General features: G+C 60.7%; 53 protein-coding genes (2 of these 53 cut by a window edge). 21 read left to right on the forward strand and 32 right to left on the reverse strand.

All coding sequences use genetic code 11. The features are described 5' to 3' along the window. The 3 genes from LA321_RS11145 to LA321_RS11155 all read left to right on the forward strand — a co-directional run. Window positions 1-898, forward strand: the 3' portion of a protein-coding gene (locus LA321_RS11145; RefSeq protein ID WP_042072364.1) for a S8 family peptidase. It extends 284 nt beyond the left edge of the window; 898 of the gene's 1,182 nt are visible here — the last part of the coding sequence; the start codon falls outside the window, past its left edge; the stop codon is at window positions 896-898. Between the two features lie 100 nt (window positions 899-998). Beyond that, window positions 999-1,208, forward strand: coding sequence for a YgdI/YgdR family lipoprotein (locus LA321_RS11150; RefSeq protein ID WP_026456840.1), 210 nt, complete (start codon window positions 999-1,001; stop codon window positions 1,206-1,208). Between the two features lie 186 nt (window positions 1,209-1,394). After that, the gene (locus LA321_RS11155) at window positions 1,395-1,796 is read left to right on the forward strand and encodes a DUF2541 family protein (protein ID WP_042072362.1); all 402 of its coding nucleotides are present in this window, start codon (window positions 1,395-1,397) and stop codon (window positions 1,794-1,796) included. A 71-nt stretch (window positions 1,797-1,867) separates the two neighbouring features. Here the strand turns inward: LA321_RS11155 and mog are convergent, their stop codons facing one another. Then, a complete protein-coding gene (mog, locus tag LA321_RS11160) occupies window positions 1,868-2,398 on the reverse strand; it encodes a molybdopterin adenylyltransferase (protein ID WP_042025758.1) in 531 nt (176 codons plus the stop codon). Window positions 2,399-2,794: 396 nt separating this feature from the next. Here mog and LA321_RS11165 point away from each other — a divergent pair, with 396 nt between their 5' ends. From LA321_RS11165 to proX, 7 genes are all read left to right on the forward strand, one after another. Then, window positions 2,795-3,127 carry a DUF3135 domain-containing protein gene (locus LA321_RS11165; protein WP_042025790.1) on the forward strand — a complete coding sequence of 111 codons (333 nt, stop codon included), beginning with the start codon at window positions 2,795-2,797 and terminating at the stop codon, window positions 3,125-3,127. A gap of 224 nt (window positions 3,128-3,351) precedes the next feature. Beyond that, the gene (locus tag LA321_RS11170; RefSeq protein ID WP_042025757.1) at window positions 3,352-4,149 is read left to right on the forward strand and encodes a threonine/serine exporter family protein; all 798 of its coding nucleotides are present in this window, start codon (window positions 3,352-3,354) and stop codon (window positions 4,147-4,149) included. 106 nt (window positions 4,150-4,255) lie between these two features. Further along, window positions 4,256-4,723, forward strand: coding sequence for a threonine/serine exporter family protein (locus LA321_RS11175; protein WP_026456638.1), 468 nt, complete (start codon window positions 4,256-4,258; stop codon window positions 4,721-4,723). A 24-nt stretch (window positions 4,724-4,747) separates the two neighbouring features. Then, window positions 4,748-5,248 carry a type 3 dihydrofolate reductase gene (folA, locus tag LA321_RS11180; RefSeq protein WP_042072360.1) on the forward strand — a complete coding sequence of 167 codons (501 nt, stop codon included), beginning with the start codon at window positions 4,748-4,750 and terminating at the stop codon, window positions 5,246-5,248. Between the two features lie 681 nt (window positions 5,249-5,929). Then, a complete protein-coding gene (gene proV, locus LA321_RS11185; protein WP_042072359.1) occupies window positions 5,930-7,126 on the forward strand; it encodes a glycine betaine/L-proline ABC transporter ATP-binding protein ProV in 1,197 nt (398 codons plus the stop codon). Beyond that, window positions 7,123-8,277: a glycine betaine/L-proline ABC transporter permease ProW gene (gene proW / locus LA321_RS11190; RefSeq protein WP_042072358.1), complete on the forward strand. Its 1,155-nt coding sequence runs from the start codon at window positions 7,123-7,125 to the stop codon at window positions 8,275-8,277. The genes proV and proW overlap by 4 nt, the downstream gene beginning before the upstream one ends. Beyond that, window positions 8,274-9,245, forward strand: a complete 972-nt coding sequence (gene proX / locus LA321_RS11195) for a glycine betaine/L-proline ABC transporter substrate-binding protein ProX (RefSeq protein ID WP_042072356.1) — start codon at window positions 8,274-8,276, stop codon at window positions 9,243-9,245. Before proW ends, proX begins: the two co-directional genes overlap by 4 nt. 129 nt (window positions 9,246-9,374) lie before the next feature. Here proX and LA321_RS11200 read toward each other — a convergent pair whose 3' ends face one another. Genes LA321_RS11200 through LA321_RS11210 form a run of 3 tightly spaced genes read right to left on the reverse strand, consistent with a single transcriptional unit; the run spans window position 9,375 to window position 13,685 of the window. Continuing rightward, window positions 9,375-10,181 carry a phosphoadenylyl-sulfate reductase gene (locus tag LA321_RS11200; protein WP_042072355.1) on the reverse strand — a complete coding sequence of 269 codons (807 nt, stop codon included), beginning with the start codon at window positions 10,179-10,181 and terminating at the stop codon, window positions 9,375-9,377. After that, window positions 10,171-11,895: an assimilatory sulfite reductase (NADPH) hemoprotein subunit gene (gene cysI / locus LA321_RS11205; RefSeq protein WP_042072354.1), complete on the reverse strand. Its 1,725-nt coding sequence runs from the start codon at window positions 11,893-11,895 to the stop codon at window positions 10,171-10,173. Before cysI ends, LA321_RS11200 begins: the two co-directional genes overlap by 11 nt. Further along, window positions 11,895-13,685: an assimilatory sulfite reductase (NADPH) flavoprotein subunit gene (locus LA321_RS11210; protein WP_042072353.1), complete on the reverse strand. Its 1,791-nt coding sequence runs from the start codon at window positions 13,683-13,685 to the stop codon at window positions 11,895-11,897. The genes cysI and LA321_RS11210 overlap by 1 nt, the downstream gene beginning before the upstream one ends. A 196-nt stretch (window positions 13,686-13,881) precedes the next feature. Between LA321_RS11210 and LA321_RS11215 the strand changes: the two genes are divergently transcribed. Then, entirely contained in the window at window positions 13,882-14,688 is an 807-nt protein-coding gene (locus tag LA321_RS11215; protein WP_042072351.1) for a PhzF family phenazine biosynthesis protein, read from the forward strand. Between the two features lie 130 nt (window positions 14,689-14,818). Here the strand turns inward: LA321_RS11215 and lysS are convergent, their stop codons facing one another. Next, window positions 14,819-16,354, reverse strand: coding sequence for a lysine--tRNA ligase (gene lysS, locus LA321_RS11220; RefSeq protein WP_042072349.1), 1,536 nt, complete (start codon window positions 16,352-16,354; stop codon window positions 14,819-14,821). A 16-nt stretch (window positions 16,355-16,370) separates the two neighbouring features. Further along, window positions 16,371-17,469, reverse strand: a protein-coding gene (prfB, locus tag LA321_RS11225) for a peptide chain release factor 2 (RefSeq protein ID WP_156141121.1) whose coding sequence is annotated in 2 segments (ribosomal slippage) — window positions 16,371-17,393 and window positions 17,395-17,469 — 1,098 coding nt in all. Because the reading frame shifts where the segments join, the coding sequence is not laid out codon by codon here. Window positions 17,470-17,720: 251 nt separating this feature from the next. Here prfB and LA321_RS11230 point away from each other — a divergent pair. Beyond that, window positions 17,721-19,592, forward strand: a complete 1,872-nt coding sequence (locus LA321_RS11230; RefSeq protein ID WP_042072348.1) for a methyl-accepting chemotaxis protein — start codon at window positions 17,721-17,723, stop codon at window positions 19,590-19,592. Between the two features lie 249 nt (window positions 19,593-19,841). On the opposite strand, the gene gltS is transcribed toward LA321_RS11230, so the two are convergent. Then, window positions 19,842-21,041, reverse strand: coding sequence for a sodium/glutamate symporter (gene gltS / locus LA321_RS11235; RefSeq protein WP_026457592.1), 1,200 nt, complete (start codon window positions 21,039-21,041; stop codon window positions 19,842-19,844). A 508-nt stretch (window positions 21,042-21,549) separates the two neighbouring features. On the opposite strand from gltS, the gene ansA reads away from it, so the two are divergent. After that, on the forward strand, window positions 21,550-22,557 hold the full coding sequence (gene ansA / locus LA321_RS11240; RefSeq protein WP_042025741.1) for an asparaginase: 1,008 nt from the start codon (window positions 21,550-21,552) through the stop codon (window positions 22,555-22,557). A gap of 91 nt (window positions 22,558-22,648) precedes the next feature. Here the strand turns inward: ansA and LA321_RS11245 are convergent, their stop codons facing one another. After that, complete coding sequence (locus LA321_RS11245) at window positions 22,649-22,942, reverse strand: YeaC family protein (RefSeq protein WP_026457591.1); 294 nt, start codon at window positions 22,940-22,942, stop codon at window positions 22,649-22,651. 59 nt (window positions 22,943-23,001) lie between these two features. Further along, window positions 23,002-24,435, reverse strand: coding sequence for a glyceraldehyde-3-phosphate dehydrogenase (locus LA321_RS11250; RefSeq protein WP_042072347.1), 1,434 nt, complete (start codon window positions 24,433-24,435; stop codon window positions 23,002-23,004). A gap of 197 nt (window positions 24,436-24,632) precedes the next feature. Here LA321_RS11250 and LA321_RS11255 point away from each other — a divergent pair, with 197 nt between their 5' ends. Together LA321_RS11255 and LA321_RS11260 are read left to right on the forward strand one after the other, a co-directional pair. Next, entirely contained in the window at window positions 24,633-25,433 is an 801-nt protein-coding gene (locus LA321_RS11255; protein ID WP_042072345.1) for a DUF2989 domain-containing protein, read from the forward strand. A gap of 7 nt (window positions 25,434-25,440) precedes the next feature. Then, complete coding sequence (locus LA321_RS11260; RefSeq protein ID WP_407929425.1) at window positions 25,441-26,001, forward strand: NUDIX domain-containing protein; 561 nt, start codon at window positions 25,441-25,443, stop codon at window positions 25,999-26,001. 62 nt (window positions 26,002-26,063) lie between these two features. Here LA321_RS11260 and lipA read toward each other — a convergent pair whose 3' ends face one another. From lipA to leuS, 14 genes are all read right to left on the reverse strand, one after another. After that, the gene (gene lipA / locus LA321_RS11265) at window positions 26,064-27,029 is read right to left on the reverse strand and encodes a lipoyl synthase (RefSeq protein ID WP_042025734.1); all 966 of its coding nucleotides are present in this window, start codon (window positions 27,027-27,029) and stop codon (window positions 26,064-26,066) included. After that, on the reverse strand, window positions 27,026-27,703 hold the full coding sequence (gene lipB, locus LA321_RS11270; protein WP_026457355.1) for a lipoyl(octanoyl) transferase LipB: 678 nt from the start codon (window positions 27,701-27,703) through the stop codon (window positions 27,026-27,028). Before lipB ends, lipA begins: the two co-directional genes overlap by 4 nt. Before the next feature lie 62 nt (window positions 27,704-27,765). Continuing rightward, window positions 27,766-28,029 carry a DUF493 family protein YbeD gene (gene ybeD / locus LA321_RS11275; RefSeq protein ID WP_026457356.1) on the reverse strand — a complete coding sequence of 88 codons (264 nt, stop codon included), beginning with the start codon at window positions 28,027-28,029 and terminating at the stop codon, window positions 27,766-27,768. A gap of 270 nt (window positions 28,030-28,299) precedes the next feature. Next, on the reverse strand, window positions 28,300-29,490 hold the full coding sequence (locus LA321_RS11280) for a D-alanyl-D-alanine carboxypeptidase family protein (RefSeq protein ID WP_042072343.1): 1,191 nt from the start codon (window positions 29,488-29,490) through the stop codon (window positions 28,300-28,302). A gap of 182 nt (window positions 29,491-29,672) precedes the next feature. After that, window positions 29,673-30,590 (reverse strand): septal ring lytic transglycosylase RlpA family protein, encoded by a 918-nt coding sequence (locus LA321_RS11285; RefSeq protein ID WP_042072342.1) that lies wholly within the window; start codon window positions 30,588-30,590, stop codon window positions 29,673-29,675. Further along, on the reverse strand, window positions 30,532-31,530 hold the full coding sequence (gene mltB / locus LA321_RS11290; protein WP_042072341.1) for a lytic murein transglycosylase B: 999 nt from the start codon (window positions 31,528-31,530) through the stop codon (window positions 30,532-30,534). The genes LA321_RS11285 and mltB overlap by 59 nt, the downstream gene beginning before the upstream one ends. Beyond that, window positions 31,530-32,633 carry a rod shape-determining protein RodA gene (gene rodA, locus LA321_RS11295; protein WP_042025730.1) on the reverse strand — a complete coding sequence of 368 codons (1,104 nt, stop codon included), beginning with the start codon at window positions 32,631-32,633 and terminating at the stop codon, window positions 31,530-31,532. Before rodA ends, mltB begins: the two co-directional genes overlap by 1 nt. Beyond that, a complete protein-coding gene (gene mrdA / locus LA321_RS11300) occupies window positions 32,626-34,548 on the reverse strand; it encodes a penicillin-binding protein 2 (protein WP_042072339.1) in 1,923 nt (640 codons plus the stop codon). The genes rodA and mrdA overlap by 8 nt, the downstream gene beginning before the upstream one ends. Window positions 34,549-34,651: 103 nt before the next feature. Continuing rightward, window positions 34,652-35,119 carry a 23S rRNA (pseudouridine(1915)-N(3))-methyltransferase RlmH gene (rlmH, locus tag LA321_RS11305; protein WP_042025728.1) on the reverse strand — a complete coding sequence of 156 codons (468 nt, stop codon included), beginning with the start codon at window positions 35,117-35,119 and terminating at the stop codon, window positions 34,652-34,654. Between the two features lie 5 nt (window positions 35,120-35,124). Next, complete coding sequence (rsfS, locus tag LA321_RS11310; protein WP_026456714.1) at window positions 35,125-35,460, reverse strand: ribosome silencing factor; 336 nt, start codon at window positions 35,458-35,460, stop codon at window positions 35,125-35,127. A gap of 106 nt (window positions 35,461-35,566) precedes the next feature. Continuing rightward, window positions 35,567-36,235 carry a nicotinate-nucleotide adenylyltransferase gene (gene nadD / locus LA321_RS11315; protein ID WP_224212270.1) on the reverse strand — a complete coding sequence of 223 codons (669 nt, stop codon included), beginning with the start codon at window positions 36,233-36,235 and terminating at the stop codon, window positions 35,567-35,569. Beyond that, on the reverse strand, window positions 36,232-37,269 hold the full coding sequence (holA, locus tag LA321_RS11320) for a DNA polymerase III subunit delta (protein ID WP_042072338.1): 1,038 nt from the start codon (window positions 37,267-37,269) through the stop codon (window positions 36,232-36,234). Before holA ends, nadD begins: the two co-directional genes overlap by 4 nt. After that, on the reverse strand, window positions 37,269-37,751 hold the full coding sequence (locus tag LA321_RS11325) for an LPS-assembly lipoprotein LptE (protein ID WP_042025723.1): 483 nt from the start codon (window positions 37,749-37,751) through the stop codon (window positions 37,269-37,271). Before LA321_RS11325 ends, holA begins: the two co-directional genes overlap by 1 nt. A 100-nt stretch (window positions 37,752-37,851) precedes the next feature. Continuing rightward, window positions 37,852-40,428 (reverse strand): leucine--tRNA ligase, encoded by a 2,577-nt coding sequence (gene leuS / locus LA321_RS11330; protein ID WP_042072336.1) that lies wholly within the window; start codon window positions 40,426-40,428, stop codon window positions 37,852-37,854. Window positions 40,429-40,573: 145 nt separating this feature from the next. On the opposite strand from leuS, the gene LA321_RS11335 reads away from it, so the two are divergent. Continuing rightward, window positions 40,574-41,062 carry a zinc ribbon-containing protein gene (locus LA321_RS11335; protein ID WP_026458125.1) on the forward strand — a complete coding sequence of 163 codons (489 nt, stop codon included), beginning with the start codon at window positions 40,574-40,576 and terminating at the stop codon, window positions 41,060-41,062. A gap of 69 nt (window positions 41,063-41,131) precedes the next feature. Here the strand turns inward: LA321_RS11335 and LA321_RS11340 are convergent, their stop codons facing one another. From LA321_RS11340 to fldB, 3 genes are all read right to left on the reverse strand, one after another. Then, complete coding sequence (locus LA321_RS11340; protein WP_042072335.1) at window positions 41,132-42,472, reverse strand: TldD/PmbA family protein; 1,341 nt, start codon at window positions 42,470-42,472, stop codon at window positions 41,132-41,134. A 177-nt stretch (window positions 42,473-42,649) separates the two neighbouring features. After that, window positions 42,650-44,050 (reverse strand): TldD/PmbA family protein, encoded by a 1,401-nt coding sequence (locus tag LA321_RS11345; RefSeq protein ID WP_042072333.1) that lies wholly within the window; start codon window positions 44,048-44,050, stop codon window positions 42,650-42,652. Between the two features lie 188 nt (window positions 44,051-44,238). After that, window positions 44,239-44,757, reverse strand: coding sequence for a flavodoxin FldB (gene fldB, locus LA321_RS11350; RefSeq protein WP_042025718.1), 519 nt, complete (start codon window positions 44,755-44,757; stop codon window positions 44,239-44,241). Between the two features lie 211 nt (window positions 44,758-44,968). Between fldB and xerD the strand changes: the two genes are divergently transcribed. Then, complete coding sequence (gene xerD, locus LA321_RS11355) at window positions 44,969-45,868, forward strand: site-specific tyrosine recombinase XerD (protein WP_042072332.1); 900 nt, start codon at window positions 44,969-44,971, stop codon at window positions 45,866-45,868. Here the strand turns inward: xerD and LA321_RS11360 are convergent. Both LA321_RS11360 and mscL read right to left on the reverse strand, forming a co-directional pair. Further along, window positions 45,865-47,403, reverse strand: a complete 1,539-nt coding sequence (locus LA321_RS11360; RefSeq protein WP_042072331.1) for a sensor domain-containing diguanylate cyclase — start codon at window positions 47,401-47,403, stop codon at window positions 45,865-45,867. The genes xerD and LA321_RS11360 overlap by 4 nt on opposite strands. Before the next feature lie 167 nt (window positions 47,404-47,570). Beyond that, on the reverse strand, window positions 47,571-47,984 hold the full coding sequence (gene mscL / locus LA321_RS11365; RefSeq protein ID WP_042072329.1) for a large-conductance mechanosensitive channel protein MscL: 414 nt from the start codon (window positions 47,982-47,984) through the stop codon (window positions 47,571-47,573). A gap of 275 nt (window positions 47,985-48,259) precedes the next feature. On the opposite strand from mscL, the gene LA321_RS11370 reads away from it, so the two are divergent. From LA321_RS11370 to LA321_RS11385, 4 genes are all read left to right on the forward strand, one after another. Further along, window positions 48,260-48,952, forward strand: coding sequence for a disulfide isomerase DsbC N-terminal domain-containing protein (locus LA321_RS11370; RefSeq protein WP_224212209.1), 693 nt, complete (start codon window positions 48,260-48,262; stop codon window positions 48,950-48,952). Then, complete coding sequence (gene recJ / locus LA321_RS11375) at window positions 48,918-50,648, forward strand: single-stranded-DNA-specific exonuclease RecJ (RefSeq protein ID WP_042072328.1); 1,731 nt, start codon at window positions 48,918-48,920, stop codon at window positions 50,646-50,648. The genes LA321_RS11370 and recJ overlap by 35 nt, the downstream gene beginning before the upstream one ends. A 157-nt stretch (window positions 50,649-50,805) precedes the next feature. Beyond that, window positions 50,806-51,987: a MerR family transcriptional regulator gene (locus LA321_RS11380; RefSeq protein ID WP_042072327.1), complete on the forward strand. Its 1,182-nt coding sequence runs from the start codon at window positions 50,806-50,808 to the stop codon at window positions 51,985-51,987. 31 nt (window positions 51,988-52,018) lie between these two features. Beyond that, on the forward strand, window positions 52,019-52,522 hold the full coding sequence (locus LA321_RS11385) for a GNAT family N-acetyltransferase (RefSeq protein ID WP_042072326.1): 504 nt from the start codon (window positions 52,019-52,021) through the stop codon (window positions 52,520-52,522). Between the two features lie 93 nt (window positions 52,523-52,615). On the opposite strand, the gene lnt is transcribed toward LA321_RS11385, so the two are convergent. The 4 genes from lnt to LA321_RS11405 all read right to left on the reverse strand — a co-directional run. Next, entirely contained in the window at window positions 52,616-54,160 is a 1,545-nt protein-coding gene (lnt, locus tag LA321_RS11390; RefSeq protein WP_042072325.1) for an apolipoprotein N-acyltransferase, read from the reverse strand. Window positions 54,161-54,292: 132 nt separating this feature from the next. Then, window positions 54,293-55,177: a CNNM family magnesium/cobalt transport protein CorC gene (gene corC, locus LA321_RS11395; protein ID WP_026455931.1), complete on the reverse strand. Its 885-nt coding sequence runs from the start codon at window positions 55,175-55,177 to the stop codon at window positions 54,293-54,295. Window positions 55,178-55,276: 99 nt separating this feature from the next. Further along, entirely contained in the window at window positions 55,277-55,741 is a 465-nt protein-coding gene (gene ybeY, locus LA321_RS11400) for an rRNA maturation RNase YbeY (RefSeq protein WP_042072324.1), read from the reverse strand. Then, window positions 55,738-56,192 carry the end of a PhoH family protein gene (locus tag LA321_RS11405; RefSeq protein WP_042072323.1) on the reverse strand. Its footprint extends 589 nt past the window's final position, so 455 of the gene's 1,044 nt are visible here — the last part of the coding sequence; its start codon lies beyond the right edge, outside the window; its stop codon occupies window positions 55,738-55,740. The genes ybeY and LA321_RS11405 overlap by 4 nt, the downstream gene beginning before the upstream one ends.

A 56,192-nucleotide genomic window follows, 5' to 3' on the forward strand; every position in this document is an offset into this window, starting at 1 on the left:
CGGCATTCCCATGGTCCAGGCGCCGGAGCTGAGTGATGCGGCGGCCGGGGAGGTGCTGGTATGCATCATCGACTCGGGTTACAGCGGCAATCATCCCGACTTGCCGCATGGGGCTCAGGTACAGGGCAGTAACAATGCCGGTACCGGCAGCTGGAGCAGCGACGAAAATGGCCACGGTACCCATGTGGCGGGCACCATAGCCGCAGTGAGTGGCAACGACATGGGCGTGGTCGGGGTGCTGCCAAACCAGAGCGTGCCGCTGCACATCATCAAGGTGTTTGGCGCCAATGGCTGGGCCTATACCTCCAACCTGGTGGGGGCGCTTAACGCTTGCCAGCAGGCAATGTCCAGCCGTGGTTTTACCCGCATGGTCATCAATATGAGTCTGGGGGGGAGTGTACCCAGCAAGACCGAAGAGCGAGCCTTCAACCAGGCCTACAGCCAGAATGTGCTGAGCGTGGCGGCGGCAGGCAATGCCGGCAATACCAGCAAGTCCTATCCTGCCTCCTACAGCAGTGTGGTGAGCGTGGCAGCCATCGATGCCAACAAGCAGCTTGCCTATTTCTCCCAACGCAACGATCAGGTGGAGCTGGCGGCACCCGGCGTCTCGGTGATGTCGACCGTGCCGGGCGGTTACGCCTACTACAGTGGCACTTCGATGGCGACCCCCCACGTGGTCGGGGTAGCCGCTCTGGTTTGGTCGCAGCGGCTGGAGTGCAGCAACGATCAATTGCGCCAGACCTTGCGCCTCAGCTCTCAGGATCTGGGCGCGGCCGGACGGGACAACAGCTATGGCTACGGCCTGGTGCAGGCCAAGGCGGCGGCGGATCGGCTGGCGCTTGGGTGTGACGGCAGCACTAGCAGCACGGGCGGCGGCAAGCAAGGTGGACGCAAGTAGCTGATAGTTGGCGAAAATCCCTTCAGGCTTGGCGATTCTGGACTAGGCTTCAAACACCGCCCTCGGTGTTGAGGGAGAACACAGGGAGATGAGACTGGTGATGAAGCAACTGATGATTATCCTGGTATGTGCATTCGGGTTGGTGGCGTGCAGTTCCCAATACATCATGAGTACCAAAGACGGGAAAATGATCACCACCGACAGTAAGCCCAGGCTGGACGAGAGCACCGGCATGTATCGTTATTACGATGAAGAAGGGCGTGAGGTGATGATCAAGAAGGATGACGTCACCCAGATCATGGAGCGCTGATTGCCATCAGTGGTCACAGGGGCTGCCCATGGGCAGCCCCTGTCATTTTCGGGCCTCTCTCCCGAAATGATTAATTCGCTCACACTTTGTTATTAGTGGATGATTTTTCAGCAAGATTTATTAATCGGGTACAGCTGCCGTTATGGTTTCGCCGCTATCATGACGCTCCGTTTTATTGGAGGTGTTATGTCCCTGATGTCTGTCCTTAAATCACGTCTTTCCGTCCGAGCCCTGCTGGGGGGCGCCTTGCTGGCCGTTGCATCGAGCAGCTACGCAGGCGATGACCAATTTACCCTGGGACGGACCATACTGCTGGGGGCCGGGGAGCATGGCGCAACCATCCCTTTGGTGATCTGCCGTCAGACCAAATATATCAAGGTGAAGGCCGAGCGGGATTTGACCCTGGAGCGTGTGGTGGTGACCTATGGTGGTGATCGCACCAAAACCATCTATTTTGATCGGGAAATGCGTGGCGAGAAAGAAACGGAGTGGCGCTCGCTGGGTTCACGTCGCTGCGTGAAGAAAATTGAAGTCTATGGTAATTCAGAGCGTAGCAAGGCTGGCGTTAAAGTATTTGGTCGCAAGTAAACGAATACTGCCTGGATATTAATTTTCTTGTTCCGTGAATATGGCGAGCCGGGTGGCTCGCCATTTTTTTATTATTTTTTCGGACGGAAGGGTTTGATGACGGTTTCATCGCATTCGAGATAAGGTCCTTCCATCAGATCGATACAGTAGGGGATGGCGGGGAAGACGGCGTCCAGGCACTCACGGATGGACTTTGGCTTGCCCGGCAAGTTGACGATCAGGGTGTCATCCCGCAAGCCGGCGGTCTGGCGGGAGAGAATGGCGGTTGGCACAAACTTGAGAGATTCGGCCCGCATCAGCTCGCCAAAGCCGGGCATCATGCGATCGCATACCGCTTCGGTGGCTTCCGGGGTGACATCTCGCTTGGCCGGGCCGGTACCGCCGGTGGTGACCACAAGGCAGCACTCCTCTTCATCCGCCAGGCGGATCAGGGTTGCCTCGATCTGATCCTGCTCATCCGGGATCACCTGGTAAACAGGCTCCCACTCCGAAGTCAGGTAGGCGTTTAGGGTGTCGATGATGGCCTTGCCGGAGAGGTCTTCATAGATGCCGGCACTGGCACGATCGCTGACAGTAACGATACCGATTTTTGCCTTGCTCATGGTCTGCTCTTGGTTGCGCTGAATAAGTGGAAAATAAAATAGCATAATCAGCAAGATAAGTTAAACGATGGTAGCTTGGGCAGCGATGCTTGATTGAAATATAAGTGTCGAATGAAGCAAAAATAATGAGTCTGGTTCGTTTGGTCGCAATAAAAGAGGAGCGGGATAATACAAAATTGTATAAGTGGAACCGAGTTCAGGATTGAATTAATAATTTATTGAAATGTATCGATAATTACAGGCTTTGCTGTCAGTTTGAGTCTTATTGTTTCTGGCAAGGCGCACTTTTGGGAGTGAACCCGGGATTGTTCAGGCGTATATAAAAACGAGAGAGGCCGATGATGAGCCGTCGTCTTTTCTCAGTCCATATTGCGGTGCATGATGGAGGGCATCTTTATGGAATTGCCTGATTTCGATACCCTGAAAGAGCTTGCCGCCACTGAGCCGGCCCAACTCGAGACGATACTGCAGCAACAGATAGATGAGTTGATGGCCCGGGCGGGGCCTGAGCAGCAGCGTCGTCTGTTGGGCCTGCAGTTCCAGATTGATGGCCAGCGCCGTCTGGCAAAAAACAATCTCGACAGTTGCATCCGGATTGCCAATATGATGAAAGACTCCTTTTATTTGATGCAAACCGAAATGATGCAATTCAAGGAGGAGGAGCTGCCAGATGAAAACGATAGCAGCAGCAAAATAGTCCGGCTGGCAGATTATCAACATCTTAAATAATCTTCTGTAGTTTATTTTTACCTGATTAAATCCAGCAAGCCTGACAGGAATATAGTCGGAGAGGGGATTCTGTTGTTATTTATAAGATGACTTGTAATGAAGTTGTGATTGCCTTGGCGTTATTTAATAAATAATGACGATATGTCACTGATAGCAGTAGATGAATAGCGGCAAGAAGTAAGCTAGTATGACCAAAGTTTTAATTGCTACGACTCGAAGGGATTATGAGAAGTATCACGCCAAGGCGGGTGTTGTCGCGGGAGCAGCAGACCGAGATCACCCGCATTATCGTCAAGGTGGGGCAAATGCTGGCCCAGTTTGGCGCAGAAAGCCGCATCATAGAGCAGACCACGGTTCGGTTGGGGTTGGCGCTGGGGCTGGAGAGCGTCGAGATGGCCATCTCCTCCAGCGCTATCGTGCTTACCAGCCTCTATCAGGGAGGATGCGTCACCACCACCCGCAGAGTACGGGAGCATGGCATCAATATGCAGGTGGTGTGCGAAATCCAGCGTATCTGCATCATGGCGGAAAAAGAATTGATTGGTGCCCGAGAAGTGCGCCAACGGCTCGAGGCCATAGTGCCGTTTCACTACCATCCCTGGTTGGTGGTGCCCATGGTCGGGCTATCCTGCGGCGCGTTCAGCCTGCTGTTTGGCGGTGACTGGCCCATCTTCCTGGTCACCTGTTTCTCCTCCGCCGTGGCGATGCGGGTGCGCCAGCTGATGGCTCGCCATCACCACAGCCCCTTGATCAACTTTGCTGTGACCGGCTTTATCGCGACCCTGCTCTCCTCCAGCGCCACCTTCTTCCATTGGGGTGAGCAACCCTATCTGGCCATGGCGGCCAGCGTGTTGCTGCTGGTGCCGGGCTTCCCGCTCATCAATGCGGTCTCCGATATGGTGAAGGGCTACTTCAATATGGGGCTGGCCCGCTGGGGCACAGCGACCCTGCTGACCATCAGCGCAGCCATCGGTATTATCCTGGCGATGACGGTGACGGGCATCTGGGGGTGGAAGGTATGATGGTTGTTGACTCTGAGTTGGCACATGAGGATCTGGCCATCAGCGCAGGAAGCCATATCGGCATCATTCTGACCATCTCGGTGACCGGAATCAGGGGGGGGAAAGTATGATGGATCTGCTCTGGCTGCTGGCCAAGGATGCCTTCTGGTCGGCCATACCGGCGGTGGGTTTTGCCATGATCTTCAACGTGCCGCCGCGCATGCTCAAATATTGCGCCATGGGCGGGGCGCTGGCCCACAGCCTGCGTACCCTGCTCATCCATTACGGCATGACCATCGAATGGGCTACCCTGGCGGCGGCGACCACGGTCGGGTTTGTCTGCGTCTACTGGTCACGCCGCCTGCTGGCGCCCCGCCCCGTATTCAGCGTCGCTTCCATCATTCCAATGATCCCGGGCAGCTATGCGTTCAAGACCATGATTGCGGTGGTTGAGCTCAATATCTCGGGGGTGAGCATGGAGCTTATCCAGAGCGCGGTGGAGAACGGGTTAAAGTCTATCTTTATCGTAGGGGCCCTAAGTTTTGGGTTGGCGATCCCCTCTCTGGTCGTATATCGTAACCGGCCCATAATTTAGATGGTTTTGTGAGAGGCTGACACCATGAAGATTTCCATGATCGCCGCCATGGCCCAGGATCGGGTGATCGGCAAGGACAACCAGATGCCCTGGCATCTGCCGGCCGATCTGGCCCACTTCAAGCGGGTCACGCTCGGCAAGCCGGTACTGATGGGGCGCAAGACCTTCGAGTCCATTGGTCGCCCCTTGCCCGGGCGTCGCAATTTGATTATTAGCCGCAACGCCGCCTATGCAGCCCCTGAAGGAACCGAGGTGTTTCCATCCATCGAGGCCGTGTTGGCAACGCTGGCAGAGGTGGGGGAAGTGGACGAGTTGATGGTGATCGGCGGTGGTCACCTCTATGGCCAGCTGCTGGCCAAGGCCGATTGCCTCTATCTGACCCGCATCGAGCTGGCGGTGGAGGGGAACACCCGCTTTCCTGCGTTTGATGACGGCCAGTGGCAGCTTGTTGAAAGCGAAGCCCATCCCGCCGACGAGAAAAACCCGCATCCCTATCGTTTCGAGACCTGGCAGCGCTGCTGCTGAACCTCATTGCATCATCGTTGAAGCCAAAAAGCCCCTGGTGCCGCACAAGGGGCTTTTTCTTGCAATGAAGCTTCTGCCTGGCAGACAAGATCTCTGCCATGGCTGCACCAAAGCGCGCTACTTCATTCGCTCCTTTTTTGGCTTTATATCGTTAGGGTTGTAATAATTTTTACAGCTTTGATGACTGTTCGGGAGCATGTCCCGGCGCCACCCCCGAAAAGCCTGATCTTTCTCCCGCTCTTCCTGACTGGTCAAAACGCAACAATGATGAGTTACCTGACCACATAATTCATGCTGGCATGGTCCATGCTTTTTTGACGCTCAAGCTTTCCTGTTTTTCATCCCGGCGATGGCGTCGCCAACCTTGTTAATACGGGTGATTCTGAACCTGCTGACGACTCCCATTTTCTTGCCAGCGTTCCCTCTGTCACTGACTGTTCAATAAAAATATCAATTATTTAAATGGCGAAGCATTTTTCATCCTGTCATCTGAATAATGTTCAACTTAATGTATTTTTGTTGTTCAAATAAACCCTTTTTAATCAATAAATTGGCTGATTCCGTTCTTTTCTAGTGGCATGTAAACCTTTTTTTCTAGATGCAGATTGCTTAGTGTTAAAAGTAATTGGCTCACGTTCGGCAGGCAAATTGTCAAGATGTCGACCATGAAAAAAGGACAGTATGACAGTCAAAATCGAAGTCAAATCACTCTATAAAATCTTCGGAGAACAGCCGGAAAAGGCGTTCAAATTGCTGGCGAAAGGGCACGATCGCGCCAGCATTCTAAAAAAGACCGGACAGACCCTGGGTGTGCAGGGGGTCGATCTGGCCATCCACGAGGGGGAGATCTTCGTCGTGATGGGCTTGTCCGGCTCGGGTAAATCTACTCTGGTGCGGCTCTTCAACCGGCTGATCGAGCCGACCCGTGGTCAGGTACTGATCGATGGTGAGGACATTGCCGCCATCTCGGACAGAGAACTGCGTCAAGTGCGGCGCAAGAAGATCAGCATGGTGTTTCAGTCTTTTGCTCTTATGCCTCATCTGACCGTGCTGGAAAATACCGCCTTTGGCCTGGAGCTGGCTGGCGTGCCGCTTCTCGAGCGCCAGCAAAGTGCCCGTCAAGCTCTCGATCAGGTGGGGCTGGGGCCCTGGATGAATGCCTTCCCCGACGCCCTCTCCGGTGGCATGAAGCAGCGGGTTGGCCTGGCCCGAGCGCTGGCCAATGACCCCGACATTCTGTTGATGGATGAGGCCTTCTCCGCGCTGGATCCGCTGATCCGCACCGAGATGCAGGATGAGTTGCTCAAGCTGCAGGCCAGCCATCAACGCACCATCGTCTTCATCTCTCACGATCTGGACGAGGCGATGCGCATCGGTGATCGCATCGCCATCATGCAGGATGGGCAGGTGATCCAGGTCGGGACGCCCGACGAGATCCTGAGTCAGCCTGCCAACGACTATGTGCGTGCCTTCTTTCGCGGTGTGGATCTGGCCAACGTGTTCAGTGCTCGCGATATCGTCAGCCGCAAGCAGATGCCGCTTATCAAGAAGCACACCACGGACGGGCCGGCCAACGCCCTGCGCCAACTCAAGCAGCAGGATCGTGAGTTTGGTTATGTGGTTGATCGTGCTCGTCGTTTCGTGGGCGTTGTCTCTCTCGCATCGCTGGCGCGCACTGTGGATAGCAAGGGCAGTCTGGAACAGGCCTTGCTGGATGAGGTGACACCGCTATTGGCCGATACCCCGCTGCATGAGCTGATCAGCCAGGTAGCGGCGGCTCCCTGCCAGGTGCCGGTTATTGAGGAGGATGGTACTTACCTGGGCCTCATTTCGAAGGCGAATCTACTCAACACCCTGGACAGGAGTACCCCGGCATGAAGCAGTTACTCTCCCTCTGCCTGGCACTCCTGTTGCTGGCAAGCTACCCCGCATGGGCTGAAGAGGCGACGGCCAATCATCAAGATGATGCGGTCAGCAGTGAGACTACGGACGCGGCCGAGGATCCCTGGGGCAGTTCAACCGAGACGGCGGTGGCCAGCAATGACTGGCAGGCCGAGCTTGCTGCGAAAGCGGAAGAGCCGGCTTTCGACCCCCTGGATCCTTTCCAGCATGCCTGGGTGCCACTCGATAGCTGGGTCGAACAGGGTATTGACGTGCTGGTGAGCAACTTCAGACCCCTGTTCCAGATCATACGTGCACCCGTCGAAGTGACACTCAATGCGCTGACCAGTGCGCTGCAGAGCATTCCTTCTTCCATCATGGTGGTGCTATTGACCCTGGTTGCCTGGCAACTGGTCAGTGGGCGGATGGCGTTGGGGACGTTGGTCTCGCTGATCGGCATAGGTCTTATCGGTGCCTGGGCTGATGCCATGGTGACCTTGTCGCTGGTGCTGACTTCACTCTTCTTCTGCATCCTGATTGGCTTGCCGGCCGGTATTCTGCTGGCCCGTAGCGAGAAAGCGACCACCTGGACCCGGCCGTTGCTGGATGCCATGCAGACGACCCCGGCCTTTGTCTATCTCATCCCCATCGTCATGTTGTTTGGTATAGGGAATGTGCCCGGGGTGGTGGTGACCATCATCTTTGCATTGCCGCCCATGATCAGACTGACCATCCTCGGCATTCGTCAGGTACCGGAGGATCTCATCGAGGCCGGGAATTCATTTGGTGCCAGCCCCTCCCAGCTGCTGTTCAAGGTGCAGCTGCCGCTCGCCATGCCCACCATCATGGCCGGGGTCAATCAGTCGCTGATGCTTTCCCTCTCCATGGTGGTGATCGCCTCCATGATAGCCGTGGGTGGGCTTGGCCAGATGGTATTGCGCGGTATCGGACGTCTCGACATGGGGATGGCCTCGGTAGGGGGGCTTGGCATTGTGTTGCTGGCCATAGTGCTGGATCGCATGACCCAGGCGATGGGCCACTCCAAATCAGGGCATGTCGGCCGCTGGTATCGGCGTGGTCCCATTGCCCTGTTGCTCGCCCCGTTCGAACATCGCCACAAGACTCACACCAAAGGAGGACAAGTATGAAAGCCATTACCCAAGGAATGACGCTGGGTTGCCTGCTGCTGAGCACGGCCGCCATGGCCGGTGTAACGGTTCAACCCATCCAGAGTACGTTGCCGGAGGAAGCCTTTCAGACTCTGCTGGTGAGCAAGCTGCTGGGTGAGCTGGGTTATGATGTCAAACCAGCCAAAGAGGCGGACTACAACGTAGGATATGCCTCGGTCGCCAGTGGCGATGCCACTTTTCTCGCTTTCAACTGGGATCCGCTCCATAAGGACAAGTATGAAAAGGCCGGGGGCGATACCAGGTTCTACCGCAAGGGTATCTATGTGACCGGGGCGGCCCAGGGTTATCTCATCGACAAGGCCACTGCCGACAAATACGGCATCACCAACATAGCCCAGTTGAAGGATCCCAAGCTGGCTGCCCTGTTTGACAGCGATGGCGATGGCAAGGCTGATCTGGCCGGCTGCAATCCGGGTTGGGGCTGCGAGATGGTGATCAATCATCAGCTCAAGACATACGGTCTGGCGCAGACAGTGACGCATCAACAGGGCAATTATGCGGCCATCATTGCCGACACCATTACCCGCTTCAAGGAACAAAAACCCGTGCTCTACTACACCTGGACCCCGTACTGGGTGAGTGGTGAGCTGGTGCCCGGCAAGGATGTGGTATGGCTGGAAGTGCCTTATACCGCCTTGCCAGAGGGACGTGAGGGGGATACCCAATTGGCGAATGGCAAAAACTATGGCTTTGAAATGAATACCATGCACATAGTGGCCAACAAGGGGTTTGCCGAGGCCAACCCCTCTGCCGCCAAGCTGTTTGCCGAGATGAAGCTGCCCATCAATGACATCAACGTACAAAATGGGCTGATGAAGCAGGGTCAGAACAAGCCGGCGGATATCGAGCGTCACGCAGATGCCTGGCTCAAGGGGCACAAGGATTTGGTCAACGACTGGCTGACTCGGGCTCGCGCCGCGAAGTAAGCGGGGGCTGGGAACAAGAAAATGCAGCCATACCGCTCAGGTATCCAAGTTCTTTGAGTGTCACTTATAAAAGCGCCCGGCAGTTGCCGGGCGCTTTTTGTGGTCGGAATGGTGCGTTGCCGGACGGGATCAGATGCCTGAACCGTCGCTCTCGCCGCTCTCCTCGTGCAGGCCGCATTCACGCTTGAGGCCGAAGAAGCGGGTCTGCTCCTCGCTCATGCCAGGCTCCCACTTGGTGGTGGTGTGCACGTCGCCGACCGAGAGGTAACCTTGCTCCCACAGGGGGTGGTAGGGGAGGTCAAACTCCTTGAAGTAGTAGAAGACGTCCTTGTTGCTCCAGTCGATCACCGGCAGGAACTTGAAGCGGCCGCGTTGGATGGCCAGCACCGGCAGCTTGCCCCGGCTGCCGGACTGCTCACGGCGCAAACCCGAAAACCAGGTGCGGGCACCCAGCTCGTTCAGGGCGCGGTCCATGGGCTCCACCTTGTTGAGCTGGTTGTAGCGGGTGATCCCCTCCACCCCCTGCTCCCACAGGAGGCCGAAGCGGGCCTCCTGCCAGGCCGGACTGAGCGCGGCCCGGTAGATCTTGAGGTTGAGGGCGAGACGCTCGGTCAGCTCGTCGATGAAACGGTAGGTCTCGGGGAAGAGATAACCGGTATCGGTCAGCACCACCGGCACGTCGGCCCGCTCGCGGCTCACCAGGTGCAGCATGAGCGCCGCCTGGATGCCGAAGCTCGACGACAGCACGTGCTCCCCCGGCAGGTTGGTCAGGGCCCAGCGTACCCGCTCGGGGGCGCTCATGGTATCCAGCTCCCGGTTGAGGGGAGCCAGCACCTCGACCTGCTCCTCCCGGCTCAAGGCCAGCAGGGCGTCGAGGTCGAGCCGGCCGTCGGCGGTGCGCGCCAGCCGGGCTGTATCAGTCTGTTCAGGCTGCATAGAAGTCCCTCGCGGAGTCGATGACCGGGGCTATGATCCCGGCGCGAATGACGAAATCACCGAAGCACTCGCCTGGGTTGCGATCCTTGGCCCAGCGGCCGATCAGGGCGTCCAGCTCGGCCAGGATCTGCGGCTCCGTGATGTTCTCCAGGTGCAGGCGCGGGATGCGGGTCCCCTCCAGGTTGCCACCCAGGTGCAGGTTGTAGCGACCCGGCGCCTTGCCCACCAGACCCACCTCCGCCAGCATGGCGCGGCCGCAGCCGTTGGGGCAGCCGGTGACCCGGAAGATGATGGCGTCATCGGCGAGATCGTGTTTGGCCAGCAGCCCCTCGATGTCGGTGACAAACTCCGGCAGCATACGCTCGGCCTCGGCCATCGCCAGCGGGCAGGTGGGCAGGGCCACGCAGGCCATGGACTGTTTTCGCTGCTCGCTCACGCCATCATCCAGCAGACCGTACTGGCGCGCCAGCGCCTCAATGCGGGCCTTATCGCCGGCCGGGACGCCCGCGATGATGAGGTTCTGGTTGGCGGTGAGGCGAAAATCCCCCTGATGCACCTTGGCGATCTCCAGCATGCCGGTTTTGAGGGGCTTGCCCGGGAAGTCCAGCAGGCGGCCGTTCTCGATAAACAGGGTCAGGTGGTGCTTGCCGTCGATCCCCTCTACCCAGCCGAAGCGATCGCCACGGCTGGTAAATTCGTAGGGGCGAACCGGCCCGAACTGGATGCCGGCACGGCTCTCCACCTCGGCCTTGAAGGCCTCGACCCCCACCCGTTCAAGGGTGTACTTGGTCTTGGCGTTCTTGCGGTTGACCCGGTTGCCCCAGTCGCGCTGGGTGCTGACCACGGCGGCCGCCACCTCCAGCACGTGGGAGAGCGGGATGAAGCCGAAATCGCTCGCCTTGCGCGGGTAGGTACTGGTGTCGCCGTGGGTCATGGCCAGACCGCCACCGACCAGCACGTTGAAGCCCACCAGCTTGCCGTGATCACTAATGGCCACGAAGTTCAGATCGTTGGCGTGGATGTCCACGTCGTTGTGGGGTGGGATCACCACGGTCGTCTTGAATTTGCGCGGCAGGTAGTTGGAGCCCAGGATCGGCTCCTCGTCACCCCCCAGCTTCTCGCCATCCAGCCAGATCTCCACGTAGGCGCGGGTCTTGGGCAGCAGGTGCTCGGAGATCTTCTTGGCCCACTCGTAGGCCTCCTGGTGCAACTCGGACTCCACCGGGTTGCTGGTGCAGAGCACGTTGCGGTTCACGTCACCGGCAGTGGCGATGGAGTCGATGCCGGTGCTGTTCAGTGTCTGGTGCATCAGCTTGATGTCGCGCTTGAGCACCCCGTGGAACTGGAAGGTCTGGCGGGTGGTCAGGCGGATGCTGCCATACAGGCTGTGCTCTTCGGCGAACTTGTCGATCACCTGCCACTGGGCCGGTGTGATGATGCCGCCGGGCAGGCGGGCGCGCAGCATAACGTTGTGCAGGGGCTCCAGCTTCTGGGCGGCACGCTCCGGGCGGATGTCGCGGTCATCCTGCTGATACATGCCGTGGAAGCGGATCAGCTGGAAGTTGTCGCCGTTGAAGCCGCCGGTGAGGGGATCCTGCAGATCCTGCGCTATGGTGCCGCGCAGGAAGTTGCTCTCGCGCTTGAGGCGCTCGTTGTCGGCCAGCGGTCCTTCCACCGGTCCTGCTTTTTGGTGAGAGAGAGGTTGTTTGCTCATCAATAGACATCCCTTTGATAACGTTTGGCACGACGCAATTCGCTCAGATACTCTTCTGCTTCCTCACGGCTCTTGTGGCCGTGTTCGGCAATCACTTCCAGCAGGGCTTCCTGCACATCTTTCGCCATGTGGTTGGCGTCGCCGCACACATAGAAGTGAGCGCCGGCTTCCAGCCACTGGTAGAGCTCGAGCCCTGCCTCTCGCAGGCGGTCCTGCACATAAATCTTGTTGGCCTGATCCCGGCTGAAGGCCAGGGAGATCTTCGACAGCAGGCCCGACTTCACATAACGCTGCCACTCCACCTGATAGAGGAAGTCCTGGGTAAAGTGCGGATTGCCGAAGAAGAGCCAGTTCTTGCCCTCCGCCCCTTGCGCTTCCCGCTCCTGCAAGAAGGCCCGGAAGGGGGCGATGCCGGTGCCCGGGCCCACCATGATGACGGGAGTGTCGGGGTTTTGCGGCAGGCGGAAGTTGTCGTTGTGCTCCACGAATACCCGCACCTCGGCATCCTCAGGCAGACGGTCCGCCAGATAGGAGGAGGCGGCGCCACTGCGCACTGTGCCATCTTCCTGCGGGTAGCGCACCACGCCGACGGTCAGGTGCACCTCCTCTTCCACCTCGCTCTGGCTGGAGGCGATGGAGTAGAGGCGTGGAGTGAGCGGGCGCAGCAGGCTGATCAGCTGTTCGGCTGTGAGCGCGGTCGGGAAGCGTTTGAGCACATCCACCACCTGGGCGCTGGCCACCAGCGCGTTGACCTGGGCCTTGTCGCCGGCCAGATCCTTGAGCGCCGCGTTGTCCGAGATCTCTGCCAAGCCGGTGATAAAGCCGCCGTGCAAGCGGGTCAGCTCAAGCTCGCGGCTGAGCACCTCGCGCAGGCTGCCGCGGGCGGTGGCCTCGTCGCCGGAAAGATGAGCCAGCGCCAAGACCTCACCGACCAGGTCGGCATCGTTGTCAAACCAGATGCCCAGCGCATCCCCCGGCTGGTAGCGGATGTCTGACTCTTCCAGGCTGATCTCGATGTGGCGGATATCCTTGGTCGAGTCGCGACCGGTGATCTTCTGGTTGACCGAGAGCCTGGCCGGGAAGGGGTTCTCCTTGCTGTACTGGCTGTGGCCGACAGCCTGCTGTACCGCGCTGGCTACGCTGCTGCCGGCAGGGCCGGCAGAGAGGGGGGCGGCGATGGCGTTGAGCGCCTGTTCGCCCCATGCCTTGGCGGCATCCTGATAATCCACGTCCAGGCTGGCGAGTTCATGCACCCGGTCGGCGCCGGCCTTGGTCAGCAGGCTGTCAAAGTCCTTGCCGGTCTGGCAGAAGAACTCATAGGAGCTGTCACCCAGCCCCAGCACGGCGAACTTGAGTCCTTCCAGCTTGCCGACCTTGCCCTTCTTGAGCTGCTCGTACAGATCGACCGCGCTCTCCGGCGGTTCCCCCTCCCCGTAAGTGCTCACTACCACCAGCAGGTGGGTCTCTTTCTTGAGCTGCTTGGGTTTGTAGTCCGCCATGGAGGTGAGAGTCACCGGTAGGCCACGGGCCTCTGCCTGCGCCTTGATGGCACTGGCCACGCCCTTGGCATTGCCGGTCTGGGAGCCGTAGAGAATGGTCAGGTTGCCGCCGGGGGCAACGGCTGCAGTGCTTGTAGCGACAGGCTGTTGACCGGACTGGGAGAGACCGTAGAGATAACCGCTGACCCAGGCGAGTTGCTGGGTATTGAGGGTTGAAAGTGCCTGGCTCAGCTGACGTTGCTGCTCATCAGAGAGGGGGGCGAGGTGGGTCAAGGGATCCTTCAATTGCATCACACACATCTTCCATGGGCTGATTTTTGGTCAGAGTAAGGGGTGTGATGGATAACAACAAAGAATAAAAATATCTTCTTTATTCCATTGTTGCATTAAAAGGAGAGAGCAGAGGTGTTAGCCATTCGGGGCGTAACGATTGTCATGGTATAAACAGCCATGAATGAGCCCCGAATTGATCACACAGGAAGCGTGAATGTCGACCATCAGATTGTTCCATGTCAATGCCTTCAGCAGGCAGCCCTTTGGCGGCAACCCGGCGGTGGTAGTGCTGGGACCGGCCTTGCCGGATGCCGGATTGCAGGCCATGGCGGCCGAGTTCAACTTGTCAGAGACCGCCTTTCTGGTGCCCCAGGGCCGGGTCCGCTACCAGCTGCGCTGGTTCACCCCCGAGCTGGAAGTGGACCTCTGTGGCCACGGCACTCTGGCAGCGGCCCACGTGTTGTGGCAGACGGGGGTGGTGGCAGAGGATGAGGTCATTCGCTTCGAGACCCGCAGCGGCGAGCTGCTGGCTCGGCGCGAAGGGGAGTGGATCTGGCTCGATTTTCCGTGCATCCCACTCACTCCTCTGGCGCTGGACCCTGCCTATGCTGTCGCCCTTGGTTGCAAGCCATTGCAGGCGCTGGCGGCGGGGGCCAAGTTCTTGTTTGAGCTAGCCAGTGAAGAGGAGGTGCGAGCGATTTCGCCCGATTTCCACGCCCTGCGAGCGCTGCCCGGTCGTGGCCTGATGGTGGCGGCGCCCTCGAGCGATCCGGATCATGACTTCGTCTCCCGCTATTTTGCCCCCTGGGTCGGGGTAGACGAGGATCCGGTGACCGGCTCCAACCACTGCGCCCTGGTGCCCTTCTGGGCCGAACGGCTCGGCAAACAGCAGCTGCGGGCCCGCCAGATCTCGGCCAGGGGCGGGGAGCTGCGGCTTGAATTGCAGGGAGATCGGGTGCTGATGGCGGGTCAGGCCGTCACCTTGTGGCAGGGGGAGTGGCTGTTGCCACCCGCCTCATAGAGGGCAGACTGGCGGCGGATTGAGTGTTCGCCACCGATTTGTGTCCGCCATAAAAAACGCCCCGCAGTTGCGGGGCGTTTTGATTGCCATTGACGGCAGCAGTGCTGCTGCGGCCCTGTTTCTGCGGTTCTTACTTTTGTGGACGCAAGGCCGGGAACAGGATGACGTCGCGGATGGTGTGGCTGTTGGTGAACAGCATCACCAGACGGTCGATACCGATACCCTGACCGGCAGTCGGCGGCAGACCGTGTTCCAGCGCGGTGACGAAGTCGGCGTCGTAGAACATGGCTTCGTCATCGCCTGCGGCTTTCTGGTCAACCTGGGCCTGGAAGCGCTCGGCCTGATCTTCTGCATCGTTCAGCTCGGAGAAGCCGTTGGCCAGCTCGCGGCCGCCGATGAAGAATTCGAAACGGTCGGTCACGTCCGGGTTCTGGTCGTTGCGACGGGCCAGCGGGGAGACGGCAGCCGGATACTCGGTGATGAAGGTCGGTTGCAGCAGCATGTGCTCCACGGTCTCTTCGAAGATCGCGGTGATTACATGACCCAGCTCCCAGCTCTTCATCAGCTCAATGTTCAGACGTTTGGCGACGGCGGTGGCGCTCTCCAGGGTGGCCAGATCGTCACGGGTCACATCCGGGTTGTACTTCAGGATGGAGTCAACCATGGAGAGGCGCTGGAACGGCTGACCGAAATCGATGGTCAGGCCCTCTTCGCCCTCTTTGGCGTAACGGATCTTGGTATCGCCCAGGATGTCCTGCGCCAGGGTGCGCAGCATCTCTTCGGTGAGATCCATCAGATCGATGTAGTCGGCGTAGGCCATATAGAACTCGAGCATGGTGAACTCGGGGTTATGGCGAACGGAGATACCTTCGTTACGGAAGTTGCGGTTGATCTCGTAGACACGCTCGAAACCACCGACCACCAGACGCTTCAGATAGAGTTCCGGTGCGATACGCAGGTACATGTCGATGTCCAGCGCATTGTGGTGGGTGATGAAGGGACGGGCGGAGGCGCCACCCGGGATGACCTGCATCATGGGGGTTTCCACTTCCATGAAGCGCTTGTCGTTCAGGAACTTGCGGATACCGGCCACGACCTTGGTACGGGTCACGAAGGTCTTGCGGGACTCTTCGTTGGCGATCAGATCCAGGTAACGTTGACGGCAGCGGGCTTCCTGGTCGGTCAGACCCTTGTGCTTCTCGGGCAGCGGGCGCAGTGCCTTGGTCAGCAGGCGGATGTCGGAGACGTGAACGGACAGCTCGCCGGTCTGGGTCTTGAACAGGGTGCCTTCGACACCGACGATGTCACCCAGATCCCACTTCTTGAACTGCTCGTTGTAGAAGCCTTCCGGCAGGTCGTCACGAGTCACATAGACCTGGATCTTGCCAGCCATGTCCTGCAGGGTCGCGAAGGATGCCTTGCCCATGATCCGGCGGGTCATGATACGACCGGCAATCTTCACCCGTTTACCCAAGGCTGTCAGCTCCTCGGCGCTTTTGTCGCCAAACTCTGCCTGCAGATCGCCGGAGAGGCTGTCACGACGAAAGTCGTTGGGGAAGGGATTGCCCTGGGCGCGCAGGGCGGCCAGCTTGGAACGACGCTCTGTCATCTCATTGTTGAGTTCGAGAGTTTGGTCGACTTCCGGAGTAGTGGTTTGTTCAGACATGGTGATTCCTGCTTGTTTACAGACCTGATTTCAGGCTGGCTTCGATAAACTTGTCCAAGTCACCGTCGAGCACCGATTGGGTATTACGGGTTTCGACGCCGGTGCGCAGATCCTTGATACGGGAGTCATCCAGCACGTAAGAGCGGATCTGGCTGCCCCAACCGATATCGGACTTGGTCTCTTCCAGGGCTTGTTTCTCAGCGTTTTGCTTCTGAATTTCCAGCTCGTAGAGCTTGGCTTTCAGCTGCTTCATACACTGATCTTTGTTTTTGTGCTGGGAACGGTCGTTCTGGCACTGTACCACGACACCGGTCGGGACGTGGGTGATACGCACCGCGGATTCGGTCCGGTTAACGTGCTGACCGCCGGCACCGGAGGCGCGGTAGACGTCGATACGCAGATCGGCCGGGTTGATATCGATTTCGATATCGTCGTCGATCTCGGGATAGACGAACACGGAGCAGAACGAGGTGTGGCGACGGCCACCGGAATCGAACGGGGATTTGCGAACCAGACGGTGCACGCCGGTTTCGGTGCGCAGCCAGCCGAAGGCGTATTCGCCGGTGAACTTGATGGTGGCGGACTTGATGCCGGCCACGTCACCCTCGGAGCATTCGATGAGCTCCGGCTTGTAGCCGTGGGCATCGCCCCAGCGCAGGTACATGCGCAGCACCATGTTGGCCCAATCCTGTGCTTCGGTACCACCGGAGCCGGATTGAATGTCGATATAGCAGTCGGAACCGTCGTGCTGGCCGGAGAACATGCGGCGGAACTCCAGCTCCACCAGCTTGGCTTCCAGTTGCTCGGCTTCGACGATGGCTTCGTTGAAGGTCTCTTCGTCTTCCCCTTCCACGGCCAGGCTTACCAGCATCTCGACATCTTCCACGCCCTGAGTCAGGGTATCGATGGTGCCAACCACGTTTTCCAGCGCGACGCGCTCCTTGCCGAGCGCCTGTGCGCGCTCCGGCTCATTCCAGACGTCGGGCTGTTCCAGCTCGGCGTTTACCTCTTCCAGACGCTCTTTCTTGGCGTCATAGTCAAAGGTACCCCCTAAGAAGCTCGGTCCGCTCAGACAGCTCCTTAAGTTTGTTCAATACAGGATTAACTTCGAACATCGTGAAAACTCTCAGGATCGATGTGATTTGAAAACGGGTCATTCTAGCCAATTGTGGAAGGAATAAACAGGGCCGCCTGTCCTTGTGCGTGCCCTGTAGGCAATTTCTGGTGCAGTTTTCCCCACTCCAGTAGAAAATACCGCCCGCAACCCTGAATAAGGGTTCAGTTCTGGCTAATAACGTCGCTATAACATACGGGTGCCATGCACTTTTTGGGAAATCCTGTTCCTGATCTCATAAGAAGAACCATGATGAAAAATCTATCACTCAAGCAAAAGATACTGTTATCGGTGGTGATCGCCCTCTCGCTGGTGATCACCTTGCTCTCCTGGCAAGGCTACAGCAGCCAGAAGTCGCTGCTGTTGCAAGGTAGTCAGGAGCAGGTACAGCGTCTGGGCAACCAGCAGGCTGAACGGATCAGCGACTGGCTGGCTGCCCGTCGCGATGTAGTGCAGGCCCTTGGCAACAAGGCTGGCGCCGAGCCCCTTAATGCCCTGCAGCAGGCACAGGTATCCGGCCGCTTCCAGCTCACCTATTTTGGCGAGAGCAGTGGCAAGATGAATGACTCTGACCCATCCATCAACCGTGACGGTTATGATCCCCGCTCCCGTGGCTGGTATCAGGAGGCCATGGCCAAGGGGGGCATGATCGTCACCAAACCCTATCTGGACGTGGCCTACAACATCCTGGTGGTGACCCTGGCCCAACCTGCCCAGGGCGGTGTGGTTGGCGGCGATCTCTCCATCGCCTCCCTGGTGGAAGACGTCACCAAGATGACCCTGCCGGCGGACGGTTTCGCCGTCATGATGCACAAGGATGGCACCGTCATCGCCTACAAGGATGCCGCCAAGGCGATGAAGCCGGCCACCGAGATCGACAACGATCTGACCAACGCCCTGATTGAACAGAGCAAGGCCAGCCACGAGCTGGTGCCGGCCTACTTCGATGGCGAAGGGCGCGACAAGCTGCTGTGGGCGGTGGACATTCCGGATACCGACTGGGAGCTGGTACTGGTACTGGACAAGGCGACCCTGGAGGCGCCGCTCTCCTCCCTGTTGATGACCCAGCTCGGCCTGGCTCTGCTGGTGCTGGTGGGCAGCATCCTTGCCATCTCCTGGCTGGTCAGCCTGCTGCTCGGCCCGCTCACCAAGGTTTCCCAGGCACTGGCCCGCATTGCTGACGGCAACGGCGATCTGACCCAGCGCATCAAGATCGACACCAATGACGAGGTCGGTCAGCTGGCCAACAGCTTCAACCGTTTCGTCGGCAGCCAGCACCAGCTGATCGGCAATATCCGCAAGCTGGCCAGCGAGCTGGACGCCGATGCCGAGCGCAGTCTGGTGACCAACCAGGCGGCGGTCGAAGAGCTGCAGCGCCAGCAGCAGGAGGTGACCATGGTCGCCACCGCGGTGACCGAGATGGCGAGCGCCACCCAGGAGATCGCCAACAACGCCGAAAGCACAGCTGCCGCGGCCCAGCAGTCGGCCCAGAGCAGCGAGCAGGGCAAGATGCTGGTCAACAAGACCCGTCAATCCATCAACGGTCTGGCCGATGAAGTGGGTCAGGCGACCGAGGTGATCGGCGAGCTGAGCCGTCACGCACAGGCCATCTCCGGCATCCTCTCCACCATCCAGGGCATCGCCGAGCAGACCAACCTGCTGGCCCTGAACGCGGCCATCGAGGCGGCCCGTGCCGGTGAGCAGGGCCGTGGTTTCGCCGTGGTGGCGGACGAGGTGCGGGTGCTGTCGCGCCGTACCCAGGACTCCACCCAGGAGATCCAGTCCACCATCGAGACGCTGCAGCAGACCACCTCCCGTGCCGTGAGCCTGATGCAGACCAGTCAGGGGCTGGCCGACAACAGCGTGCAGGATGCCGATGCCGCCGCCGCCGCGCTCGAAGAGATCACCCAGGCCGTCTCCCTCATCTCCGACATGGCGGGCCAGATTGCCACTGCTGCCGAGGAGCAGACCCAGGTGACCGGCGAGATCACCCAGAACACCACCGCCATCAAGGATGTGAGCGACGAGATCACCGCCGCCGCCATGCGGGATCTGGATCAGGCCGCCGGACTCAAGGGACGGGCAACCGACCTGAACCAGCAGGTCGCGACCTTTATCCTGTAATCAGGCAGACCCGTTGCAACCGGGCCCCGCGATCGATGATCGCGGGGCTTTTTATTGGCCGTTATCGTGGTAGCCGCGGTTGGTAAAGGGGAGGTAGAGGGAAGAAACTTGCGTTTAACTCCCATGTGCCATGTGCCATGTGCCAGCATATCTGGCCCCTGGCCAGCACTCCGCCAAGCAGATTGTTGCCCAAAACAGAGAGCCCACCTTGCGGTGGGCTCTCGTCATCATGGTTCTGTCTGGTCGGGCTTACAGGAAGGGCAGGGCCATAAACAGCTTGATCACCATGGCGTTGATGATGTCGATGAAGAAGGCCCCCACCATGGGCACCACCAGAAACGCCAGGTGAGAGGGGCCGAAGCGCAGGGTGATGGCCTGCATGTTGGCAATGGCCGTCGGGGTCGCCCCCAGGCCAAAGCCGCAGTGACCCGCCGCCAGCACGGCCGCATCGTAGTTTTTGCCCATGACCCGGAAGGTGACGAAGACGGCGTAGAGCGCCATCGCCACTGTCTGGGCGGCCAGCAGGATGAAGATGGGCAGCGCCAGGCTGGCCAGATCCCACAGCTTCAGGCTCATCAGCGCCATCGCCAGGAACAGCGACAGGCTGATGTTGCCGAGCAGGGAGACTTCGCGGTCACTCACCTCATGCCAGTTGAGCAGGGTCAGGGCGTTGCGCAGCAGCACGCCGACGAACAGCACGCAGACGAAGATCGGCAGCTCGAGGACACTGCCCTTGAGGTAGAGGGAGAGCAGCTCGCCCCCTTTGAGGCTGATGGCGATGAGCGCCAGGGTCTCAATCACGCTGAACGGGGTGAGCGGGCGCTCCATGTCGGGCATCTCGAAGCCCTGGGGCGCGTCATCCTGGTTGTGCTCTTCGCCCGGCACCTGCACCTTCTTCACCAGATAGCGGGCCACCGGTCCGCCGATCAGGCCACCCAGCACCAGACCGAAGGTGGCGCAGGCGATGGCGAGTTCGGCGGCAGATTGCACGCCGTACTTGTCGGAGAAGGTGGCGCTCCAGGCCGCTCCGGTGCCGTGGCCGCCGGAGAGGGTGATGGAGCCGGCCAGCAGCCCCATGTGGGGATCCAGACCGAGCAGAGTGGCCAGGCCCACCCCCAGGCTGTTTTGTACCAGCAGCAGGCCGGTGACCACCATCAGGAAGGTGACCACCGCCTTGCCGCCGCGTTTGAGGCTGCCCAGATCGGCGGAGAGGCCGATGGAGGCGAAGAAGGCCAGCATCAGCGGGGTTTGCAGGCTGGTGTCGAATTGCAACTCCATCTGCAGGGTGGAGCGCAGCAACAGCAGTACCAGCGCGACCACCAGGCCGCCGGCAACCGGTTTGGGGATGTTGAAGGTGCGCAGCAGCCCGACGCGGGTAACCAGCAGACGACCAAGCAGCAACACCAGGGTGGCGGCGACAAGAGTGGCGTAGGAATCAAGTTGTAGCATTCAGTACTCCCATGTTGATTGGCTGTGTCTTTCGGTGGTGAAGACTCACAGATTCAGCCGGGATAAAAACAGTGCGGCGAACGTGCCAGCAAAGAAGGGGAAAGGTTCCCCGCTCCATGAAGATGGAGCCAGTGCGGGCCTGACATGCTCAGGCATCCAGATGAAATTTTGGTAAAATCCGACGGACTGTAGCAAAAAACACCTATTAATTCCATATTTCATGTCTTATTGACCATTATTTGTTCTTTTTTCGAGATTTAATACCTATGGGGTAGGGCGTGTTGAGGTTCGAAATGGTTGGCTCCTGCTGCCTGTCAAACCCCGCTCGGGCGTGGGAAAAACAGTGTGTTTGACTGAGGGATAACAATGGATATGGCACACCTTGCCGCCCCATCGTGCTCGGGCAGGCATCACAAGATGCGACGGATGGGGTGTGAAGAAGAGGGGCTATCCCTATATAATCCGCCGGTTTCCGGCCCACTGATCCGGCCAACCAAGAGGAGAGGGTGTGAAGAAGTCCATCTACATCGCCTACACAGGCGGCACCATTGGGATGCAGCGTTCCGACCACGGCTATGTGCCGATGGCGGGCTTTATGGAAGATTGTCTGGCGCGGATGCCCGAGTTTCATCGGCCCGAGATGCCCGATTACCATATTCATGAATATGATCCCCTCATCGACTCCTCCGACATGACCCCGGCGGACTGGCAGCGCATCGCCGAGGACATTCGCGACAACTACGAGAAATACGACGGTTTCGTCATCCTGCACGGCACCGACACCATGTCGTTCACCGCCTCGGCGCTCTCCTTTATGCTCGAAGATCTGCACAAGCCGGTCATCATCACCGGCTCCCAGATCCCGCTCGCCGAGTTGCGCTCCGACGGCCAGCAGAATCTGCTCAACGCCCTCTATATCGCGGCCAACTACCCGATCCACGAAGTGACGCTCTTTTTCAACAACCAGCTCTATCGCGGCAATCGCAGCAAGAAGGTGCATGCGGACGGCTTCCACGCCTTCGACTCGCCGAACTATCCGCCGCTGCTCAACGCCGGCATCGCCATCTCCCTGGAGGCAGGCGAGCTGGGGGTACCGTCCGATCAGCCCCTGGTGCTGCACGACATCACCCCCCAGCCCATCGGCGTGGTGACCCTCTATCCCGGGATCTCCAGCGAGGTGATCGCCAATATCCTGCAGCAGCCGGTGAAGGCGTTGATCCTGCTCTCCTTCGGGGTCGGCAATGCACCGCAAAATCCGACCATGCTGGCACTGCTCTCCGAGGCCTCGGCCCGCGGCGTCATCATCGTCAACCTGAGCCAGTGTCTGCACGGCAAGGTCAACATGGGCGGCTATGCCACCGGCAACGCCCTGTCGCGCGCCGGGGTCATCTCGGGCTTCGACATGACCGCCGAGGCGGCGCTGACCAAGCTGCACTTCCTGCTGAGCCAGGGCTTGCCCTCCCACCGCATTCGCGAGCTGATGCAGCAATCCCTGCGTGGCGAACTGACCCCCTGATGAGCGGGTAAGGTGCGGATAAAACAAGAGGGGAGCCATAATGGCTCCCCTCTTTGTTGTGCGCTGCCAGCAGCGACTTGTCGGGTCAGTCTCAGTGGCTGAGGTCGACCCGCACTATCTCTTCTTCGTCGCGGTACTGGCGCTTGAGCTCGCTCTTGCTCTTCATCACGATCTCGCCGTCACGGCCAATATTCATATGCTCGGGATTTTCAAGGTGCATCGCCTGCCAGGCCATCACGGCCTGCAGGGAGGTGGCCTTCTGCTCGTCGGTGAGGGGCTTGCCATCTGGCCACTTGCCAAGCTCGACCGCGGTCTTGAGCCGCTCGTACACCTCTTTGGGCATCTGCCTGATTGCTTGTTGAAACTCACCTTGTTGATACGACATCCGGCCTCTCCTTGAAATTGAGCCATGAACCCGGGCTTGGGCGAGCAGATCCTGGCGGGTTATGCAGGTAGATCCTGACGGACTACGCCAGCCATCTGCTCCATCACCCGCACTACCTGACAACTGTATCCGAACTCGTTGTCATACCACACGTAGAGCACGCAGTGATCCCCTTCGGCGATGGTGGCCTGGGAGTCCACGATGCCGGCGAAGCGGGAACCCACCATGTCGGAGGAGACCAGCTCGGTGCTGGCACTGAAGTCAATCTGGCGATGCAGGGCCGAGCTCAGCGACATCTGTTGCAGATAGGCGTTGAGGCTCTCCCGATCGGTGGCCTGCTCCAGGGACAGGTTGATGATGGCGAGCGACACGTTGGGAGTCGGCACCCGGATGGCGTTGCCGGTGAGCTTGCCCTTGAGTTCGGGCAGCGCCTTGGCCACCGCCTTGGCGGCACCCGTGCTGGTCATCACCATGTTGAGGGCTGCACTGCGACCGCGGCGCTCGCCCTTGTGATAGTTGTCGATCAGGTTCTGATCGTTGGTGTAGGAGTGCACCGTCTCGACGTGGCCGTGACGGATGCCGTATTTCTCCTGCATCACCTTGAGCACAGGGGTGATGGCGTTGGTGGTGCAGGAAGCGGCGGAGATGATGCGATCTTCCGGGGTAATCACCTCGTGGTTGACCCCGAATACCACATTCTTCATCTCGCCCTTGCCGGGAGCGGTCAGCAGCACCTTGCCGGCGCCGCGCGCCTTGAGATGTTCACTAAGGCCTGCCTCGTCGCGCCAGACACCTGTGTTGTCGATGATCAGGGCGTTCTGGATGCCGTAGGCGGTGTAATCGATATCGGCCGGGCTGTTGGCGTAGATCACCTGGATGTAGGTGCCGTTGGCGATGATGGCGCTGCGCTCCACGTCCACTTCGATGGAACCGTTGAAGGGGCCGTGGACGGAGTCGCGGCGCAGCAGGCTGGCGCGTTTTTCCAGATCTCCGTCACGACCGCCACGTACCACGATGGCGCGCAGGCGCAGGGAGTTGGCAGCGCCGGTGCGCTCGATCAGCAGGCGGGCCAGCAGGCGGCCGATGCGACCAAAACCGTAGAGCACTACATCCGTCGGCTGGGGAACCTCACCACGGCCCAGGGCCGGTGCCAGTTTGGCTTTCAGATAATCCTCGATGCCCGCCTCATCCTGATGCTCCTGCCAGTAACCGACGGCCAGTTTACCCAGATCTATCTCGGCAACGGTCGGTTTCAGGGCCACGATGGCCTGCAGCAGGGGGAAGCTTTGTTGGATGGGGAGAGGGGCGCCCTGGTGGCGGCGTACGACCCTGTGGGCCTTGAGGATATCGATGGTGGAGGCATTTTGCAGCGGACGTCCGTAGACGGTGATCTCGACCCCTTGCTGGCGATAGAGACGACCAATCAGGGGTTGCATGGCTTCGGCGAGCTCCTGGCTCTCCTGCCACGCTTGCAAGTAGTGCTCGTGGGTCATTAACCAGATCCTTTATTTCACGTTGTTGGTGCAAATAGAAAATCGTCGAATGCAGATCACTGTAGGGGTGTATATTTCGTTATATTATTCTGCAGTCGCGGCCTTGAGTGGCGCGCGCATTGTAATGGATATGTAACCGGTTTGCTAGCCGGAGGTGGCCGCATCAGGCTCCTATTGCAATTAACCAGATGTGAGTCATGACAGAACTGCCTATGCGCCCAACACTCATCCTGCTCCCGATCATGTTTGCCGCCGCCGGCTGCAATGACGATCGGCTGCACAACATTTGCAACAACCATCCCGAGTTGTGTCAGGACTTGGTGGACGATGGCTGGTGCCGCTACGAGCGCACCGACATCATCCGCAGCCGTTTCTACCTCAAGGAGGAGGAGACGGATCGCCGCAAATACGAGCTGATTCGCAACCTTGAGCGCTACCTCAAGTGCGCGGAGCGCTCCACCAACATCGAATACAAGAATGCCAAGGAGCTCAAGAGCCCGCGGGTGGAAGGCATGCTGGCCGCCGGCGAACAGCTGGCCCAGCTGGATGTGGCGACCCGCAACTCCCAGGATCCCTACCTGCTGCTCTGGCACTGGACCAACAACACCAACGAGCTGGCTCGCCAGCAGTTCATGGCGCTCGAGGGCAAGCCGGTGCTCGAGGAGCCCGAATTGCAGCTGGCGCTGGGGGGCATCTATGCCAAGAGCGATCCGGCCAAGGCGATCGACACCCTGCAGCACGGTCTCTCCCTCTACCGGCAGGGGGACACGGTCAACAGCCGCCTGCTGACCTCCCTCAGCACCCTCTACATGGGTCAGAAGCAGTATGGGCAGGCCTACCTGTGGGGCAAGGTGAGCGAATCGTTCAAAGGCTCTCCCGAGGTCTCCACCGCGCGTTTTGGCATCTATCACACCCTGAGCAAGACCGATCTCGAGGCTTACGACAAGCGGGCCGCCGAGCTGGTCGAGCAGATCCGGCAAGGCAACTACCGGCCTTGAGACAATGATGACGTTACAGACACAGACTTCCTGTTGGCCCGACCCCTTTGCCATCGACTTTGTCCACGGCCAGGTGCCGACCGATGGCAGCACCCTGGAGCGCCTGACGGTGCGCGCCGTGGTGGCGCGAGATGACGAACTGCTGCTGGTGCACTCCCGGGTCAATGGCGACTTCATGTTTCCGGGCGGTGGCGTCGAGGCAGGTGAGAGCCATGCCGCGGCGCTGGCCCGCGAACTGCGAGAGGAGTGTGGCGCCGAGCTGCTGGAGGTGGGTGCCCTGCTCGGCGAGACCCGCGAGTACCGGCCGGCCCGGGAGCAGGGGGTCGATGCCTATTGCATACGCTCCCTCTATTACCTCTGCCGGATCGGGGAGACGCTGGTGGCCCCGCAGCCCCAGCCCTACGAGATACGGCTCGGTTTCGTACCCGGCTGGATCGCCATCGAAGAGGCGCTGCAGACCAACAAGACCCAGCTGGCGGGCCCCTGTCCGCAGTGGACTGTGCGCGAGACCCGGGTGCTGGCCCAGCTGCAGCGCTGGTGGCAGCGCGGCGTGTTCGATGAGTGGTAATGTCGAGAAGCGGATATAAAAAGAGCGCCTTGTGGCGCTCTTTTTGATGGCAGGGGATGAGGTTACTTGACCTCTTCGCCCTTGGCCTGCAGATCGGCGTGATAGGAGGAACGCACGAAGGGACCGCAGGCGGCGTGGCTGAAGCCGAGCTCCATCGCCACGTCTTTCAGCTCGTCGAACTCTGCGGGCGGCACGTAGCGCTTCACCGGCAGGTGGTGGCGGCTCGGCTGCAGATACTGGCCCAGAGTCAGCATGTTGACGCCGTGCTCGCGCAGATCCTTGAGCACCTCGACTATCTCTTCGTTGGTTTCGCCAAGACCCATCATCAGACCGGACTTGGTCGGTACGTGCGGGTGCATCTCCTTGATGCGGCGCAGCAGCTCCAGCGACCACTTGTAGTCGGCGCCCGGACGGGCCACCCGGTACATGCGCGGGGCGGTTTCCAGGTTGTGGTTGAAGACGTCCGGCGGGGTCTCGCGGAACACCTCGAGGGCCTGCTCCATGCGACCGCGGAAATCCGGGGTCAGGATCTCGATGCGGGTCTGCGGGCTGTGCTCGCGGATCTGCTTGATGCAGTCGGCAAAGTGCTGGGCACCGCCGTCGCGCAGATCGTCGCGGTCCACCGAGGTGATCACCACGTACTTGAGGTTCATCTCCTTGATGGTGAGCGCCAGCTTCTTCGGCTCTTCCGGATCCAGCGGGAGCGGACGGCCGTGGGCCACGTCGCAGAAGGGGCAGCGGCGGGTGCATATGGCGCCCATGATCATGAAGGTCGCCGTGCCGTGGTTGAAGCACTCCGCCAGGTTGGGGCAGGAGGCCTCTTCACAGACCGAGTGCAGCTTGTTCTTGCGCAGGGTGCTCTTGATGTGCTCGATCTTCTGGCTGGAGGGGGGCAGTTTGATCCGCATCCAATCCGGCTTGCGAAGGAGTTCTTCGTTGGGATCCGGCATGAATTTCACCGGGATCAGGGCCATCTTGTCGCCATCGCGCAGCTTGACGCCCGGCTCCATACGAACGGGTTTGCTCATGATTCACTCTCGGTGTTTGTTATTGTCTGATAGCCAATCAGGCTGGCCAGTTCGGCCACCAGAATGGATTGCGCCTCGGCCACGCTTTGCGGGCCGCCCAGGGCGCTGGTCTGGGTCATGGCCATGCCCGCGTAGCCGCACGGATTGATGTGCAGGAAGGGGGTCATGTCCATGTTGATGTTGAGGGCCAGCCCGTGAAACGAGCACCCCTTGCGAATGCGCAGGCCGAGGGAGGCCAGCTTGGCCTCCATGCCCAGTTCGTTTTTCACATAGACACCGGGGGCGTCCGCCTTGGCATAGGCCGTGATGTCGCTTTTCGCGAGGGTATTGATGATGGCGGTCTCCAGCGCGGTGACCAGTTCGCGCACCGTCAGCTTGCAGCGGCGCACATCCACCAGCACATAGAGCACCAGCTGGCCGGGACCATGATAGGTGATCTGGCCGCCGCGATCGCTCTGTACCACCGGGATATTGCCCGGGTTCAGCAGATGTTCGGCCTTGCCGGCTTGCCCCTGGGTGTAGACGGGATCGTGCTCCACCACCCAGAACTCGTCCGGGGTCTCGCCGGTGCGGCTGTCGGTGAAGGCTTTCATGGCGTCCCATACCGGCTGGTAGGGGCGACGGCCCAGATGTCTGACGATAAGCGTGGGCTGGGCGGGGATCCGGGATGACATGGCTTCCTCACGGCTGGCTGCTGCCAAAAACAGTCGCCCCGCAGAACGGGGCGAGAGAGACGTTACAGTACGTATTTCACCAGCTCGATCTTGCCGAGGGCGGTATACATCGCCTCGATGTGCTCCTTGCTCTGGGCGGTGACAGTCACTCGAACCGAGTGATAGTTACCCTTGGAGCTGGGCTGGACGGTCGGGCTGTAGGTGCCGGGGGCGTGCTGCTGCAGCACTTCCACCACCATGTCCGGCAGCGCCGGATCGGCGACGCCGAGCACCTTGAACGGGAATTTGCAGGGAAACTCCAGCAGTTCATCAAACTTGGTATTCATTTACTCACCTTTTGCATCGTCACGGGGACGACTTCATCTTGGATGGCTAGTTGCCGGTGGCCCCTTGGGGCCGCCATTGCTGTCTATATGGGCACGATCCTGGCCAGGATCAAGGCCCGGAGCGGTCAGACAAGAATGGGAGTGCTGCTTTTTACCACAAATCGGGGTGTGGCGGAACCTGCAGTTTGCAGGGTTATTCACTGCCCTGACGGCCAGAGACAGCAGCGGCGCCTGTTGGCGCCGCTGCTGGGTGAGGATTGTGCGTCTCTGTTACTTGAACCAGCTGGAAACCAGCAGTACCAGATAGTCCCACAGACGGCTCATCAGACCGCCTTCCTGCACCTCTTCCAGGGCAACCAGCGGAACCTGCTTGATCTCCTTGTCGCCCTGCTTGAGGAACACGGTACCGACTCGCTGACCCTTGGCCAGTGGAGCTTTGAGCTCGCTGTCGAGCTGGAAGTCAGCTTTGAGGTTGTTGCCCTGACCGCGGGTCACCAGCACGGAGACATCCTGGTCGACACCCAGTTTCACTTCAGGCTTGTCGCCCATCCAGATCTTCTGGGTGACCAGCTCGGTGCCAGCCTTGTACGGGGTCAGGCTCTGGAAGAAACGGAAACCGTAGGTGAGCAGCTTCTTGCTCTCGGCGGCGCGGGTGGCTTCGCTGTTGGCTCCCAGCACGACTGCGATCAGGCGCATGCCTTCATTGTTGGTGGCGGAGGAGACCAGGTTGTAGCCCACCTGGCTGACGTGACCTGTCTTGATGCCATCCACCTGCAGGGACTGGTCCCACAGCAGACGGTTGCGGTTGTGCTGGGTGATGCCGTTGAAGACGAAGGACTTCTGGGAGTAGATCTTGTACTCCTCCGGCAGATCGCGGATCAGCGCCTGACCCAGACGGGCCATGTCATGGGCGGTACTGTAGTGGCCTTCCGCATCCAGACCGTGGGGGTTCACGAAGTGGCTGTCATTCATGCCGAGCTTGGCTGCCCAGCTGTTCATCAGGCTGGCGAAGGAGTCGGTGCTGCCCGCCAGGAATTCGGCCATGGCGACGCAGGCGTCGTTGCCGGACTGGATGATGATGCCCTTGTTGAGATCATCAACGGAGACCTGTTTGCCCACCTCGATGAACATCTTGGAGGAGTCGGCGTAGTTCTTGGACCAGGCGTTCTGGCTGATGGTCACCATGTCGGTGCGCTTGATGTTCCCCTTGGCCAGCTCCTGGCCAATGATGTAGGAGGTCATCATCTTGGTCAGACTGGCGGGCGGCAGACGCTCCTCGGCGTTCTGCTCGGCCAGCACCTGACCGGAGTAGTAATCGATGAGAATATGGGCCTTGGCGGAGATCTCCGGCGCGGCGGGAACGACCACAGGGTTGGCGTTCGGCGTAGGGACAGGCGTGTTGGCCTGAGCGGTGGCGCTTATCAGAGAGGCCAGAATAACGGAACGGGCAAATTTGGACATCTTGAAATTCCTGCGAGCCAGATGGGGAATGAATGCGGGCCTAACTATACCAGATGCACCCGCCGGTCATAGTCCGACGTGGCGATCAACTCTGGTTTTTTATCCATCGGCCCCGTTCACCACGCCACAAAGCGACGTGATGAGCGGGTTTGCCGGCAGATAGACCCACAATCTGGAGGGGATCAGGGCACGATGAACGCCTGTTCCAGCCCACCCTGGCGAACTTTTTCCAGTGTGCCGAGCTGTTGGTCGGCCGGGATCGGCCCCATCAGCACCCGGAAGATGGCGCCATGGGTGTCAATCCGGTAGGGTACGCCGTAGCGCTGGGTCATCACCTTGCCCATCGCCTCGGCTCGCTCCCGGGAGCCGCTCGCCAGCACCTGGATCATCTTGCCTTGACCACTGGCCGCCTGGGGCTGAGCCTGTTTGGTCGCAACCGGCTTGCTGGCGCTGCTGGCCGGTGTGGCGGCAGGAGTGGCCGGCTTGGGCGAGGGGGCAACCTGGGTATCTGCCGGTGTCTCGGCCGGCGTCATCGGGGCCATCGGCTCCATGATCACTCGCTGGTCCGGCGTGTCGCTGATGAGCTCAAGCCGCACCCGGGCCTCGCCAGTGTGGACCATGTCCAGCTGCTCGGCGGCAGCGTAGGAGAGGTCGATGAGGCGACTGTTGTCAAACGGACCGCGGTCATTGACCCGCACTATGGTTTCGAGGCCGTTGTCCAGATTGGTGACTCGCACATAGCTCGGGATCGGCAGGTTGCGGTGGGCGGCGCTGAACAGCTTGCTATCAAGCACGTCGCCGTTGGCCGTCTTGTTGCCGTCCAGATCCTTGGCCAGCCAGCTGGCGGTGCCCTCCTCGGTGTAGTGCTTGATGTCGCGCCATACCTCGTATTTCTGCTTGCCAATCCAGTAGTTCCGGTTGCCGCTGGTACTCAGGGGCTCGGGGCGCGGAATGGCGCCGGTGGCTTGCGGTATCTCGATAACGGGCGGTTTGCTGACCGGTGCTTGCGGTTCGACCGGGGCGCTCTGTTCCGGCTGGCTGCTACAGGCGGCCAGCAACAAGCTCAGGCTGAGCGGGAGGAGTTTGTGACGAAGTTGCATACGCTTCCTGAATGGCTTGGCTAAGTTGATACACCGCCATCGCATAAAGGGGGCTGCGATTGTAGCGGGTGATCACATAAAAGTTATGCCGTGCGACCCAGTATTCCGGTCCATCGGCTTGTTCGAACGCCAGCAACTTGACCGGCGTCTGCGGGGCCGGCGGGGTGGCAAGCTCGATGCCTGCCGCCGCCAGTTCCGCCCACTGTTGTGTCAGCTCGGGCTCGGATCTCAGCAGGGGCTCGATCGCCAGCAAACCGGTCTGGGCCGGTTCGACCACCGACTCGCCCCAGCGCCACTGATGTTCGGCAAAGTAGTTGGCTACGCTGCCGATGGCATCGGCCGGATTGGCAAACAGATCCCGTTTGCCGTCACCGTCGAAATCGACGCCGTAGTGGCGATAGCTGGAGGGCATGAACTGCCCCATCCCCATGGCCCCGGCGTAGGAGCCCTTGAGGCGCGCCAGCGGCCAGCCCTCTTCCCGGGCCAGCAGCACCAGCTGGGCAAACTCCTTGGCGAAGAAGTCGGCCCGCGCCGGATAGTGAAAACCCAGGGTATAGAGACTGTCCAGCACCGGATGACGCCCCATCTGGCGGCCGTAGAAGGTCTCGACCCCTATGATGGCCACGATGAGCGCCGCAGGCACCTTGTAGGTCTGCTCGGCCCGGCTCAGGGTGGCGGCATGTCGCTGCCAGAAGCGCAGTCCGTCGGCAATCCGCTCCTGAGTCACGAACAGTGGCCGGTAGCGATACCAGGGCTTGGCCTCCCAGGGACGGTTGATGGTGTCGAGCACCTCCTGGCGCAGCCTGGCCTCCTTGGCTGCGGCCTGCAGCGCCGCCAGCGGTACCTGTTGCTGCTCGGCGAGCTGCGCCAGACGCTCCTGCGGCACACCGGCCTGGGCCGTCATGGCCCAGAGGGAGAACAGTGCCCAAACCCACCTCATCAGGCGAGTAGCCTTCTATGAGTCTGGATTGACATCAGTATGCCAAAACCGGCCATCAGGGTCACCATGGAGGTGCCACCGTAACTCACCAGCGGCAGCGGTACCCCCACTACCGGCAGTATGCCGCTCACCATGCCCATGTTGACGAATACATAGACGAAGAAGGTGAGGGTCAGGGCGCCGCCAAGCAGACGCTCGAAGCTGCTCTGGGCCTGCATCGAGATAAACAGGCAGCGGCTGATGACATAGAGGTAGAGCACCAGCAGCAGGGCGACTCCCACCAGACCGAACTCCTCGCTGAATACCGCGAAGATAAAGTCGGTGTGGCGTTCTGGTAAAAATTCGAGCTGGGACTGGGTGCCCTGCAGCCACCCCTTGCCGAAGACGCCGCCGGAGCCGATGGCGATCTTGGACTGAATGATGTGATAGCCACGCCCGAGGGGATCTTTTTCCGGGTCGAGCAGCATCAGTACCCGCTGGCGCTGGTATTCGTGCATCAGGAAGAACCAGAGCACAGGCATGAAGGCCAGTGCCATCACTACCGCCAGCCCGATCAGCCACCAGCTCAGTCCCGCCAGGAAGATGACGAAGAAACCGGAGGCGGCCACCAGGATGGAGGTGCCGAGATCGGGTTGGGCCGCGATCAGCAGGGTCGGCAACAGCACCATGACCAAGGCGATCGCCACGTGGCTGAGCTTGGGGGGCAGCGAGTGGCGGCTGAGCCAGGCGGCCACCATGATGGGCATGGAGAGCTTCATCACCTCGGAGGGCTGGAACTTCATAAAGCCGAGATCCAGCCAGCGCTGGGCTCCCTTGCCGATATGGCCGAACACGTCCACCGCGATGAGCAACAGCACCACCACCACAAACAGCGGCACCGACCAGCGAGCATAGAGGGAAGGGGGCAGCTGGGCCATGGCGATCATCAGGGCGAAGGCGATCCCGCCGCGCACCAACTGGCGCACGATGGAGTCCATGTCCTGACCGGAGGCGGAGTAGAGCACCACCATGGAGAGGGCCATCACGGCCAGCAGGCCGAGAAACAGCGGCAGGTCGATATGCAGCTTGTACCAGATGCTCTGCTGGCGGGCAGAATTACTCATGAGGGGCGACCTCTTCAGATTGGGACTGCTTGACAGGCGCCGGCGGCAGCTGGGGGTCGGGCGGCAGCAGATAGGCATCCAGCATCTGGCGTGCGATAGGCGCACCGGCTCGACCACCGCCGCCACCAATCGAGTTCTCCAGCACCAGGGCGACTACCGCCTTGGGCGCTTCAAACGGCGCATAGGCGACGAACAGCGCGTTGTCGCGGTGCTCGGCCTTGACGGTTTTGATGTTATAGACCTGGTTCTCCTTGAGACCGACCACCTGGGCGGTACCCGACTTGCCACCAGAGGAGTAGGGGGCTTTGGCAAACGAGAGGCGACCACTGCCTTCGCGGCCATGGTTGACGCGCCACATGCCGTCCTGGGCCACTTTCCAGTAGCTGTCGTTTTTCACCTGCAGAGCCATCTTCTGGTTGACCGGGGCGTCTTCGTTACCTGTGGCTGAAGTCAGGCGCTTCAACAGGTGAGGTGTCACGTCGTGGCCGTTCTGGGTCAGGATGCTGATCGCCTTGGCCAGCTGGATTGGCGTGGCGCTCCAGTAGCCCTGACCAATGCCGACGGAGATGGTGTCACCCTGATACCAGGGCTGGCGCCAGCGCGCCATCTTCCAGTCGCGGGACGGCATGACACCCTTGGTCTCTTCATAGAGATCGACGCCACTGTAGCGGCCGAAGCCGAACTTGGTCATGTAGTCGTGGATCTTGTCGATGCCGACCCGGTAGGCGAGATCGTAGAAGTAGGTATCCGCCGACACCTCGATGGCGCGGTAGACGTCGAGCCAGCCATGGCCCCAGCGGCGCCAGTCGCGAAACTTCTTGGTGGTGCCCGGAATGGAGAAGCTGGGGCCGCCGAAGTAGCGATAGTTGGGGGTGATGGCCCCCTCGTTGAGCCCCATCACCGCCATCATGGGCTTGACGGTGGAGGCGGGGGCATAGATGCCCTGGGTGGTACGGTTTACCAGGGGACGGGCCGGATCGTTGAGCAGCGCCGAGTAGTTGGCGCTGGAGATGCCGGTCACGAACAGGTTGGGGTCATAGCTCGGGCTCGACTCCATGGCGATGATGGCACCGGTGGAAGGATCCATCATGACGATGGCTCCCCGCTGGCCTCCCAGCAGCTGCTGGGCCTTGAGTTGCATCCGGATGTCGATGTTGAGGTAGATGTCCTTGCCCGGGATAGGCGGCTGGAACTTGAGGGTGCGCACCACCCGGCCGCGGTTATTGACCTCGACTTCCTGATAGCCGGCCACCCCGTGCAGATCGTCCTCGTAGTACTTCTCCACCCCCTGCTTGCCGATGTCCTTGGTGGCGGCATAGTTGGCGAGCTTCTCTTCCTTTTCGAGGCGTTCCACGTCGCGGGTGTTGATCTTGGCCACATAGCCGAGGGCATGGGTGAGGGTATCGCCAAACGGGTAGTAGCGCTTGAGGTAGGCCTCGATGCTGGCGCCCGGGTAGTTGTGCTGGTTGACCGAGAAGAGGGCGACCTGATACTCGGTCAGCTTCTCGTACAGCGCCACCGGCTTGAAGCGGCGCTGACGTTTCACCTCGGCCAGGAACTTCTCCTTGGTTCCCTCCGGCAGCTTCAGCAGGGCGATGAGGTCGTCGGCGGTCTTCGCCAGATCCTTGGTCTCTTCCGGCACGATTTCCAGGCTGTAGACGGGACGGTTCTCCGCCAGCAACACGCCGTTGGCGTCATAAATGAGGCCGCGGGGCGGCGCCACCGGCACGACCCGGATCCGGTTGTCATTGGAGCGGGTCTGATAGGTGTCGTAGGACTCGACCTGCAGGTAATAGAGATTGCCCAGCAGCACCAGCATCAGCACTATGATGCCGATGTAGGCTACCAGGGTGCGCCGGAAGAACAGATTGCCCTCGGCACTGTGATCGCGCATCTCGATGCGTTGTTTCAGCATGCCTCTACCTCAACTCCATGGGGGGCAATAACAGCAAGAACGGCATGGTTCACTCTCTGTGGTACGCAAATGCAGCAGGGACGATCGGCCACGACATCATGGATCACTCCCTGTGATACGGGTGATTGGTGGTGATGCTCCAGGCACGGTAGAGGCTCTCGGCTACAAGAACTCGCACCAGCGGGTGGGGCAGAGTCAGCGGTGACAGGGACCAGCTCTGCTCAGCCGCGGCCTTGCATTCGGGCGACAATCCCTCGGGCCCGCCCACCAGCAGGGCCACGTCGCGGCCGTCCAACTTCCACGCCTCGAGCTGGTTGGCCAGTTGCTCCGTGGTCCAGGGTTTGCCCGGGATATCCAGGGTGACGATGCGCGAGCGACCGGCCGCCGCCAGCATGGCCTCCCCCTCTTTTTGCAGGATACGGGGAATGTCGGCATTCTTGCCGCGCTTGCCGGCGCCAATTTCCACCAGCTCGAACGGCATGTCTTTCGGGAAACGGCGACGGTACTCTTCGAAGCCATGTTCTACCCAAGCGGGCATCTTGGTGCCCACCGCAATCAACTGGATCTTCATGGTCGTTACGCCTGGATCGGGGCGCCGCCCCACAGTTTTTCCAGTTGGTAGAAGTCGCGATATTCGTCCTGCATCACGTGCACGATCACCGACCCCATGTCTACCAGTACCCATTCGCCGCTCAGCTGGCCTTCCACGCTCAGCAGATCGAGTCCGGCATGGCGGGCTTCGCTGGCCAGATGACTGGCGATGGCGCAAACGTGACGGTTGGAGTTGCCAGAGCAGATGATCATGGTATCAGTGATGCTGGATTTGCCGCGCACATCGATGGTGATGATATCGCGGCCTTTCATGTCATCGATCTTGTCGATGATAAAGGCGTGTAGTTCTTGGCCTTGCAATGAGTCTCTCCTGTATTCCGGCGCGCTCGTACGGCGTGAGGGCGGCGGATTATATCATGGTCAATCCCGTTTCCCCATTGGGCTGAGACGGGATTACGACAGGGTCTTACTGGCCGGTGGCGCGGTAGAGCCCCTGTTGATCAATATAGTGTGCAACCGACTCGGGCAGGAGGTAGCGGACATCCTGTCCCGCCTCCAGCAGCGCCCGCAGCCGGGTGGCCGACAGTGCGACGGGCTGGTTGTCCGCCAGCCAGATATGGCCGGCCAGACGCTGATGCAGTGCCTGTACCCGGGTGGTCTGGTGGCGAGCCAGCAAGTCGGCGATCTCTGCGGGATAGTCGGGCTGCCAGCCGGGGCGTGAACTCACCACCAGATGGGCATAATCGAGCAGCTCCTGCCAGCGATGCCAGCTTGCCAGGCTCAGCAGCGAATCCATCCCCATCAGAAAGCAGAGCGGCGTGTCGGGCAGCTCGTTCCTCAGCTCGACCAGTGTGTCAATGGTCCAGGAGGGCTTGTCCCGCCAAAGCTCCCGTTCATCCACCACGAAACCGCGATTCTCCGCCGCCGCCAGCCGGACCATGGCCAGACGCTGTTCGCTCGAGCAGAGAGGGTGGGCCCTGTGGGGCGGAATATGGTTCGGGATCAGGCGGATCTCTTCGAGCCGCAAGGCATCGCGCGCCTCGATGGCGGGTCTCAGGTGGCCGATGTGAATGGGGTCGAAGGTCCCCCCCAGCAGGCCGACAGGAGCCTTCAGCGGTCTGATAGGCGCCTTCAGCACGGACTCTCCTCCATCGCCAGCGGCAACGGAGTGCCATCGCGAAAGCCAAGAGCCAGGGTTTGCAGCATCAACCAGGCCTGCTCGGTGTCGAAGCGGCGCTGGGCATCGTCGAGTCGGGCCATCAGTTGCCACAGCTGCTGCAGCTTGGCGAAGGGGAGCCGGGTCAGCGCCTGCTGGATCAGTTGCTGACGGCTTTGCCAGATGCGCAGTCGGCTGAAATGCTCCCCCAGCGGTTGGCCACTGCGCATGGCCAGCGACAGCTCGGTGAGCTGCTCCAGCTCGCGGCACAGGGTCCATGCCAGCATGCCGGGTTCGGTGCCCTCGGCACGCAGGGCCGCCAGGATCCGCTGGGCCCGGTTCACCTTGCCCTCCAGCAGGGTATCGACCAGCTGGAACGGGGTAAAGTGGGCGTGGCGGATGATGGTCTCCTGCAGATAGGCGACGCTGATGGGCTGGGGCGGCGAGAGCAGGGTCAGCTTCTCTATCTCCTGGCTCGCGGCCAGCAGGTTGCCCTCATAGCTGTGGCACATGAAGTTGATGGCATCCGGCAGCGCCTTGAGACCGAAACGCTGGAAGCGGGCATTCATCCAGCGCGGGAAAAACTTGGGCTCGGGATGATTGACCGGCACATAGGTGCCGATCTGGTAGAGCTTGTCGAACCAGGCCGCCTTCATCTGGGTCTGGTTGAGACGACCGCCGTTCAACACCAGCAGCAGGTCGGGGTGGAGCTGTTTGCCGATCTCGCTGATGCGGGCGGCGAGATCCTTGTCGACCTTGGCGGGCAGCTCCAGCTCGATGATCTGGCGGGCGGAGAAGAGGCTCATGGCCTGGCAGGCGTCGTAGACCTGATTCCAGTCCAGTCCCTGCTCGACCACGAAGCTGTGGCGTTCATCGAATCCCTGCTTGCGGGCGATCTGGCGGATGGCGTCGAGCGCCTCCAGCCGCAGCAGGGGCTCGTCGCCAAAAACGAGATAGCAGGGCCGAAGCCCTGCTTTGAGGTGTTCACCAAACTGCTCGGGGTAGATCCGCATCAGAAGCTGACCTGGCTCAACTGACGGATCACCTGGCTGGCTGCCTGCTCCTGCATCTCGCGGTTGAGCTGCTCCTGCTCGCGGGAGGAGGCCAGCGCCGCATCCGGCTTGTTCAGGAAGCTGCGGTTGAAGTTGATGGGGAAGACTTGAGTCGGCTTGCCCGGTACTGCGACGGTGAAGCGGGTGCTAAAGCCCAGCACATACTCGGTATCGGCCCCCAGAGCATTGACCGAGGCAACCTGGCTGGAGCTGCCGATGCCGCCCAGAGTCAGCACCGGGATGCCCTCCTTGTCGGCCAGGGTGACGCCCGCAGCCTTGAGGCGGGTGGTGACCAGGCGATAGAAGTCGCTCTTGTTGTCGCCCACGACCTTCATGGTCATCAACTCCGCCGGGATGCCGGTGCCGCGCATATGAAAACCGCAACCCTGCAGCAGCAGGGCTGCCAGCATGATGGCCATCCAGCGAGTGAAGATGGAGCCCATATGAAATCCTCTTTGCGTTAAGTGAAGAGCGGCGGGCGCAAGGCCCGCCGTTATCATCCGTTTACCGTCACCGCTTGGCAACGATCAGTTAGCGACCAAATCAGTTGGCAACGATGTTGAGCAGTTTGCCCGGCACATAGATCACCTTGCGCACGGTCAGGCCGTCGGTGAACTTCTGTACCGAGGCGTCGGCCATGGCCAGCTTCTCGACGTCGGCCTGGCTGATCTCGGCCGGCACGGTCAGTTTGCCGCGCATCTTGCCGTTGATCTGCACCACCACCAGCTTCTCGGTCTCGACCATGGCGGCCTCGTCGGCGACCGGCCAGGTGGCGTGGTCGATGTCGTCGCCCTTGCCCAGCATCTTCCACAGCTCGAAGCCGATGTGCGGAGTGATGGGGTAGAGCATGACCACGACCGCTTCCATCGCTTCCTGCATCAGGGCGCGATCCTGAGGCTCGGAGCCCAGTTTGGCCAGGTTGTTCATCAGCTCCATGATGGCGGCGATGGCTGTGTTGAAGGTCTGGCGACGACCCACGTCATCGCTCACCTTGGCGATGGTCTTGTGCAGCTCGCGACGAATCGCCTTCTGCTCGCTGGAGAGGGCGGCCACATCCAGCGCCGGCACGGCGCCACCGGCAACGTGTTCGAAGGTGATGCGCCACAGACGACGCAGGAAGCGCTGGGCACCTTCCACGCCGGAGTCGGACCACTCCAGAGTCATCTCGGCCGGGGAGGCGAACATCATGAACAGGCGGACGGTGTCGGCGCCGTAACGCTCCACCATCAGCTGCGGGTCGATGCCGTTGTTCTTGGACTTGGACATCTTGGTCATGCCGGAGTGGATGACTTCGCGCCCCTCAAGGTCCACCGCCTTGATGATACGGCCTTTCTCGTCACGCTCCACCTTGACGTCGGTCGGGCTGACCCAGACGTTGCCACCCTTTTCGTCCTTGTAGTAGAAGGCGTCGGCCAGCACCATGCCCTGGCAGAGCAGGCGCTTGAACGGCTCGTCGCTGTTCACCAGGCCCGCGTCACGCAGCAGCTTGTGGAAGAAGCGGGCGTAGAGCAGGTGCATACAGGCGTGCTCGATGCCGCCAATGTACTGATCCACCGGCAGCCAGTGGTTGGCGGCCGCGGGATCCAGCATGCCCTTGTCGTAGTCCGGGGAGCAGTAGCGGGCGTAGTACCAGGAGGACTCCATAAAGGTGTCAAAAGTGTCAGTTTCCCGGAACGCTTCCTGACCGTTGTAAGTGGTCTTGGCCCACTCGGCATCGGCCTTGATCGGGCTCTGGATGCCGTCCATCACCACGTCTTCCGGCAGCAGTACCGGCAGCTGGTCTTCCGGCGTCGGCACTACTGTGCCGTCAGCCAGGGTCAGCATGGGGATTGGGGCGCCCCAGTAGCGCTGACGGGAGACACCCCAGTCGCGCAGGCGGTAGTTGACGGTGCGCTTGCCCTTGCCAATTGCCTCCAGCTTGGTGGCGATGGCATCGAAGGCCGCCTGGAAGTCGAGACCGTCGAACTCGCCGGAGTTGAACAGCACGCCTTTCTCGGTGTAGGCCGCCTCGCTCACGTCTAGCTCGCCATCGGCCGGCTTGATCACCGCCTTGATGTCGAGGCCGTATTTGGTGGCGAATTCGAAGTCACGCTGGTCGTGACCCGGTACCGCCATCACGGCGCCGGTGCCGTAGTTCATCAGCACGAAGTTGGCGACCCAGACCGGGACCTTGCGACCATCCAGCGGATGAATGGCGTACAGGCCGGTGGCCATGCCCTTCTTCTCCATGGTGGCGAGCTCGGCTTCGGCCACCTTGGTGTTCTTGCACTCTTCGATAAAGGCGGCCAGCTCCGGATTGTGTTCGGCAGCCTGCAGGGCCAGCGGGTGGCCGGCGGCGATGCCCACGTAAGTCACGCCCATGAAGGTGTCCGGACGGGTGGTGTAGACCTCAAGGTGCTCATCCTGCCCATCGATGGCGAAGCTGATGTTGACCCCTTCGGAGCGGCCAATCCAGTTGCGCTGCATGGTCTTGACCATCTCGGGCCAGCCTTCGAGGTTGTCGATGTCGTTCAGCAGCTCTTCGGCATAGTCGGTGATCTTGATGAACCACTGGGGGATCTCTTTCTGTTCCACCGGGGTGTCACAACGCCAGCAGCAGTTGTCCACCACCTGCTCGTTGGCCAGCACCGTCATGTCGTTCGGGCACCAGTTGACGGAGGAGGTCTTCTTGTAGACCAGGCCCTTCTCGTAGAGCTTGGTGAAGAACCACTGCTCCCAGCGGTAGTAATCCGGCTTGCAGGTGGCCAGCTCGCGATCCCAGTCATAACCCAGACCCAGCATCTTCAGCTGGTTCTTCATGTATTCGATGTTTTCGTAGGTCCAGGGCGCCGGCGCCGTGTTGTTCTTGATGGCGGCGTTCTCGGCCGGCAGGCCGAATGCGTCCCAACCGATGGGTTGCAGCACGTTCTTGCCATTAAGGCGTTGATAACGTGAGATAACATCACCTATGGTGTAGTTGCGCACGTGACCCATGTGTAGACGACCAGACGGATAGGGGAACATGGACAGGCAGTAGAACTTCTCCTTGTCTACTTTCTCCACGGCCTTGAAGGTTTTCTTGGCATCCCAGTGCTTTTGCACTGCTGGTTCGATTGATTGGGGAACGTATTGCTCTTGCATTGGTGACATCCGGATCTGTGAAATGGATAGATAAATCAGCTGGGAAATCGCAATAGAATACCCATATCCTGCGGCGGCAACAACCGCCAGCGTCCCTCGGGCCTCAAGCCGGGTCTGATCGGGGTTTAGTAGAGGAGGAACGGCCATGGACAAACATAAAAAAGGATACGAAACCTTCATCGCCGAGCTGAAAAAGCAGTGGCAGGAGACCGGAGAGTTCCAGGGAGAGCGTCTCAACCGGATGATTGCCAGGGTGCAGGCCTATCTGGAGGCAGCCAGCGATCTGACCCAGGACGAGCTGGCCCTGATCGCCGAGTACGTGAAGCGGGATCTGGGCAACTATGATGAGGGGCGCAGTGACGAGGCGGTGGAGGAGTCAGCCTTTATGCTGGCGCTCAAGGACACTGCCTGGTCCTGGCTGGCGGACGTGACCGATCGGGCCCAGGTGGAGTGGCGCGAATTGGCGGACGAGCTGGAGCATAAGGGCGTCTACGAGGCGGGGGAGTGGGTCGGGCTGGGGGTCATGGAGTGCAACCAGTGTGGCTGGCGCCATAAGGTTCTTCGTCCCGAGCAGCTGGATACCTGTCCCGAATGCGGCGGCACCGAATATCACCGCGAACCCCTCTCGCCCTGATTGCCAATCTCTTGAGCATCCAACGAAAAGAGGCGCCATAAGGCGCCTCTTTGTGATTATTCGGTGGTGTTACTTGCCCGCGACAGCGAGGCCGCCAAAGCGGATCAACGGGGCATAGAAGCCCTTGCCATCGTTGTGATACAGGGTATCGCCGACTGCTTCCAGCTCCCCCAACAGGCGATAGAAGTTGCCCGCCACAGTGATGCCGCGCACCGGCTGGATACGCACCCCGTCTCGGCAGAGGAACCCTGACGCGCCAAAGGAGAAGTCGCCGCTGACCGCATCGGCGCCCGAGTGCAGGCCGTCCAGCTTGACCAGCTCCAGATAGTCGCCGCTCTGCACCTCTGCCTCGCTATGAGGGCCGGTACCGAACACCAGGTGACGAGGGGTCACATCCAGCGCACTGCGAGCGCCGCGAGCCGCCGAGCCGTTGCTCGCCACGCCGAAGTGGCGGGCGGTGGCGCTGTTGTGCAGCAGGGTCTTGAGTTCCCCCTCGCCAATCAGCAGCAGATCCGAGGTGGGGGCACCCTCGCCGTCGAAGGCCTTGATGTTCATGCCACCCGGCATATGGACCCGGCTCTCCAGGGTGAGCCAGCGGGAGGCAACAGGTTGCCCCACCTTGTCCCGCCAGGGGTTGATCCCCTGTTGTGCCCACTTGCCCGAGAGCGCCGCCTGGAAGCAGCCAAACAGGCTGGCCAGGCAGTTGGTGCTGAAGATAATGCTATAGCGGCCGCTCGCGACCGCCTCACCCGGCAGCAGGCCCGCGGCCACGGCATGGATCTGCCGGGCAAGGGTCTGGCTGTCCAGCTCGTCGAAGCGACGGCCATACTGCCCCTGGGAGTGCATGGACTGTCGCCCATCCCGCTCGACCAGGGCCGAGGTGTAGCAGCCGACGGAAAATTCGCCGTGCTCGCAGAAGGTACCCTGGCTGTTGGCGAGCCAGAGGCGGCTCTCTCCTTCGAAGAAGCTGTTGTAGGGGGCGCCGGTCACATCCGGCAGGGCCAGCATGTCCGATTCGAGGCGCAGGGCCAGGGCGATCTTCTCCTCCACGGGCGTGGTGTCGGGCTGATTGATCTCGGCGCAGTCGGTCGTGATCCGGCTGTTAGCGACCGAGATGGCCTGGTCAGCATCCACCTTGGCGAAACGGCTGGCGTCACAGGCATCCTGCAGCATGGTATCGAGGGCAATCTCATCGAGGGACTCGGAGTAGGCGATGCCGACCCGGCCCTCTTTTATCAGGCGAATACCGATCTGCTGGCTGCTGGTGACCTTGTATTCCCCAAGCTCCCCCTTGTCGGCCTTGAGGGAGAAGGCCCTGTCCTGATTGGCGATGATATCCGCTTGTGCATTGATATCGGCGACCTTGTCCAGCAGGCGGGCAAGCAGTTGGTTCATGTCGATGGCGCTCATCAGGCGTTCCCCCCGATCAGCATAAGGTCCACTTTCAGGCGCTTAATGGTGTCATTCATCAGGCGTTCCCCCCCTACAAGCATAAGGTCCACTTTCAGGCGCTTAATGGTGCCATTCATCGGGCATTCCTCCCGATCAGCATAAGGTCCACTTTCAGGCGCTTAATGGTGTCATTCATCAGGCATTACCCCCCACCAGAATATTGTCCACTTTCAGGGCGGGCTGGCCGACCGAGGTGGGCACAGAGCCGGAGACGGAGCCGCAAATGCCGGCGGCCAGCGCCAGATTGCGGCCCACCATGGAGATCTCTTTAAGCACCTGCGGGCCGGTGCCGATCAGGGTCGCCGACTTGAGCGGTCTGGTCACCTTGCCGTGCTCGATGAGGTAGGCCTCCTGCACGTTGAAGTTGAACTCGCCGGTACCCGGTTGCACCGAGCCGCCACCCATTTTTTTGGCATAGATGCCGTGCTCCACCGTGGCCAGCATCTCGTCCAGGCTGTGGTTGCCCGGCTCGATATAGGTGTTGCGCATGCGCGAGGTGGGGGCGAATTTGTAGGATTCGCGCCGCCCCGAGCCGGTGCGGGCGTAACCTGTCTTGAGCGAGCCCATCCTGTCCACCAGAAAGCCGGTCAGCACGCCATCCTTGATGAGCTGGGTGTGCTGGGTCGCCATCCCTTCATCATCGACGTTGATGGAGCCCCAGGCGTTGCCTTGCAAGCCTTCGTCCACCGCACTGACCGCGGGATTGGCGATCAGCTGGCCCATCTTGTCGTGGAACACCGAGGCCTTCTTGGCCACCGAGGTGGTCTCCAGTAGATGGCCGCACGCCTCGTGGAAGATGACGCCGCCAAAGCCGCTCTCCATGATGACCGGCAGGGTACCGCTCGGACAAGGGGCGGCGCCCAGCTTCACCAGGGCCTGGCGGGTGGCGGTGAGGGCCAGCTCGCGCGGATCGATGCGCTCGGCGTGTTCCCAGCCCATCAGGGCGCCGGGGGCCTCGTAGCCCATGCTCTGCTCGCTCCCTTCCCGGGCGATGGTCTGGGCCATGATGCGGTTGTAGTGGCGACGATCACTGACCTGCAACCCTTCGCTGTTGAAGATCTCCACCTCCTGCTCCCAGCCCAGCACGTTGCCGGAGAACTGGCTCACCTTGTCGCTCTCGGCGCGGGCCGCGGCATCCATGGTGTGCAGATAGGCGATCTTCTGCTCCAGCAGCTTGTCCGCCGACAGGGGCAGGGCCACCGGATGGCGGTCGGTGAGACGGGTGAAATCGAAGGCGGTGGCGGTCACCACGGGGTCGCGCCTGTCCTTGGCTGCCAGCAGGGTGACGATGCGCAGCAGCTCGTCACTGCTGGTCTGGTTGGTGTAACCGTAGAGCACCTTGTGGCCGTAGCACAGGCGCACGCCGATGCCGAAATCGAGGCCACCGCTGATGTTTTCTATCTGGCTGGAGAGCAGGCTGAGCTGGCTGCGGCGCTTGCGCTCCACAAACAGCTCGGCAAAGTCGGCACCCAGCGCCAGGGCGTGATCGAGCACGTTGCGGGCGATGGCAGGGGCCAACAGGGAGAATGAGGTCATAGAATTTCCTTTTCTGATCTGTCCGTTTGCTTCCGGCGCCCTGCTTTGCTTGTTATGGGGCGTCAGACTCATTGTTACAGACCAGCACAAAAAAGTCGCTATAGCGTCATACGATGATACCGATTGAGAAAATCGGCGCGAGATATGCGCCCAGGCGGTCAGTACTCTGGCTGACCGCCGGACATCAATCAGAGGAGTTCGTGGATTTCGGCCAGGATCTGGTCGACCCACTGCTCGATGCGGGAATCGGTCTGGTCGTACTGGTTTGCATCGTCGAGGGCCAGGCCGACGAAGTGGCGACCATCGTCGATCAGCGCCTTGGAGGCATCAAACTCGTACCCCTCGTTGGGCCAGTAACCCACCAGTTTGACCCCCTTGGGCACCAGCTGATCGTGCAGCATGCCGAGGGCATCCTGATACCACTCGCCGTAACCGAGCTGATCGCCGAGGCCAAACAGGGCCACGATGCGCCCCTCCAGCTCCAGATCGGCGATATCTTCCCAGCGGGACTCCCAGTCCTCCTGCAGCTCGCCAAAGTCCCAGGTGGAGATGCCGAGGATCAGGATGTCGTAATCCTGCATGCGCACGAGGGGCACATCCTTGATGTTGTGGATGTCGACCAGCTCGGGGCCGATAAGGGCGCGGATCTTCTCGGCGGCCATCTCGGTGTAGCAGGTGGTGGAACCGTAAAACAGACCAATCTTCATCGCTCTTCTCTCTTTTGGCGCTTTCTCGCATGCTCGTGTGGGCTGCGCCATGTTGGCAACACGATGGGTAACGTAAGGGGAGGGCGCCAGTCTAGCAGATTGCCGGGGCCCCTTCACTGCCCTCAGATATTGGCTGGCGAGCAAGCGGGCTTGCACGGGGGGCAAGCCCGCGCGCTACAATGGGCCATCTTTTTTCTGACAGCGGCGCATCATGAGCAAGCCTGACTCCCATCCCCTGATCGGACCTTTTCTCGACGCCCTCTGGCTCGAACGGGGGCTGTCCGACAACACGGTCAGCTCCTATCGCACCGACTTGGAAAAATTCGCCCTCTGGCTCGACGGGCAGGGCAGCTCCCTGCTGCTGGCGGGCATGGATGACATTCAGCACTACCTCGCATGGCGGGTCGACAACCAGTTTGCGGCGAGCAGCACGGCTCGCTTTCTGTCGGCCCTGCGCCGTTTCTACCAGTATCTGAACCGGGAAAAATTGCGCAGCGACGATCCCACAGTGCTGCTGGAGGGGCCCAAGCTGCCCAAGAAGCTGCCGACTGATCTGAGTGAAGCCGAGGTGGAGGCGCTGCTGCAGGCTCCGCTGGTGGACGATCCGCTGGAGCTCAGAGACAAGGCGATGCTGGAGCTGCTCTATGCCACCGGGCTGCGGGTCTCCGAGCTGGTGGGGCTCACAGCCGAGCATGTCAGCCTGCGCCAGGGGCTGGTGCGGGTGGTGGGCAAGGGCAACAAGGAGCGGCTGGTACCCATGGGGGAAGAGGCTGTCTACTGGCTGGAGCGCTATTACCGGGAAGGGCGCGGTCTGCTGCTTGGCGGCACCAGCTCGGACGTGGTGTTTCCCTCCAAACGGGCCCAGATGATGACCCGACAGACCTTCTGGCACCGTATCAAGCTCTACGCCCTGCGCGCCGGCATCAACGGGGAGCTCTCCCCCCACACTCTGCGGCACGCCTTCGCCACCCATCTGCTCAATCATGGCGCCGACCTGCGGGTGGTGCAGATGCTGCTGGGCCATGCCGATCTCTCCACCACCCAGATCTACACCCATGTGGCCAATGAGCGGCTCAAGGCGCTGCACGGCGAGCATCACCCGCGCGCCTAGGCCAGATAGAGGCGGTTTTTCCCCTCCTGCTTGGCGCGATAGAGGGCGGCATCCGCTTGCGCCAGCACCTGGGCCGGCGGAGCATCCAGCGCCTCGGCAAGGCCGCCGCTGAAACGCACTTCGAGGGGGGGCTCGCGCCACTCCTGATCCACCATGGCCTGGCGCCACGCCTCCATCAGCTGGTGGGCCTGGGCCAGCTCTCCCTGCTCGAAGATGGCCACCATCTCCTCGCCGCCAAAGCGGCACAGAATTGCCTGTTCTTCCAGCAGTTGGCGGCCGATGGCGGCGGTGCGTCTCAACACGGCATCCCCGATGGGGTGGCCATATTCATCGTTGATCTGCTTGAAATTGTCGATGTCGATGATGGCAAGCACATAGGGAACGTGCTCCTGGTGCAGCCTGGCGAGCAGGCCGTCCATGTAGCGGCGGTTGTAGAGCCCGGTGAGGGCATCGCGCTGGGCCTTCTCGCTCTCGGCCTGCATCTGGTCGGAAATCATGGTGATCTCGTCCCCCAGCTCTTCAATGCCGGGGATACTGGGGATGACGATGGGCTGCCCGGGCGGGGTAACCCGCAGCAGGCGCACCACCTGCACCAGCATGCTGATGGTATTTTCCAGGCGCTGGTGGAAGATGATGGCCACCAGTATGAACATGGCCAGGGAGAGGATCAGCCCCACCATCATGGTGGGCAGCAGCTCCTTGATGACGAAGGAGTTGCTGAACGGGAACACGGTAATGACCTGCCAGCTGGGGTTGTTGGTCAGGGTGTAGTAGGCGATCAGCTCGCTCTCCCGGGTCTCCAGCGTGCCATTTTGGCCCTTGATTCGGGACAGCCAGGGCTCATCGAGCGGGGTAACATTCAGGAGCGGGTTGCTGTGTGCGATGATGAGCTGATGTTGGCGATCGTAGAGCAGATAAGCCATCTGTTTCCCGCCCTGCAACATGCGGCCGATCCGGTCCGAGACTTTCGCCAGATCGACATCAATGCCGACCACGGCCACTACCTTCCCGCTCGGGTTCAATACCGCCCGCGACAGAGTGATCACCGGAATGTGCTGGACGCTGTCGAGATAGGGAGCGCTCCAGGTGTTGATCCCCGGGGTATGAATGGCAGCCTGATACCACTGCTGCCTGGCCATGGTTTGAGTCGAGGGAGTCGCCAGATGGTTGAAGTTGACCAGGGAGTTATCGCGCTGCACATAGTAGAGTCCCTTCAATAAGCTGCCCGAGCGGCTGAGTTGTTGCCACACCGAGTTGTGCCGCGCCTTCATCTCCGGCGGGAGCATACCGTCATAGGCGGCGAGATCGGCCGCCAGAATGTTGAGCTGCTCCTCGACCGAACTCAGCGCGTTGTCCCACTGCTGGGCGGTGCTGCTGCTGAAAAACTCCATGCGATCGCGCACGACATTCTGTTGTTTGATGGCAAACAGGTAGAAGCTGCTGGCTGTCATCAGCAACAGGGGCAGGGAGAGCAACAGCAAATAGCGCAGAATGAAACCATGTTTCGGTCTGGTCTTCACTGTCGGGGATGTCATGGCGATGACTCCTGTAGATTTTGCATGTATTCGATCACGATGTGGCGCGAGAGCCGCGAGCGTTTAGCCCCAGGCTGAATTGTGCCGTAGTCTACGGTGTTGTGGCCTAGTGTCAGCAAAAAAACCGCCGAAAGGCGGTTTTTTGTACACACGACAGGGGCGGGTGCTTATTTCTCCTGCCGGGCCTTGAGCAGATCGCGGATTTCGGCGAGCAGTTCCTGATCCTTGGTCGGGCCGGCCGGTACCGCCGCGGCTTCCTCTTCCTGTTTGCGCTTGAGGGTATTGATGGCCTTCAGCCCCATGAAGATGGCGAAGGAGATGATCAGAAAGTCGATGATGGTCTGGAGAAACTTGCCATAGGCGATGACCACGGCCGGAGCCGATCCTTCCGCCGCCTTGAGAGTGATGGCCAGATCGCTGAAATCCACCCCTCCCAGGATCAGACCTATGGGGGGCATGATGACGTCGCCGACGAACGAGGAGACGATCTTGCCAAAGGCGGCCCCTATGATGATACCGACCGCCATGTCGATCACATTGCCTCTGGATGCAAAGGCTTTGAACTCCTGGATAAGACTCATTATTTCCTCCGAAACCGAACAAGATAGAGTGTGGATCGTGTGGGCGATCCGCATCAGGAAAACGGAGGCCACGCCGCGTTGTTCCTGTCGTCTTCTCTAGCTTGCTGAGGTTGCATCTCCTTGGCAATCGGGGAACGCGGATTTTTTGGTGCCAAGGGAGTATTAATAAGCAAGCAAATAACGGATTGAATAACAGGTGCCATCCATATTAGTGTGTTGGACTCAATCATTTATGCTGCAAGAGTAAAATGGTGAAGCATTTAATATCGATGGCAATGCTTCTATGCACATTTGCTGCCTATGCCGGGGTGAACCCGCAAACCCTGAAGGATACGGTCTCCAGCCGGTTGGGGGTTCCCGTCTATCTGGTGGATCGCACTCCGATCCCCGGGCTCTACATGGTGGGTACCTCCCAGGGCGTGCTCTATAGCGATGCCAACGGAGACTATCTGGTGCAGGGGGTCATGCTGGACATGACCCGCGACATGAAAAACCTGACCCTCTCCGGCCTGCGTCATCAAAGGCGCATGGCGCTGGCGCAGATAGGTGAGCCCCCCATGCTGCTTCGGGCAACGAAAGAGACGCACCGGATCACCCTCTTTACCGATGACGCCTGTACCGATTGTCGCCGGGCGCTGGATCAGCTGCCCCGCCTGCAGGAGTTGGGTGTCACGGTGCAACTGCTGCCGATCGTGTCGCCCGCCGGCGGGCAGGATCGGATCTCGCCGGAGCAGTGCGAGGCTGGCGCCTGGCGTCACTCCCAATTCAGTGAACATTTGCCAGTGGCGCGCTGTAGTGAGATCCTCTCCCACTATATCGGCCTGAGCCAGTGGCTCGGGATCAAGGCGCTGCCGAGCTGGGTCCTGCCAAATGGCGACCTGGTGCGCGGTTACCAGAGCCCTGAACAACTGCTCAAGATACTGGATCACATCAATGCCCCTGCAAATCCGTCGTCGTCCGCGAGTTGATGATTCCCATCTGCCCGCCACCCTTCATCCCCTGCTGCGGCAAATCTTCGCCAGCCGTGGCGTAGCAGATCCCGCCCTGCTCGAGCGCAGCGCCAATCAGCTGCTGCCACCCCGGCGCCTGTTTGGCATGGCGCAGGCGGTGCCGCTGCTGGCGGATGCCCTGGCCGCACAGAAGCGGATCCTCATCGTCGGTGACTTCGACTGCGACGGCGCCACCAGCTCGGCTCTGTGCGTGCTGGTCCTGCGCGCCATGGGTGGCCGCCACATCGACTTTTTGGTGCCCAACCGCTTCGAGTTCGGGTATGGCCTCACCCCCGAGATCGTCGAGCTGGCGGTGGCCCGCGGCGCCGAGTTTCTCATCACGGTGGACAACGGCATCTCCAGCATCGCCGGGGTGGCAGCGGCCAAGGCGGCCGGCATGCAGGTACTGGTTACCGATCACCATTTGCCGGGCCAGGAGCTGCCTGACGCCGATGCGATAGTGAACCCCAACCAGCATGGCTGCGACTTCCCCTCCAAGTCGCTGGCCGGGGTGGGGGTGGCCTTCTACCTGATGGCGGCCCTCAACACCCACCTCAAGCAGGCGGGCTGGTATGAGCGCCACGACATCCCGGTCCCCAATGTGGCGGACTATCTGGATCTGGTAGCCCTCGGCACCGTCGCCGACGTGGTGGCGCTCGATGGCAACAACCGCATCCTGGTCCATCAGGGGCTGCAGCGGATCCGGGCCGGCCGCTGCCGCCCCGGCATTCAGGCGCTGGTGGACGTGTCGGGCCGGGATGGTCGCCGCCTCACCGCCGCCGATCTGGGCTTCGCGCTGGGGCCACGCCTCAACGCGGTAGGTCGCCTTGATGACATGTCCCTCGGGGTCGCCTGCCTGTTGTGTGACGACCTCAACCTGGCGCGCCAGCTGGCGTCCGAGATGGACAGCCTCAACCAGGAGCGCAAGGAGATAGAGCAGGGGATGCAGCAGGAGGCCCTCGCCACCCTGGAGCAGATCCGTTTTCGCGATGGTGAAGTGCCATCGGGGATCGTATTGCATCGGGACGAGTGGCATCAGGGGGTGGTGGGGCTGGTGGCCTCCAAGGTGAAGGAGAAGTACTACCGCCCCGTCATCGCCTTTGCCGAGAGCAGCGAGAGCGAGCTCAAGGGTTCCGGGCGTTCCATCCCCGGCGTGCACCTGCGCGATGCGTTGGAACTGCTCGATACCCGCCACCCGGGGCTGATGGGCAAGTTCGGTGGCCACGCCATGGCGGCCGGGCTGACTCTGCCCAAGGCCAATATCGAGGCGTTCGGTCGTGCTTTCGAAGCGGTCATCAGCGAGCTGGTGACCCCTGAGCTGCTGACCGGGGTGCTGCTCACCGATGGCGAGCTCTTGCCGGACGAGCTCAACCTCGAGCTGGCGGAGCTTATTCGCGCCTCCGGCCCCTGGGGTCAGGCCTTCCCCGAACCGCTGTTTGACGGCGAGTTCGTGCTAGTGCAGCAGCGGCTGGTGGGGGAAAAGCACCTCAAGATGATGCTGACGACCGACTCTGGCCATGCGGTAGATGCCATCGCCTTCGGGGTCGATTTGCAGCGCTGGCCCGATGCCTCGGTCAAGCGGGTGCGGCTGGTCTACCGGCTCGATGTCAACGAGTGGCGCGGTCATCGCAGCGTGCAACTGCTGGTGGAGCATCTGGAGGCCGCCGGCCTCTGATCCGCTTGCTACTCTGCTTTTTTGATGACGACGGCCACCCCTGGGTGGCCGTTTTTTATGACAAGTATGCGGGCTTTGCCATTGACCCGTTTATAGCTTCACAGTTTAAGCTTCTCTTCATCGGGTCAGATGACGGCCCTCAGTGCGAGTTGTTGCCATGAAAATATCCGAACTGGCCCGCCGCTGCGGTGTGGCCCGCTCCACACTGCTCTACTACGAGAAGCTGGGGGTAATTGCGGGAGTGAGAGCCGCCAACGGCTATCGCCACTACGACGAATCCGATCTGCAGCGTCTGCAGATGGTGCAGGCGCTGCAGGCGGGGGGGCTCAGCCTCAAGCAGTGCCTCGCTTGCCTGGCGGGGGAGATAGATCAGGAGGTATTGCAAGCCCGGGTCAGAGAGCTGGACGGCGAGCTGGCGCGGATGCAAAGAGCGCGGGATCTGCTGGCAGGCCTCGCTGGCTTGCGTACTGGCTCCGGCGACGAGTTCAAGGCCTGGCAGTTGCAACTGCAGCGTGAAGCGCCAGAGGCCTACTTCGACTGGGTGATGAAGCAGGGATTCAGTGAAAAGGAGCGCTACCACTTGCAATGGCTCAGCAAGGACATGAACGAGCATGATCGCTACATCCGGGATTTCAAGCAGTTGCTGGATGGCATGAGCTATTGGGGACCGGGAGATCGCGCCTTCACCCAGCAGCAATTCGCCGCGCTGCCTATTCAACCGCGCCGGATCCTCGACATGGGCTGCGGGCGGGGCGCCTCTACTCTGGCGCTGGCACAGGTGACGGATGCTGCCATCGTGGCCATTGACCTCGACGAGGAAGCGCTGGCCGCCTTGGCCAGATCGGCCAGCTCGGCTGGCTTTGAGCAGGTCACTACCCTGTGCGCCAACATGGCGGCACTGCCGGTAGAGCTGGCTGCGGCGGACCTTATCTGGGCGGAGGGGAGCGCCTACACCATAGGGGTGGCCAATGCGCTCAAAGCCTGGCGGGCGTACCTTGCCGGCCCCGATGCCTGCATAGTGCTGAGCGACCTGGTGTGGCTGACCGACACGCCGCCAGAGGAGGCGCTGGTGTTCTGGCAGCAAGAGTATCCGGCGATGCAGAGCTTGCCCGCTCTGCTCGAAACAGTGCGAGCGGCCGGTTATCGCTGCCTCTCCCATACCCTGTTGCCCATGGTTGCCTGGCACAACTATCTGAATCCCATTGAAATGAACCTGGCCCGTTATCAAGCAGAGCTCGGAGAGAGTGCGGCCTATAAGGATTTGGCTCGTGAGCTGGCCATCCACCGCCAGTACCTGGGCAGCTATGGCTATGTGATCTGTTGCCTGCAGGTGGCCTGATCATCCCATCAAGCGAGAGAGAAAGAACAACATGAACATACTTATTCGACCCGAAACGGGCGCCGATCATGACGCCATCGAAGCGGTGACCGTGGCCGCATTCCTCAAGGCCCCCCATACCGATCACAACGAGCAGCTGATCGTGCGCGACCTGCGCCAGGCCGGGGCACTCAGTCTGTCGCTGGTGGCGGAGCAGGCGGGGCGGGTGGTCGGCCACCTCTGCTTCTCGCCGGTGACCATCAGTGATGGCAGCAAGAACTGGTTTGGCCTTGGTCCCATCTCGGTACTGCCCGAGCTGCATGGCAAGGGGATAGGGTCACACCTGATGGCGGAAGGGCTGGCCGCTCTCGAGGAGCAAGGTGCGGACGGTTGTGTAGTGCTGGGGGATCCAGGCTTCTACGGCCGCTTTGGCTTTGAGCAGAACCCGGTGTTGGTGTTACCCGGTGTGCCACCCGAGTACTTTATGGCCAGGTCGTTTGGTGCAGCCAGTGCCCGTGGTGAGGTGAGCTACCACCCAGCTTTCAATCAGGGATAACAAGACAGAATTGCGGTCAGCGGCCGCCGTGTCTGGATAAAAAATGAGGCGCCTTATGGCGCCTCTTGTCTATGGTACTTCCTTCACGCGGGATCAGCGCTCGCCAGCCCAGGGGTGAGCCTTGGGGCGCAGCGCCAGTGCCAGCACCAGCAGCAGGGCGGTCAGGCCGTACAGGGGCCAGTTACCAAAGCGCAGGTAGGGGGTCTCGCCATGGGCGGGGCGCACTTCGCTGCGCAGCACCGCCGCCTCGAACTGCGGGATCTGGCCGATGATGCTGCCATCGATCTCGGTGACGACCGTGATGCCGGTGTTGGTGGCGCGCAGCAGCGGTCGCGCCAGCTCGAGGGCACGCATCCGGGCGATCTGCATATGCTGCCAGGGACCGATACTGGTGCCAAACCAGGCGTCGTTGGAGACGGTCAGCAGGAAGTCGGTTTCTGGCGTGACATTGCGGCGCACTTCTTCCGGGAAGATGATCTCGTAGCAGATGGCCGCGGCGAACTTGAGCCCCTTGGCGATCAGGTTGGGCTGGATCGCATCGCCCGGACTGAAGGAGGACATGGGCAGGTTGAAGAAGGGGGCGATGGGGCGCAGCAGATCTTCAAACGGCACGAATTCGCCGATGGGCAGTAGGTGATACTTGTTGTAGCGATTTGGGTGGTTGTAGAAGTAGGACTCCTTGCCGTCCGCATCCTGTACCCCCATGCCGAGCACGGTATTGTAGAAGCGCTGCTGCTCCTGGTCGTAATGAATGATCCCTGCCAGCAGGCCGGTCTCGTTCACCTTCATCGCCTTGTCCAGATTCTCCAGATAGGGGCCCATCTGCTGCTCGAGGGCCGGGATCGCCGACTCCGGCCAGACGATGATGTCGGCATCCTGATTCTCGCGACTGAGATCCTGATAGGTGCGCACCGTAGGGGCCAGCGCCTCCGGATCCCACTTGAGGGACTGGGCGATATTACCCTGCACCAGAGCTACCTTGACCGGCTCGCCCCGGGTGACCCAGTCAATCTGCATCAGGCTGTGACCACCTGCCACCAGGGCGGCGGGTAGCAACAGCCAGAAGGGAGAGCGGGACTTCCACACCATCCAGAGGGCGGAGCTGGCGAGCAGCAGCGCGAGCGTGATGCCCTGCACCCCCAGAATGGGGGCGAAGCCCTTGAGGGGGCCGTCGATCTGGGTGTAGCCGAACCAGAGCCAGGGGAAGCCCGTCATCACCCAGCCGCGCAGCCAGTCTGCTACCAGCCAGAGTGCCGGGAAGGCGAGCAGCCAGCGGCTCCAGTGACGGCCGCCAAAGAAGCGGGCGAAGACCCAGCAGGCCAGCGCCGGATAGAGCGCCAGATAGGCGGCGAGCAGGGCCAGCAGCACGAAGGCGACCGGCAGTATGATGCCGCCAAACTCCGTCATGCTGATGTGGATCCACCACAGCCCCGGCAGAAACAGCCCCATGGCGTAGCCAAAGCCGCGCCAGGCCGCCTGCCTGGGGGTTGCCTTGTCCAGCAGGGCATAAAGGCCGAGCAGGGAGGGAATCACCAGCGGCCAGTAGTTGAAGGGGGAGAAGGCGAAGACGGCGCAGGCTCCGGCTGCCAGGGCACTGATACTTAACAGGATTTTGGATGTCACGGGTGATGTTTTCACGGGTGATGGATGCTCGTCTTGGGCTGCTGGGTTGAATGGGCGGTATCTTACCCCGTAAGGCGGGTGACCGCGAGCCTGCAGATAGCACAACGCCCCGTGGTCGGGGCGTTGTTGGTATCATCCAAAGCGGCGTTATTGTGGCTCTGATTGGGCCACCGCGTGGTTCTCCGGGATCTTCACCTGCAGTTGCTGCAAACGGCGCCGGTCGGCGTGCATCACCTTGAACAGGTAGCCATCCAGCTCGATCTCCTCGCCCTTCTTGGGCAGGTGGCTGAAGGCGTGCATCACCAGACCGCCCACCGTATCCACCTCTTCATCGCTGAACTTGGTGCCGAAGAAGTCGTTGAAATCCTCGATCTCGGTGAGGGCGCTGATGGAGAAGACCCGCTTGCTGAGACGACGGATCTCTTCGGGCTCGTCCTCGATATCGTCAAACTCATCGTCGATCTCGCCGACGATGAGCTCCAGTATGTCTTCAATGGTCACCAGACCGGAGACGCCACCAAACTCGTCGACCACGATGGCCATGTGGTAGCGCTCTTCGCGAAACTCCTTGAGCAGGCGGTCGACCCGTTTGCTCTCGGGCACGATCACTGTGGGGCGCAGAATGTTCTCGAGCTGCAGCGGCTCCTTGGCCAGGTCGCCACCGAAACCGAATGGCAGCAGATCCTTGGCGAGCAGTATGCCCTCGACGTGATCCTTGTCTTCGTTGATCACCGGGAAGCGGGAGTGGCCGGATTCGATGATCACTGGCAGGATCTCGTCCACCGGCTGGGATTTCTCGATGGTCACCATCTGGGAGCGGGGGATCATGATGTCGCGCACGCGCAGATCAGCGATCTCCAGCACCCCTTCGATCATGTCCTTGGTGTCCTGATCGATGAGGTCGCGCTCTTCGGCATCGGCTATCACGTCTACCAAATCATTGCGGTCTTTTGGCTCGCCCTGGAAGAGTTGGCTGAGTTTGTCGAGCCAGGTTTTCTTCGGCGAGCCGGTACTAGGGTGATCGTCGGTCATTTTTTCTCTTGGTTACTCATTGAAGATACTGATGTTTTGTCTTTGCTATATGAGGATGGCCAACATCCGTTTCAAGCTGCCGGCCCGCCCCTTTCGCCATTACACTTCGTCGTTCAGATAAGGGTCGGTGTAGCCGAGTTCCTGCATGATGTCGCGCTCGAGCTGCTCCATCTCTTCGGCTTCCTCATCCTCGATATGGTCATAACCTAGCAGATGCAGACTGCCGTGCACAACCATGTGCGCCCAGTGAGCCTCCAGCGGCTTGCCTTGCTCACTGGCCTCTCGCTCCACCACCTGGCGGCAGATGACGAGATCGCCGAGCAGCGGCAGCTCGAGGCCAGGGGGCGCTTCGAACGGGAAGGAGAGCACATTGGTGGGCTTGTCCTTGCCGCGATAGGTGAGGTTGAGCTCGTTGCTCTCCGCCTCGTCGACGATGCGTACCGTCACCTCGGCCTCGGTCTGAAAGCCGAGGATGGTGCCGTCGAGCCAGCCCTGCAGCTGGGCTTCGCTCGGCAGCCCCTCGGTGCTGGCACTGGCCAGTTGCAGATCCAGGGTCACGCTCATTGTTCGTTCTCCTTGCGGGTGTTTGCCGCGCTCTTCTCGGCTGCCTGAGCGGCATCGAATGCCTCGTAGGCTTGCACGATGCGGGCCACTACCGGGTGGCGCACCACGTCGGTGGACTGGAAGAAGTTGAAGGAGAGGCCGTCGACATTCTGCAGCACTTCCAGGGCATGGCGCAGGCCGGACTTGGCGTTGCGCGGCAGGTCGATCTGGGTGATGTCGCCGGTGACCACCGCCTTGGAGTTGAAGCCGATGCGGGTCAGGAACATCTTCATCTGTTCCGTGGTGGTGTTCTGGGCTTCATCCAGGATGATGAAGGCATCATTGAGGGTGCGACCGCGCATATAGGCGAGCGGCGCCACTTCGATGATGTTGCGCTCCATCAGCTTCTCCACCCGCTCGAAGCCCAGCATCTCGAACAGGGCGTCGTAGAGGGGGCGCAGGTAGGGGTCCA

Source organism: Aeromonas enteropelogenes, assembly GCF_020097295.1.
GTDB lineage: Bacteria > Pseudomonadota > Gammaproteobacteria > Enterobacterales > Aeromonadaceae > Aeromonas > Aeromonas enteropelogenes.

Excerpts from the sequence above, each read along its gene's own strand:
- LA321_RS11150 (WP_026456840.1), top strand. The coding sequence starts at position 999 with ATGAAGCAACTGATGATTATCCTGGTATGTGCATTCGGGTTGGTGGCG.
- LA321_RS11155 (WP_042072362.1), top strand. The coding sequence starts at position 1,395 with ATGTCCCTGATGTCTGTCCTTAAATCACGTCTTTCCGTCCGAGCCCTG.
- mog (WP_042025758.1), bottom strand. The coding sequence starts at position 2,398 with ATGAGCAAGGCAAAAATCGGTATCGTTACTGTCAGCGATCGTGCCAGT.
- LA321_RS11165 (WP_042025790.1), top strand. The coding sequence starts at position 2,795 with ATGGAATTGCCTGATTTCGATACCCTGAAAGAGCTTGCCGCCACTGAG.
- LA321_RS11170 (WP_042025757.1), top strand. The coding sequence starts at position 3,352 with ATGAGAAGTATCACGCCAAGGCGGGTGTTGTCGCGGGAGCAGCAGACC.
- LA321_RS11175 (WP_026456638.1), top strand. The coding sequence starts at position 4,256 with ATGATGGATCTGCTCTGGCTGCTGGCCAAGGATGCCTTCTGGTCGGCC.
- folA (WP_042072360.1), top strand. The coding sequence starts at position 4,748 with ATGAAGATTTCCATGATCGCCGCCATGGCCCAGGATCGGGTGATCGGC.
- proV (WP_042072359.1), top strand. The coding sequence starts at position 5,930 with ATGACAGTCAAAATCGAAGTCAAATCACTCTATAAAATCTTCGGAGAA.
- proW (WP_042072358.1), top strand. The coding sequence starts at position 7,123 with ATGAAGCAGTTACTCTCCCTCTGCCTGGCACTCCTGTTGCTGGCAAGC.
- proX (WP_042072356.1), top strand. The coding sequence starts at position 8,274 with ATGAAAGCCATTACCCAAGGAATGACGCTGGGTTGCCTGCTGCTGAGC.
- LA321_RS11200 (WP_042072355.1), bottom strand. The coding sequence starts at position 10,181 with ATGCAGCCTGAACAGACTGATACAGCCCGGCTGGCGCGCACCGCCGAC.
- cysI (WP_042072354.1), bottom strand. The coding sequence starts at position 11,895 with ATGAGCAAACAACCTCTCTCTCACCAAAAAGCAGGACCGGTGGAAGGA.
- LA321_RS11210 (WP_042072353.1), bottom strand. The coding sequence starts at position 13,685 with ATGCAATTGAAGGATCCCTTGACCCACCTCGCCCCCCTCTCTGATGAG.
- LA321_RS11215 (WP_042072351.1), top strand. The coding sequence starts at position 13,882 with ATGTCGACCATCAGATTGTTCCATGTCAATGCCTTCAGCAGGCAGCCC.
- lysS (WP_042072349.1), bottom strand. The coding sequence starts at position 16,354 with ATGTCTGAACAAACCACTACTCCGGAAGTCGACCAAACTCTCGAACTC.
- LA321_RS11230 (WP_042072348.1), top strand. The coding sequence starts at position 17,721 with ATGAAAAATCTATCACTCAAGCAAAAGATACTGTTATCGGTGGTGATC.
- gltS (WP_026457592.1), bottom strand. The coding sequence starts at position 21,041 with ATGCTACAACTTGATTCCTACGCCACTCTTGTCGCCGCCACCCTGGTG.
- LA321_RS11245 (WP_026457591.1), bottom strand. The coding sequence starts at position 22,942 with ATGTCGTATCAACAAGGTGAGTTTCAACAAGCAATCAGGCAGATGCCC.
- LA321_RS11250 (WP_042072347.1), bottom strand. The coding sequence starts at position 24,435 with ATGACCCACGAGCACTACTTGCAAGCGTGGCAGGAGAGCCAGGAGCTC.
- LA321_RS11255 (WP_042072345.1), top strand. The coding sequence starts at position 24,633 with ATGACAGAACTGCCTATGCGCCCAACACTCATCCTGCTCCCGATCATG.
- LA321_RS11260 (WP_407929425.1), top strand. The coding sequence starts at position 25,441 with ATGACGTTACAGACACAGACTTCCTGTTGGCCCGACCCCTTTGCCATC.
- lipA (WP_042025734.1), bottom strand. The coding sequence starts at position 27,029 with ATGAGCAAACCCGTTCGTATGGAGCCGGGCGTCAAGCTGCGCGATGGC.
- lipB (WP_026457355.1), bottom strand. The coding sequence starts at position 27,703 with ATGTCATCCCGGATCCCCGCCCAGCCCACGCTTATCGTCAGACATCTG.
- ybeD (WP_026457356.1), bottom strand. The coding sequence starts at position 28,029 with ATGAATACCAAGTTTGATGAACTGCTGGAGTTTCCCTGCAAATTCCCG.
- LA321_RS11280 (WP_042072343.1), bottom strand. The coding sequence starts at position 29,490 with ATGTCCAAATTTGCCCGTTCCGTTATTCTGGCCTCTCTGATAAGCGCC.
- LA321_RS11285 (WP_042072342.1), bottom strand. The coding sequence starts at position 30,590 with ATGCAACTTCGTCACAAACTCCTCCCGCTCAGCCTGAGCTTGTTGCTG.
- mltB (WP_042072341.1), bottom strand. The coding sequence starts at position 31,530 with ATGAGGTGGGTTTGGGCACTGTTCTCCCTCTGGGCCATGACGGCCCAG.
- rodA (WP_042025730.1), bottom strand. The coding sequence starts at position 32,633 with ATGAGTAATTCTGCCCGCCAGCAGAGCATCTGGTACAAGCTGCATATC.
- mrdA (WP_042072339.1), bottom strand. The coding sequence starts at position 34,548 with ATGCTGAAACAACGCATCGAGATGCGCGATCACAGTGCCGAGGGCAAT.
- rlmH (WP_042025728.1), bottom strand. The coding sequence starts at position 35,119 with ATGAAGATCCAGTTGATTGCGGTGGGCACCAAGATGCCCGCTTGGGTA.
- holA (WP_042072338.1), bottom strand. The coding sequence starts at position 37,269 with ATGCGGATCTACCCCGAGCAGTTTGGTGAACACCTCAAAGCAGGGCTT.
- LA321_RS11325 (WP_042025723.1), bottom strand. The coding sequence starts at position 37,751 with ATGGGCTCCATCTTCACTCGCTGGATGGCCATCATGCTGGCAGCCCTG.
- leuS (WP_042072336.1), bottom strand. The coding sequence starts at position 40,428 with ATGCAAGAGCAATACGTTCCCCAATCAATCGAACCAGCAGTGCAAAAG.
- LA321_RS11335 (WP_026458125.1), top strand. The coding sequence starts at position 40,574 with ATGGACAAACATAAAAAAGGATACGAAACCTTCATCGCCGAGCTGAAA.
- LA321_RS11340 (WP_042072335.1), bottom strand. The coding sequence starts at position 42,472 with ATGAGCGCCATCGACATGAACCAACTGCTTGCCCGCCTGCTGGACAAG.
- LA321_RS11345 (WP_042072333.1), bottom strand. The coding sequence starts at position 44,050 with ATGACCTCATTCTCCCTGTTGGCCCCTGCCATCGCCCGCAACGTGCTC.
- fldB (WP_042025718.1), bottom strand. The coding sequence starts at position 44,757 with ATGAAGATTGGTCTGTTTTACGGTTCCACCACCTGCTACACCGAGATG.
- xerD (WP_042072332.1), top strand. The coding sequence starts at position 44,969 with ATGAGCAAGCCTGACTCCCATCCCCTGATCGGACCTTTTCTCGACGCC.
- LA321_RS11360 (WP_042072331.1), bottom strand. The coding sequence starts at position 47,403 with ATGACATCCCCGACAGTGAAGACCAGACCGAAACATGGTTTCATTCTG.
- mscL (WP_042072329.1), bottom strand. The coding sequence starts at position 47,984 with ATGAGTCTTATCCAGGAGTTCAAAGCCTTTGCATCCAGAGGCAATGTG.
- LA321_RS11370 (WP_224212209.1), top strand. The coding sequence starts at position 48,260 with ATGCTTCTATGCACATTTGCTGCCTATGCCGGGGTGAACCCGCAAACC.
- recJ (WP_042072328.1), top strand. The coding sequence starts at position 48,918 with ATGCCCCTGCAAATCCGTCGTCGTCCGCGAGTTGATGATTCCCATCTG.
- LA321_RS11380 (WP_042072327.1), top strand. The coding sequence starts at position 50,806 with ATGAAAATATCCGAACTGGCCCGCCGCTGCGGTGTGGCCCGCTCCACA.
- LA321_RS11385 (WP_042072326.1), top strand. The coding sequence starts at position 52,019 with ATGAACATACTTATTCGACCCGAAACGGGCGCCGATCATGACGCCATC.
- corC (WP_026455931.1), bottom strand. The coding sequence starts at position 55,177 with ATGACCGACGATCACCCTAGTACCGGCTCGCCGAAGAAAACCTGGCTC.
- ybeY (WP_042072324.1), bottom strand. The coding sequence starts at position 55,741 with ATGAGCGTGACCCTGGATCTGCAACTGGCCAGTGCCAGCACCGAGGGG.